The sequence below is a fragment of the Kitasatospora sp. NPDC008115 genome (genome assembly GCF_042957205.1).
Classification (GTDB): Bacteria; Actinomycetota; Actinomycetes; order Streptomycetales; family Streptomycetaceae; genus Kitasatospora.
Map to the genome: position 1 here is coordinate 111385 of NZ_JBIBHU010000009.1, position 57671 is coordinate 169055.

The 57671-nt window shown below is 74.2% G+C and carries 47 protein-coding genes (1 of these 47 running past the window's edge); 32 read left to right on the forward strand and 15 right to left on the reverse strand.

Annotation, left to right across the window (positions count from 1 at the left end):
- Positions 1-70: 70 nt before the first annotated feature.
- On the forward strand, positions 71-1159 hold the full coding sequence (locus tag ACFZBX_RS14130) for a TIGR04222 domain-containing membrane protein (protein ID WP_391533889.1): 1089 nt from the start codon (positions 71-73) through the stop codon (positions 1157-1159).
- Positions 1160-1251: 92 nt separating this feature from the next.
- Positions 1252-2028 (forward strand): TIGR04222 domain-containing membrane protein, encoded by a 777-nt coding sequence (locus ACFZBX_RS14135; protein WP_391533891.1) that lies wholly within the window; start codon positions 1252-1254, stop codon positions 2026-2028.
- Positions 2029-2085: 57 nt separating this feature from the next.
- Here the strand turns inward: ACFZBX_RS14135 and hemQ are convergent, their stop codons facing one another.
- From hemQ to ACFZBX_RS14150, 3 genes are all read right to left on the reverse strand, one after another.
- Positions 2086-2811 carry a hydrogen peroxide-dependent heme synthase gene (hemQ, locus tag ACFZBX_RS14140; RefSeq protein WP_391533893.1) on the reverse strand — a complete coding sequence of 242 codons (726 nt, stop codon included), beginning with the start codon at positions 2809-2811 and terminating at the stop codon, positions 2086-2088.
- Positions 2808-4244, reverse strand: a complete 1437-nt coding sequence (gene hemG / locus ACFZBX_RS14145) for a protoporphyrinogen oxidase (protein ID WP_391533895.1) — start codon at positions 4242-4244, stop codon at positions 2808-2810. The genes hemQ and hemG overlap by 4 nt, the downstream gene beginning before the upstream one ends.
- A 308-nt stretch (positions 4245-4552) precedes the next feature.
- The gene (locus ACFZBX_RS14150; RefSeq protein ID WP_391533897.1) at positions 4553-4696 is read right to left on the reverse strand and encodes a hypothetical protein; all 144 of its coding nucleotides are present in this window, start codon (positions 4694-4696) and stop codon (positions 4553-4555) included.
- Between the two features lie 163 nt (positions 4697-4859).
- Here ACFZBX_RS14150 and ACFZBX_RS14155 point away from each other — a divergent pair, with 163 nt between their 5' ends.
- On the forward strand, positions 4860-5300 hold the full coding sequence (locus ACFZBX_RS14155) for a DUF523 domain-containing protein (RefSeq protein ID WP_391533899.1): 441 nt from the start codon (positions 4860-4862) through the stop codon (positions 5298-5300).
- A gap of 136 nt (positions 5301-5436) precedes the next feature.
- Positions 5437-6480, forward strand: a complete 1044-nt coding sequence (locus ACFZBX_RS14160) for a DUF4349 domain-containing protein (RefSeq protein ID WP_391533901.1) — start codon at positions 5437-5439, stop codon at positions 6478-6480.
- Between the two features lie 74 nt (positions 6481-6554).
- Here ACFZBX_RS14160 and hemE read toward each other — a convergent pair whose 3' ends face one another.
- A complete protein-coding gene (gene hemE / locus ACFZBX_RS14165) occupies positions 6555-7568 on the reverse strand; it encodes a uroporphyrinogen decarboxylase (RefSeq protein WP_391534084.1) in 1014 nt (337 codons plus the stop codon).
- Positions 7569-7826: 258 nt separating this feature from the next.
- On the opposite strand from hemE, the gene ACFZBX_RS14170 reads away from it, so the two are divergent.
- The 5 genes from ACFZBX_RS14170 to ACFZBX_RS14190 all read left to right on the forward strand — a co-directional run bounded on the left by ACFZBX_RS14170 (position 7827) and on the right by ACFZBX_RS14190 (position 14553).
- The gene (locus ACFZBX_RS14170) at positions 7827-8489 is read left to right on the forward strand and encodes a DUF3000 domain-containing protein (RefSeq protein ID WP_391533903.1); all 663 of its coding nucleotides are present in this window, start codon (positions 7827-7829) and stop codon (positions 8487-8489) included.
- Between the two features lie 317 nt (positions 8490-8806).
- Complete coding sequence (locus ACFZBX_RS14175; RefSeq protein ID WP_355369198.1) at positions 8807-9523, forward strand: response regulator transcription factor; 717 nt, start codon at positions 8807-8809, stop codon at positions 9521-9523.
- A 166-nt stretch (positions 9524-9689) separates the two neighbouring features.
- Positions 9690-10946 (forward strand): HRDC domain-containing protein, encoded by a 1257-nt coding sequence (locus tag ACFZBX_RS14180; protein WP_391533906.1) that lies wholly within the window; start codon positions 9690-9692, stop codon positions 10944-10946.
- 230 nt (positions 10947-11176) lie between these two features.
- Positions 11177-12421 (forward strand): thiolase family protein, encoded by a 1245-nt coding sequence (locus ACFZBX_RS14185; protein ID WP_391533908.1) that lies wholly within the window; start codon positions 11177-11179, stop codon positions 12419-12421.
- A 2-nt stretch (positions 12422-12423) separates the two neighbouring features.
- Positions 12424-14553, forward strand: a complete 2130-nt coding sequence (locus ACFZBX_RS14190; protein ID WP_391533909.1) for a 3-hydroxyacyl-CoA dehydrogenase NAD-binding domain-containing protein — start codon at positions 12424-12426, stop codon at positions 14551-14553.
- A gap of 89 nt (positions 14554-14642) precedes the next feature.
- Here ACFZBX_RS14190 and ACFZBX_RS14195 read toward each other — a convergent pair whose 3' ends face one another.
- The 3 genes from ACFZBX_RS14195 to ACFZBX_RS14205 all read right to left on the reverse strand — a co-directional run bounded on the left by ACFZBX_RS14195 (position 14643) and on the right by ACFZBX_RS14205 (position 19631).
- Positions 14643-16187 (reverse strand): ArnT family glycosyltransferase, encoded by a 1545-nt coding sequence (locus ACFZBX_RS14195; RefSeq protein WP_380761720.1) that lies wholly within the window; start codon positions 16185-16187, stop codon positions 14643-14645.
- A gap of 121 nt (positions 16188-16308) precedes the next feature.
- Positions 16309-18213: a 1-deoxy-D-xylulose-5-phosphate synthase gene (dxs, locus tag ACFZBX_RS14200; RefSeq protein WP_391533910.1), complete on the reverse strand. Its 1905-nt coding sequence runs from the start codon at positions 18211-18213 to the stop codon at positions 16309-16311.
- A gap of 233 nt (positions 18214-18446) precedes the next feature.
- A complete protein-coding gene (locus ACFZBX_RS14205) occupies positions 18447-19631 on the reverse strand; it encodes an ROK family protein (RefSeq protein WP_391533912.1) in 1185 nt (394 codons plus the stop codon).
- A gap of 544 nt (positions 19632-20175) precedes the next feature.
- On the opposite strand from ACFZBX_RS14205, the gene ACFZBX_RS14210 reads away from it, so the two are divergent.
- Positions 20176-21900 (forward strand): PQQ-binding-like beta-propeller repeat protein, encoded by a 1725-nt coding sequence (locus ACFZBX_RS14210; protein WP_391533914.1) that lies wholly within the window; start codon positions 20176-20178, stop codon positions 21898-21900.
- Positions 21901-22036: 136 nt separating this feature from the next.
- Positions 22037-24616 (forward strand): aminopeptidase N, encoded by a 2580-nt coding sequence (gene pepN, locus ACFZBX_RS14215; RefSeq protein WP_391533916.1) that lies wholly within the window; start codon positions 22037-22039, stop codon positions 24614-24616.
- Positions 24617-24737: 121 nt separating this feature from the next.
- On the opposite strand, the gene ACFZBX_RS14220 is transcribed toward pepN, so the two are convergent.
- On the reverse strand, positions 24738-24965 hold the full coding sequence (locus ACFZBX_RS14220; RefSeq protein WP_391533918.1) for a hypothetical protein: 228 nt from the start codon (positions 24963-24965) through the stop codon (positions 24738-24740).
- 20 nt (positions 24966-24985) lie between these two features.
- Positions 24986-27175, reverse strand: coding sequence for a 4-alpha-glucanotransferase (gene malQ, locus ACFZBX_RS14225; RefSeq protein WP_391533920.1), 2190 nt, complete (start codon positions 27173-27175; stop codon positions 24986-24988).
- 304 nt (positions 27176-27479) lie between these two features.
- Here malQ and ACFZBX_RS14230 point away from each other — a divergent pair, with 304 nt between their 5' ends.
- Positions 27480-31592 (forward strand): beta-N-acetylglucosaminidase domain-containing protein, encoded by a 4113-nt coding sequence (locus tag ACFZBX_RS14230; RefSeq protein ID WP_391533922.1) that lies wholly within the window; start codon positions 27480-27482, stop codon positions 31590-31592.
- A 103-nt stretch (positions 31593-31695) separates the two neighbouring features.
- Here the strand turns inward: ACFZBX_RS14230 and ACFZBX_RS14235 are convergent, their stop codons facing one another.
- Positions 31696-32340 (reverse strand): HNH endonuclease, encoded by a 645-nt coding sequence (locus ACFZBX_RS14235; protein WP_391533924.1) that lies wholly within the window; start codon positions 32338-32340, stop codon positions 31696-31698.
- A 531-nt stretch (positions 32341-32871) separates the two neighbouring features.
- Between ACFZBX_RS14235 and ACFZBX_RS14240 the strand changes: the two genes are divergently transcribed.
- From ACFZBX_RS14240 to ACFZBX_RS14280, 9 genes are all read left to right on the forward strand, one after another.
- Complete coding sequence (locus ACFZBX_RS14240; protein ID WP_391533926.1) at positions 32872-33984, forward strand: mechanosensitive ion channel family protein; 1113 nt, start codon at positions 32872-32874, stop codon at positions 33982-33984.
- A gap of 226 nt (positions 33985-34210) precedes the next feature.
- Positions 34211-35401: an ROK family protein gene (locus ACFZBX_RS14245; RefSeq protein WP_391533928.1), complete on the forward strand. Its 1191-nt coding sequence runs from the start codon at positions 34211-34213 to the stop codon at positions 35399-35401.
- 116 nt (positions 35402-35517) lie between these two features.
- Positions 35518-36879 carry an ABC transporter substrate-binding protein gene (locus ACFZBX_RS14250; RefSeq protein WP_391533930.1) on the forward strand — a complete coding sequence of 454 codons (1362 nt, stop codon included), beginning with the start codon at positions 35518-35520 and terminating at the stop codon, positions 36877-36879.
- 39 nt (positions 36880-36918) lie between these two features.
- Positions 36919-37917, forward strand: coding sequence for a carbohydrate ABC transporter permease (locus ACFZBX_RS14255; RefSeq protein WP_391533932.1), 999 nt, complete (start codon positions 36919-36921; stop codon positions 37915-37917).
- A 14-nt stretch (positions 37918-37931) separates the two neighbouring features.
- Complete coding sequence (locus tag ACFZBX_RS14260; RefSeq protein WP_391533934.1) at positions 37932-38855, forward strand: carbohydrate ABC transporter permease; 924 nt, start codon at positions 37932-37934, stop codon at positions 38853-38855.
- Positions 38855-40150 (forward strand): 6-phospho-beta-glucosidase, encoded by a 1296-nt coding sequence (locus tag ACFZBX_RS14265; RefSeq protein ID WP_391533936.1) that lies wholly within the window; start codon positions 38855-38857, stop codon positions 40148-40150. Before ACFZBX_RS14260 ends, ACFZBX_RS14265 begins: the two co-directional genes overlap by 1 nt.
- A gap of 130 nt (positions 40151-40280) precedes the next feature.
- Positions 40281-41300, forward strand: a complete 1020-nt coding sequence (locus tag ACFZBX_RS14270) for an N-acetylglucosamine kinase (protein WP_391533938.1) — start codon at positions 40281-40283, stop codon at positions 41298-41300.
- A gap of 146 nt (positions 41301-41446) precedes the next feature.
- Positions 41447-41998, forward strand: coding sequence for a hypothetical protein (locus ACFZBX_RS14275; protein ID WP_391533940.1), 552 nt, complete (start codon positions 41447-41449; stop codon positions 41996-41998).
- Positions 41999-42108: 110 nt separating this feature from the next.
- On the forward strand, positions 42109-42543 hold the full coding sequence (locus ACFZBX_RS14280) for a YybH family protein (protein WP_391533942.1): 435 nt from the start codon (positions 42109-42111) through the stop codon (positions 42541-42543).
- A gap of 72 nt (positions 42544-42615) precedes the next feature.
- Here ACFZBX_RS14280 and ACFZBX_RS14285 read toward each other — a convergent pair whose 3' ends face one another.
- Positions 42616-43023, reverse strand: coding sequence for a RidA family protein (locus ACFZBX_RS14285; protein WP_391533944.1), 408 nt, complete (start codon positions 43021-43023; stop codon positions 42616-42618).
- An 85-nt stretch (positions 43024-43108) separates the two neighbouring features.
- Positions 43109-43675 carry a DUF4291 domain-containing protein gene (locus ACFZBX_RS14290; RefSeq protein ID WP_391533945.1) on the reverse strand — a complete coding sequence of 189 codons (567 nt, stop codon included), beginning with the start codon at positions 43673-43675 and terminating at the stop codon, positions 43109-43111.
- A gap of 209 nt (positions 43676-43884) precedes the next feature.
- Here ACFZBX_RS14290 and ACFZBX_RS14295 point away from each other — a divergent pair, with 209 nt between their 5' ends.
- From ACFZBX_RS14295 to ACFZBX_RS14305, 3 genes are read left to right on the forward strand one after another with little or no spacing between them, the layout of a single operon-like run.
- Positions 43885-44301, forward strand: coding sequence for a hypothetical protein (locus ACFZBX_RS14295; RefSeq protein WP_391533947.1), 417 nt, complete (start codon positions 43885-43887; stop codon positions 44299-44301).
- Positions 44302-44303: 2 nt separating this feature from the next.
- Positions 44304-45038, forward strand: a complete 735-nt coding sequence (locus tag ACFZBX_RS14300) for a hypothetical protein (protein WP_391533948.1) — start codon at positions 44304-44306, stop codon at positions 45036-45038.
- Between the two features lie 21 nt (positions 45039-45059).
- Complete coding sequence (locus ACFZBX_RS14305; RefSeq protein ID WP_391533949.1) at positions 45060-45968, forward strand: transporter substrate-binding domain-containing protein; 909 nt, start codon at positions 45060-45062, stop codon at positions 45966-45968.
- Between the two features lie 26 nt (positions 45969-45994).
- On the opposite strand, the gene ACFZBX_RS14310 is transcribed toward ACFZBX_RS14305, so the two are convergent.
- Entirely contained in the window at positions 45995-47773 is a 1779-nt protein-coding gene (locus ACFZBX_RS14310) for a glycoside hydrolase family 3 protein (protein ID WP_391533951.1), read from the reverse strand.
- On the reverse strand, positions 47770-48537 hold the full coding sequence (locus ACFZBX_RS14315; RefSeq protein WP_391533952.1) for a tyrosine-protein phosphatase: 768 nt from the start codon (positions 48535-48537) through the stop codon (positions 47770-47772). Before ACFZBX_RS14315 ends, ACFZBX_RS14310 begins: the two co-directional genes overlap by 4 nt.
- 171 nt (positions 48538-48708) lie before the next feature.
- On the opposite strand from ACFZBX_RS14315, the gene ACFZBX_RS14320 reads away from it, so the two are divergent.
- Entirely contained in the window at positions 48709-49506 is a 798-nt protein-coding gene (locus tag ACFZBX_RS14320; protein ID WP_391533953.1) for a GntR family transcriptional regulator, read from the forward strand.
- A gap of 4 nt (positions 49507-49510) precedes the next feature.
- Here the strand turns inward: ACFZBX_RS14320 and ACFZBX_RS14325 are convergent, their stop codons facing one another.
- A complete protein-coding gene (locus ACFZBX_RS14325; RefSeq protein WP_391533955.1) occupies positions 49511-50152 on the reverse strand; it encodes a TetR family transcriptional regulator in 642 nt (213 codons plus the stop codon).
- A gap of 268 nt (positions 50153-50420) precedes the next feature.
- Here ACFZBX_RS14325 and ACFZBX_RS14330 point away from each other — a divergent pair, with 268 nt between their 5' ends.
- From ACFZBX_RS14330 to ACFZBX_RS14360, 7 genes are all read left to right on the forward strand, one after another.
- Positions 50421-51989: an ABC transporter substrate-binding protein gene (locus ACFZBX_RS14330; protein ID WP_391533956.1), complete on the forward strand. Its 1569-nt coding sequence runs from the start codon at positions 50421-50423 to the stop codon at positions 51987-51989.
- On the forward strand, positions 51986-52957 hold the full coding sequence (locus ACFZBX_RS14335) for an ABC transporter permease (RefSeq protein ID WP_391533958.1): 972 nt from the start codon (positions 51986-51988) through the stop codon (positions 52955-52957). The genes ACFZBX_RS14330 and ACFZBX_RS14335 overlap by 4 nt, the downstream gene beginning before the upstream one ends.
- Complete coding sequence (locus ACFZBX_RS14340; RefSeq protein ID WP_391533959.1) at positions 52944-53810, forward strand: ABC transporter permease; 867 nt, start codon at positions 52944-52946, stop codon at positions 53808-53810. Before ACFZBX_RS14335 ends, ACFZBX_RS14340 begins: the two co-directional genes overlap by 14 nt.
- The gene (locus ACFZBX_RS14345) at positions 53807-54826 is read left to right on the forward strand and encodes an ABC transporter ATP-binding protein (protein ID WP_391533960.1); all 1020 of its coding nucleotides are present in this window, start codon (positions 53807-53809) and stop codon (positions 54824-54826) included. The genes ACFZBX_RS14340 and ACFZBX_RS14345 overlap by 4 nt, the downstream gene beginning before the upstream one ends.
- The gene (locus ACFZBX_RS14350; protein ID WP_391533961.1) at positions 54823-55854 is read left to right on the forward strand and encodes an ABC transporter ATP-binding protein; all 1032 of its coding nucleotides are present in this window, start codon (positions 54823-54825) and stop codon (positions 55852-55854) included. The genes ACFZBX_RS14345 and ACFZBX_RS14350 overlap by 4 nt, the downstream gene beginning before the upstream one ends.
- Positions 55855-55990: 136 nt before the next feature.
- Positions 55991-57112: a PucR family transcriptional regulator gene (locus ACFZBX_RS14355; RefSeq protein WP_391533963.1), complete on the forward strand. Its 1122-nt coding sequence runs from the start codon at positions 55991-55993 to the stop codon at positions 57110-57112.
- Between the two features lie 186 nt (positions 57113-57298).
- Positions 57299-57671 carry the 5' portion of a hypothetical protein gene (locus tag ACFZBX_RS14360; protein ID WP_391533964.1) on the forward strand. 86 nt of this gene lie beyond the right edge of the window, so 373 of the gene's 459 nt are visible here — the first part of the coding sequence; it begins with the start codon at positions 57299-57301; the stop codon falls past the right edge of the window.

Below are 57671 nucleotides of genomic sequence, written 5' to 3' on the forward strand. Positions count from 1 at the left end.
ACCCCACAACCGCCCGAACCACGGCGCCGCACGCGCCGGAACCACGTCTCACCACCCGGGGGAACCGCCCATGTGGCACAACGCCTACTACCTGATCCCCGCCGTCCTGCTGGCCGCCGCCGTCCTCCTGGCCTCGCGGGCCCGGCAGGCCGCGCACCGCGTCCCCAACCCCAAGGGCCTGCCCGGCCGCGGCATCCCGCTGCTCGACGCCGCCTTCCTGGCCGGCGGCCCCGGCCGGGTCTTCGACACCGCCCTGGTCCGGATGCACCGCAACGGCCAGGTCGTGGTCAGCCGCGCCCGGCTGGTCACCCTCACCACCGACAAGCCGTACGACAAGGTCGAGCGCGAGATCGTCGACGCGATCGGCCCGACCCGCAGCCGCGACCTCGGTTCGCTGCGCACCGCCGTGATGCGCTCGCCGGGCGTCCAGGCGATCGGCGACGAGCTCGCCGGCCGGGGCCTGCTGCGCAACCCGGTCAGGCTGCGCCGGGCGAGGACCGCGCACCGCTCCATCTGGCTCGCGCTGCTCGCCTCGGCGGTCGTCACCGCCACCGCCTACCTGCTCGACTCCGACGAGCCCGGCTACGACCGGCCCGCGCTGTGGATCCCGCTGGTGCTGCTGGCCGTCGGCCTGGTCTCCCTGGCGGCCACCCGGCCGCCCAAGGGCCGGATCACCCCGGCCGGGCGCCGCCAGCTCGGGCTGGTGGACGACGGCAAGGCGTGGACGCCCCGCCAGGGGGCCCGCAACGCCGACGCCGCCGTGCTCGGCGCCATCGCGCTCGGCGGCCTGGCCGCCGTCGGCACCGCCGAGTTCGCCGACGCGGAGCTGCAGGAGGCGCTGCTCGCCGCGGCGGTCGCCGACCAGACGACCAGGGCGACCGGCTACTCCGCCTCCTCGTCCGCCGCGGGCTCCTCCGGCACCTCGGGCTCCTCGGGCTCCAGCTGCTCCGGTCCGGCCGTCTGGTGCGGCTCCTCCTCCGACTCCGGTTCGTCCTCCGACTCCGGCTCCTCGGGCTCCTCCGGCTCCTCGGGTTCGAGCTGCGGCGGGAGCAGCGGCTGTGGCGGCTCCTCCTCCTCGGGCTCCTCCTCCGGCTGCGGCTCCTCCTCGTCCTCCTCCAGCTGCGGGTCCGGCTGCGGCGGCGGCTGCGGCGGTTCCTGACACCGCTGACCGGGGCCGCCGGACGTCACAGTTCGGTATCGCGCTCCGGGAAGACGTTCCGCGTGCGGCGCGGCCGGGACTACAACAAGCCCATGTGGTTGCTCTTCCTGCTCCCGGCCTGCGCCGCCGCGGTGCTCTCCTGCATCCGGGTGGTCCGGATGACCGCCGCCGCCGACGCGATGACCGGCCAGGAGGGCCCCCGGCCGCCCGAGGCGGTCGGGATCGGGCTGTACGAGACCGCCTACCTGGCCGGCGGCCCGGACCGGGTCGTCGAACTCGCCCTCGTCCTGATGGCCTCCCGGGGCCGGCTGCACCTCGCCCACACCGGCTGGACCACGGTCGTCGACCCGCGCGGGCGCAGCCGGCTGGAGCGCGCGGTGATCGCCACCGTCGGCCCGGAGGGACAGTGCCGCACCGACGACCTGCGGGCGGCGATGGCCGCCCACCCCACCGTGCTGGAGATCGGCAGCCGGCTCTCGCTGGCCGGGCTCGCCACCCCGGCGGCGATCCAGCGGCACACCGTGCTGGTGGTGCGCCAGGTCCGCCAGGCGCTGCTGCTCTCGCTGGTGCTGCTGGCCGCCGCGCTGGTCGTCGGCGGCATGCTGGACGGTGACGCGCTCACCCCGCTGGCCTGGTTCTCGCTGCCGCTGGTGCTCACCTCGGGCACCCTGCTGATGGCCCGGGTCGACGTCTACCCCTACACCCACTGGGCCTCGCCGGTCGGCCGGGAGGTGCTCCGCGAGGTCCGCCCGCCGCGCCAGCACGGGCTCACCGACGACGAGGAGCGCGAACTGCTCACCGCCGTCGCCATGAACGGCCCCGCCGCCCTCCCCGACGCCCGCCTGCGCGCCGCCCTGCGCCGGCACTGACGCGGGAAGGGGTCCCGTCCGGTGCGGACGGGACCCCTTCCCCACTGCGCGGTGTGCTCAGACCAGGCCGTTGAGCAGCTCGGCGACCGGCTTGCGGCGGCCGGTGAAGAACGGCACCTCCTCGCGGACGTGCAGCCGGGCGCGGGACGGGCGCAGGTCGCGCATCAGGTCCACGATCCGGTGCAGCTCGTCCGCCTCGAAGGCGAGCAGCCACTCGTAGTCGCCCAGCGCGAACGAGGCGACCGTGTTGGCCCGCACGTCCGGGTAGCCGCGCGCCATCTGGCCGTGCTCGGCGAGCATCGCGCGCCGCTCGGCGTCCGGCAGCAGGTACCACTCGTAGGAGCGGACGAACGGGTAGACGCAGACGTAGTCGCGCGGGGTCTCGTCGGCCAGGAACGCCGGGATGTGCGACTTGTTGAACTCTGCCGGGCGGTGCAGCGCCATGTTCGACCAGACCGGCTCCAGCAGGCGGCCGAGGCCGGTGCGGCGGAAGCGGTTGTACGCCTCCTGGAGGTCGTCGGAGTCGCCGGCGTGCCACCAGACCATGATGTCGGCGTCGGCACGCAGACCGGACACGTCGTAGGTGCCGCGCACCGTGATGTCCTTGGCGGCGAGCTGGGCGAACAGCTCGTCGACCTCGGTGGCCAGGGCGGTGCGGTCCTCGGGCAGGGCCCCCTTGAGCTTGAACACCGACCACATGGTGTAGCGGATGACCTGGTTCAGGTCCCGCGCCTTCTTCTTCGCGGGCTGCTCGGCGGCCTGCTGCTCAACGGTCTCAGTCATGCGCCCATTGTCCTCTCCGTGACGTTCGCCCCGGCCGGCGGGGTCAACACTCTGTCGAGCCCGGCGACGGCCGCCCGGGCGCTCGCGATGCACGCCGGGATGCCCACGCCGTCGTACGCCGCCCCGCACAGCGCCAGCGCGCCGACCCGGTCCGCGGCCGCCCGGATCCGGGCCACCCGGTCCAGGTGGCCGACCGGGTACTGCGGCAGTCCGGCCCGCCAGCGGGTGACGGCGGTGTCGTAGGGGCGGGCGGTCAGGCCGATCGCCTCGCCCAGGTCGGCCAGCGAGCGGGCGACCAGTTCCCCGTCGTCCAGCTCCAGCGGCTCCTCCTCGTGCAGCCGCCCCAGCGAGGTGCGCAGCACGAAGGCGTCCGGGGCCGAGCGCTCCAGCCAGCCCCACTTGTTGGAGGAGAACGTCGACGCCTTGATCCGGCGGCCGTCCACCGGCGGGACCAGGAAGCCGCTGCCGGCCGGGGGCTCGGGCAGGTCGGCGCGGCGGAACGCCAGGGTGACCAGCGCCATCCCGGCGTACTCGACGCCGTCCAGCTCGGCCGCCGCGGCCGGCGCGTCGGCGCGCAGCAGCCGGGCGGCGGCGGGCGCGGGCACGGCCAGCACGACGGCGGCCGCGTCCAGGGTGTCGCCGTCGGAGGTGGTCACCCGCCAGCCGTCGGGGGTGCGGCGCAGCCCGGTCACCGCGGTGCGGGTGCGCAGCTCGACGCCGGCGTCCGCGCAGGCCGCGGCGACCGCCGTCGGCAGGGTGCCGAGGCCGCCGCGCAGGCCCTGGAAGACGGGGGTGCCGACGGTCGTGGGACGGGTCGCCAGCTCGCGCACGCCGTCGAGCAGCGAGCCGCCGCCGCGGGCGACCGGCAGCAGCGCGGGCACCGCGGCGCGCAGCGAGATCTCATCCGCGTGCCCGGCGTAGACGCCGCCGAGCAGCGGCTCCACCAGCCGGTCCACGACCTCCCGGCCGAGCCGCTCGGCGACGTACCGGCCGATCGCGACATCGTCCGCGACCGCCTCGCCGGCCGCCTCGTGCCGGGCCCGCTCCAGCCCCTCGGGGCTCAGCACCCCGGAGTCCGCCAGCGCGGCGAGGTCCCCGGGGACGCCCATGACCTGGCCGCCGGGCAGCGGCCGCAGCGCGCCCCTGGTCCAGATCGCGGCCTTGGCCGTGGTCGGCGGCTCCAGCTGCCCGGCGAGCCCGACCGCCCGCGCCAGCTCGACCGCCTCCGGCCGCCGGGCCAGCATCGACTCGGCCCCGAGGTCCACCCGGACCCCGCCGACCTCGCCGCCCCACAGCTTCCCGCCGAGCCGCTCCGACGCCTCCAGCAGCGTCACCCGCGCCCGGGCCGGCTCCCCCGCACCCCCACCGAGCACGGCGGCAGCGGTGAGTCCCGCGATACCGCCGCCGATCACCACGACATGTGCTTGCGCCATGCCTCGCAGTCTTGCAGGTCCTTACACGTTTGCCTCAATCCCCCGCACGCTTCGCCTTCGGGACGGGGACGAGCGCGTCGAGGTCGATGTCGATCGGAAACGGCACGGGCCGCTCCAGCCGCTTTCGGAGGATCCCAGCTGCGACCTAGGGCGTGTCTTGCGGATCTTTGCCGGGTCCGCGGCGCCGGGGCACGCACCTCGCCGCGTTGTCGTCGGTCGCCAATGCTCCGCAGTGGCTCCCTCCTCCGCCTTGCGATGCACGCACCCCAACGCCGCGGCCTGATCCGACAAGATCCACAAGACACGCCCTAGGCGGAAGTCGACCGGTCGAGCTCATCGGCGGTCGTGACCACGAGATCGGGTTCGGGACGGTTGCGCCGGTTCAGCTTGACCGCCATCTCACGATCAGCGAGAAGGCCGTCGGGCACCAGCGACTCCAACGCCGCGGTCAACGCCGATACCACCTTTCAGTGTGTCGCGGCGCCTGCGTCAGATGATCGAGGTCATCGGCGAACCACCCCTCGATGCGTGGCGCGTACATCCACTCCGGCAGCTCGTTCACAGGCCGACGGTAGCGGGGCCCGGCCGGGCCGGGACCTCGTTAGGCTCACCCCCATGGAGAAGGTGCTGGTGAGTGCGTGTCTGGCCGGGGTGCCGTGCCGGTACGACGGACGGGCGAAGACGGCGCGGGTGGTTGACGAACTGGTCGCCGAGGGGCGGGCGGTCGTGGTGTGTCCGGAGGGGGAGGGCGGACTGCCGACACCGCGGCCGGCGGCGGAGATCGTGGGCGGGGACGGTGCCGACGTGCTGGACGGGCGGGCGCGGGTGGTGGACGCGACCGGGGCCGACTGCACGGAGGAGTTCACGGCCGGGGCCCGGGCGGCGCTGGCCGCGGCCGAGGCGGCCGGCGCGCGGCGGGCGGTGCTGATGGCCCGCAGCCCGTCCTGCGGCTGCGGTCAGGTGTACGACGGGACCTTCGGCGGGACGCTGCGGCCGGGGGACGGGGTGACGGCGGCACTGCTGCGGCGGGCGGGGATCGAGGTGGAGCCGGCCTGACGCCTTGTCCGCTCCGCAGCCGAGCCGTGATCAAGCTGCGATGTCCCGGACGGATCCGATCCGGGCCGGCGCCCGTCGAATGGCCCGAGTGCCCCGGCAGGGGGCACGGGACAGTCGACGCGGGGAGGGCCCGACGGTGGGAAGAGGACGGCGGAGAGCGGGGGCGCTGGCGGCGGTCGCCGTGACGGCGGCGCTGGTGGCGGGCTGCGGGGCGGACCGGGACAGCGGGGGCACCAAGGACATGTCGGCGGCCGCCCCGGCCCAGGCCGCCGCCGGGGAGGCGGCCAGGGCCGACTCCGCGGTGGGGGCGCCGGAGGCGGCGGGGGCGGCGGGGGCAGCGGCCTCGGCGGCGCCCAAGGCCGCGGCGGCCCCCACGGTGGACGCCCGGCAGATCGCGTACTCGGCGCAACTGACGGTGCGGGCGGCGAGGGTGGACGAGGCGATGGCGCGGGCCCGCGCGCTGGCCCTCGCCGCCGGCGGCTACGTGGCGAGCGAGACGGCGAGCGGCCGCGGGGAGGGCGGCGACGAGTCGGCCGGCGGCCTGCAGAGCGGGCAGATCACCGTGAAGGTGCCGTCGGCGGCGTTCCAGCAGACGCTGGACGGGCTGGCCGAACTCGGCGAGGTGGTCTCCCGGCGCAGCCAGGCGGAGGACCTCACCCAGCAGGTCGCGGACGTCAACAGCCGGATGCAGAGCCAGCAGGCGAGCGTGGACCGGGTGCGGGCGCTGATGGCGCAGGCGAAGACGCTGGCCGAGATCGTCAGCCTGGAGAGCGAGCTGAGCCGCCGGGAGGCGGACCTGGAGTCGCTGCAGAAGCAGGTGAAGGAGCTGTCGGCGAAGACCTCGCTGTCCACCGTCACCCTGGACGTGCGACGGCAGCAGGACAAGCCCAAGGCCGACGGCGTGCCGGAGGCCCCGAAGAAGGACGGCTTCTGGGAGTCGGTCGGCTCGGCGCTGAGCGGCGGCTGGCACGTGCTGGCCGTGATCGTGCGCGGCCTCGTCGTGGCGGTGGCCGCAGTGCTGCCGTTCCTGCTGGTGGCGGCGCCGGTGGCGGCGGTCCTGTGGGCGCTGCGCCGACGCCGGCGGGGCGCGGCACCGGCCGTCCCCGGGCCCGCCGATGCCGACGGCGAGGAGGACGACGCGGACGGCGAGGAGTGGGACCAGGCCGGGAAGACCCCCTGACGGGACGGCCGGGAACGACGACGGCGGCGGGTCCCCTCCGGTCTCCCGGACGGGACCCGCCGCCGTCGCGTCGGTCAGCGGGCGCTGGTCTCGTGCACGAAGGCGACCAGGCGGGACAGCGCGTCCGGGTCCATGCTGGGCAGCACGCCGTGGCCGAGGTTGAAGATGTGGCCGCTGGTGCCGAGCGCCTGGGCGGCGTGCAGCACCTCGCGGGCCTTGGTCTCGACGGCCCTGGTCGGCGCGAACAGCACCGCCGGGTCGAGGTTGCCCTGCAGCGCCTTGCCGGGGCCGACCCGCTCGGCGGCGACGTTCAGCGGCACCCGCCAGTCGACGCCGACCACGTCCGCGCCGGCCTGGCCCATCAGGCCGAGCAGTTCGCCGGTGCCGACGCCGAAGTGGATCCGCGGCACGCCGTAGTCGGCGACCGCGTCGAACACCTTGGTGCTGGCCGGCATGACCGAGCGGCGGTAGTCGTCCGGGGCGAGCGAGCCGACCCAGGAGTCGAACAGCTGGACGGCGGAGGCGCCGGCCTCGATCTGCACCTTGAGGAAGGCGGAGGTGATGTCGGCCAGCCGGTCGACCAGGGCGGCCCACAGCTCGGGGGCGCCGTACATCATGGCCTTGGTGTTCTCGTGGTTCTTGGACGGACCGCCCTCGACCAGGTAGCTGGCCAGCGTGTAGGGGGCGCCGGCGAAGCCGATCAGCGGGGTGGGGCCGAGCTCGTCCACCAGCAGGCCGACGGCCTCCGTGATGTAGGGGACGTCGTCCGGCTCCAGCGGGCGCAGCCGCTTCAGGTCCTCGGCGGTGCGGATCGGGTCGGCGATGACCGGGCCGATGCCGGGCTTGATGTCGACGTCGATGCCGATGGCCTTGAGCGGCACCACGATGTCGCTGAAGAAGATCGCCGCGTCCACCTCGTGCCGGCGCACCGGCTGCAGGGTGATCTCCTTGACCAGCTCGGGCCGCATGCAGGACTCCAGCATGGGGATGCCCTCGCGGACCTTCAGGTACTCGGGCAGCGAGCGGCCGGCCTGGCGCATGAACCACACCGGGGTGTGCGGTACCGGCTCGTGCCGGCAGGCGCGCAGGAACGCCGAGTCGTACGCGGCGCCGCGGCGCGCGTCGGGCTGCTGACCGGGGGTGGCGCCGGTCGGGGGGACTGCCGGGGTGGCTGCCGTGGTGTCTGCCGTCGTCTCGCTCACGCTCCAAATCTTCGCACGCGGCCCGGCCCGTCCGCCCCGGTGGTCTCGTGGGTTCCTCCAAGATCTGGCCGGATTGCCGCCCCGGCGCGCCGCGCGGGAAGAAGTTGCGGCGATTACCCGTGTTTTCGACCTAGTCTTCGGGTCATGGCAGCGGTCGGAGGGCACCCCGCACAGGGTGGCGCAGCAGGTGGCGGAACGGGTCGGGAGGCGGCGCCGAGCGAGTTCCGGGCTGCCGTGGAGGCACTCTCCGAGGCCCGGCTGCGCCCCGAGGTCGTCCTCTCCCCCGCCCCGGCGCCCCGCCGGCTGGCCCCGTACTCCTTCGCGCTGACCGCCGCCGTCGAGGTGGACGGCGAGGAGCTGGCCGACGGCCGGCTGGTGCTGCTGCACGACCCGGAGGGGCAGGAGGCCTGGAACGGGGACTTCCGGGTGGTCACCATGACCCGGGCCGAGCTGGAGCCGGAGATGGCCGGCGACCCGATGCTCTCCGAGGTCGGCTGGGCCTGGCTGCTGGACGCGTTGCAGGCGCACGGCGCCGGGTACGCGGAGCCGTCCGGCACGGTGAGCCTGTCCGCCTCGCAGTACTTCGGCGGGCTGGCGGACCGCGCGTCGAGCACCGAGATCGAGATCCGGGCGTCCTGGACGCCGGCCGACGGCCGCTTCGAGCGGCACCTGGCGGCCTGGGGGGACCTGCTGTGCATCAGCGCGGGCCTGCCGCCTGCCGCTCCGTCCCCGCACTCCCCGGCGGACGTCACGTCACTCGGTGGAGTGGTCCCGATGCCGGCGCGGCGACGCCCCCGTTCGCACTGAGGAGTGGCGCCCGCCGTGGCGTCACCGGCGGACGCGTCGCCACCCCCAAGGCTGACCGAGTGTGACTTCGGGGATGCTCTCCGTCAATAACGTGCTCAGAACCGACCGGTTTGCGCTGGATCTGATCGATTTTGTACGAATTCCAGGCATGTCGTATCACTCATCTGCGCGATTTGTCCGTATTGTGACTCACTAGATCGTGATCTTTCGCTAAAGCCGGGCACGGATGCTGCCGAAGCACACTGTGACCCTTTCCGAACGCGGAACACTCCGACCGCCCCCTCGGGGTTCCGTCCGCCACTCCCGCAGGAGGCCTGGTGTCGGTCCTTCTTGAGCACCCCGCAAACGTGGTCGCCTACCGCCCGACCAAGCCCACCGCCATGGTGGTCATCGCCGATCCCCGCGTCCGAAACACCGTCACCCGTCACCTCTGGGCGCTCGGCGTCCGGGACGTGATCGAGGTGTCCTCGATCGCCGAGGCCCGCCCCCGGGTCTCCACCCCGCGCGACATCTGCGTCGCCGACGTCCACCTCCCCGACGGTTCCGGACTCACGATCCTCGCCGAGACCCGCGCCGCCGGCTGGCCCAACGGGCTGGCGCTCTCCGCCGCCGACGACATCGGCGCCGTGCGCAGCGCGCTGGCCGGCGGGGTCAAGGGCTACGTCGTCACCGGCACCCGCACCAATGTCGCCATGCCGGGCCGCCCCGGCCTGCCGCTCGGCGCCGCCGGGCTGGCCGGCCGGATGCGCCGCCCCGGGATGCCGGGCATGCCGGGCGCGCACGGGGCGCCGGGCGCCCCCGGGGCACACGGTGCGCCGGGTGCCCAGCAGGCCGCCTACCGGGAGCTCTCCGGCCGCGAGGTGGAGGTGCTGCGGCTGGTGGCCGAGGGCCAGTCGAACAAGGCGATCGGCGTGGCGATGGGCCTCTCGGCGCTCACCGTGAAGAGCCACCTCGCCCGGATCGCCCGCAAGCTCGGCACCGGCGACCGCGCCGGGATGGTCGCGGTCGCGCTGCGCACCGGCATCATCCACTGACGCCCCGGCCGCTGCGGCGGCCCTGGAGGAACGTTTCCTCCGGGGCCGCCGCAGCGCGCTGAGCGGATCCCGGAGCCCCTCCCCCGGCGGCCCGCCGGCGGTCCCCGCATCGGTCTGACCAGTCCGACAACACTCCCGGTCGCGGGGTCCGTCGTACCCTTGGTGGGTGACCGACGCCGTAGCAGCCATCCCAGAAGAAGCAGCCCCGGTCCCGCTCCTCGAACCGAAGGAGGGGATCCCTCCGGTCGTGGCGGACGAGCAGGCGCTGGCCGCCGCCATCGCCGCCTTCGCGGCGGGAACCGGACCGGTCGCCGTCGACGCCGAGCGGGCCTCCGGCTACCGCTACGGCCAGCGGGCGTACCTCATCCAGCTGCGCCGCGCGGGCGCCGGGACCGCGCTGATCGACCCGATCGCCTGCCCCGACCTCGGCGCCCTCGGTGCGGCCCTCGCGGACACCGAATGGGTGGTGCACGCCGCCACCCAGGACCTGCCCTGCCTGGCCGAGGTGGGCATGAGACCCCAGCGCCTGTTCGACACCGAGCTGGCCGGACGGATCGCCGGCTTCGCCCGGGTCGGACTCGGACCGATGACCGAGAGCGTGCTCGGACTGAGCCTGGCCAAGGAGCACTCCGCGGTCGACTGGTCCACCCGCCCGCTGCCCGAACCGTGGCTGCGCTACGCCGCTCTGGACGTCGAGGTGCTGGTCGAGCTGCGCAACGCACTCGAACAGGAGCTGGACGCCCAGGGCAAGCTCGGCTGGGCCCTGGAGGAGTTCGCGGCGATCGCCGCCGCTCCCCGCCCGGCCCCGCGGACCGACCCCTGGCGCCGCACCTCGCAGCTGCACAAGGTGCGCCGGCGCCGCCAGCTCGCCGTGGTGCGCGAGCTCTGGCTGGCCCGTGACCGGATGGCGCAGGACCGGGACGTCTCGCCGGGCCGGGTGCTGTCGGACGCCGCGATCGTCAACGCCGCGCTGGCCATGCCGCTGACCGCCGCCGCGCTCCAGGGCGTCCAGGGCTTCGGGCCGCGGGTGCACCGGCGCCAGCTGGAGCAGTGGCTGGCCGCCGTCCAGCGCGGGCGGGAGGTGCCGGAGAACCAGCTCCCGCCGGCCGCCGCACCGCACGACGGCCCGCCGCCGCCGCGCGCCTGGGCCGAGAAGGACCCGGTGGCCGCCGCCCGGCTGAGCGGGGCGCGCGCCGCGGTCGGCGAGCTGGCCGAGCGCCACCACCTGCCGGCCGAGAACCTGATCACCCCGGACCTGGTCCGCCGGGTGTCCTGGGAGCCGCCGGCCGACGCCTCCGCCGCCAATGTGGCCGCCGCGCTGCGCCGGCTCGGCGCCCGCCAGTGGCAGGTGGACCTGGTCGCCCCGGCGATGGCCACCGCTTTCGCCGAGGCGGCGACGGCGACGGCGACGCAGCAGGGCTGAGCCGGGAACAGACGGAGAAGGGGATGCCGCCCGGAGAGGGCGGGCATCCCCTTTTTCGTGGGCGGGCCCAACGTGTCCGGGGACACATCGACGGAAGCGGCCGACGGGCCTGGGCAGGCTGGTTACCGACGGGTAGCATGGCCGACAAGCAGCGCCGCCCGCGTCCCCTCGTGCGATGGTGAGCGGCAGCCTGCCCACCTGAACCGTTGGTCCCTGGGAGGAGAGCCCCCGTGCCTCGTACCGCGAGGGACGTCGTCTTCGTCGATGGCGTCCGCACCCCGTTCGGCAAGGCCGGCCCGAAGGGCATCTACCACGAGACGCGCGCCGACGACCTGGTCGTCAAGTGCATCCGGGAACTGGTGCGCCGCAACCCGAACCTGCCCGTCGAGCGCATCGACGAGGTCGCCATCGCGGCCACCACGCAGATCGGCGACCAGGGTCTGACCATCGGCCGCACCGCCGCGCTGCTGTCCGGCCTGCCGAAGTCCGTCCCCGGCTACGCGATCGACCGGATGTGCGCCGGCGCGCTGACCGCCGTGACCACCACCGCCGGCGGCATCGCCTTCGGCGCGTACGACGTGGTCGTGGCCGGCGGCGTCGAGCACATGGGCCGCCACCCGATGGGCGAGGGCGTCGACCCGAACCCGCGCTTCGTCTCCGAGAAGCTCGTCGACGAGTCCGCCCTGTTCATGGGCATGACCGCGGAGAACCTGCACGACCGGTTCCCGCACCTGACCAAGGAGCGCTGCGACGCCTACGCCGTGCGCTCGCAGGAGAAGGCCGCCAAGGCGTACGCCAACGGCGACATCCAGCCCGACCTGGTGCCGATCTCGGTCCGCAACACCAACCCCGAGGTCGGCGAGACCGGCTGGGGCCTGGCCACCGTGGACGAGCCGATGCGCCCGGGCACCACGATGGAGAACCTGGCCGGTCTGAAGACCCCGTTCCGCCCGCACGGCAACATCACCGCGGGCAACTCGGCCGGTCTCAACGACGGTGCCACCGCCTCCCTGCTGGCCGCCGAGGACGTGGCCGAGGAGCTGGGCCTGCCGGTGAGGATGCGCCTGGTCTCGTACGCCTTCGCGGGCGTCGAGCCCGAGGTGATGGGCATCGGCCCGGTGCCGGCCACCGAGAAGGCGCTGGCCAAGGCCGGTCTGACCATCGACGACATCGGCGCGTTCGAGGTCAACGAGGCCTTCGCCGTCCAGGTGCTGGCGTTCCTGGACCACTACGGCATCGCGGACGACGACGAGCGGGTCAACCCGTACGGCGGCGCGATCGCCTTCGGCCACCCGCTGGCCTCCTCCGGCGTGCGCCTGATGAACCAGCTGGCCCGCCGCTTCGAGCAGCGTCCGGACGTCCGTTACGGCCTCACCACGATGTGCATCGGCTTCGGCATGGGCGGCACCGTCGTCTGGGAGAACCCGCATTGGAGCGGAGCGGAAAAGTCGTCCGAGTCCGAGGGTGGTAAGTGAGCATGAGCACCACGACTGAGCTGCTGACCCGCGGCGCCGAACTCTTCCCCGGCGAGGTCGTCACCACCGCGCACGTGCGCCACCTCGACCTGCCGCTGCAGGCCGGCCGGCTGGCGCTGATCACCCTGGACAACGGCTTCGACCACACCAAGCCGACCACCTTCGGCCCGGGCTCGCTGCTCAAGCTGGACGCGGCGCTGGACCAGGTCGAGGCGGAGGCCGCCGAGGGCGCCATCGTCGGTGCCGCGATCACCGGCAAGCCGTTCATCTTCGCGGTCGGCGCCGACCTCAAGGGCGTCGAGCTGCTCCGGGAGCACGCGGACGCGCTGGCCATCGGCAAGGGCGGCCACGAGGTCTTCAAGCGGATCGCCGCGCTGCCCGTCCCGACCTTCGCGTTCTACAACGGCGCGGCGATGGGCGGCGGCGTCGAGGTCGGCCTGCACTGCGACTACCGCACGGTGTCGGCGGGCGTCCCGGCGTTCTCGCTGCCCGAGGTCTTCCTCGGCCTGGTGCCCGGCTGGGGCGGCTGCACCGTCCTGCCGAACCTGATCGGCCCGGCGAAGGCCGTCAAGGTCATCATCGAGAACTCGATGGCGCAGAACAAGCAGCTCAAGGGCAAGGACGTGTTCGAGCTGGGGATCGCCGACGCGATCTTCGAGCCGGCCGACTTCCTGGAGCAGTCGCTGTTCTGGGCGGCGCGCGTCCTCAAGGGCGAGGTGACCGTCGAGCGCGAGGCGATCGACCGCGGCAAGGCCTGGGACGACGCCGTCGCCTGGGGCCGGCTGGTCGCCGACGCCAAGGTGCACGGGGCGGCCCCGGCCGCGTACCGGGCGCTGGACATCATCGCCCAGGTCAAGGACCAGGACCTCCAGGCCGGCTTCGACGCCGAGGACGCGGCCCTGGCCGACCTCATCATGGGCGGTGAGCTGCGCAGCGGCATCTACGCCTTCAACCTGGTGCAGCGCCGGGCCAAGCGCCCGGTCGGCGCCCCGGACAAGTCGCTGGCCCGCCCGGTCTCCAAGGTCGGCGTCGTCGGCGCCGGTCTGATGGCCTCGCAGCTGGCGCTGCTGTTCGCCCGCCGGCTGGAGGTGCCGGTGGTCCTCACCGACATCGACCAGGAGCGCGTCGACAAGGGCGTCGGCTACGTCCACGCCGAGATCGACAAGCTGCTGGAGAAGGGCCGGATCGGCAAGGACAAGGCCAACCGCCTCAAGGGCCTGGTCTCCGGCTCGCTGGACAAGGCCGCGGCCTTCGGCGACGCCGACTTCGTGATCGAGGCCGTGTTCGAGGAGATGGGCGTCAAGCAGACCGTCTTCGCGGACCTGGAGAACGTGGTCTCGCCGACCTGTGTGCTGGCGACCAACACCTCCTCGCTGTCGGTCACCGAGATGGCCTCGAAGCTGAAGCACCCGGAGCGGGTCGTCGGCTTCCACTTCTTCAACCCGGTCGCGATCCTGCCGCTGCTGGAGATCGTCCGCGGCGAGAAGACCGACGACGCCTCGCTGGCCACCGCCTTCGGCGTCTCCAAGAAGCTGAGGAAGACCTCGGTGCTGGTCAAGGACGCCCCGGCGTTCGTGGTCAACCGGATCCTGACCCGCTTCATGGGCGAGATCCAGAGCATCATCGACGAGGGCACCCCGATCGCCACCGTCGAGAAGGGCGTCGAGCCGCTCGGCCTGCCGATGTCCCCGATCGTGCTGCTGGAGCTGGTCGGCCCGGCCATCGCCCTGCACGTCTCGGAGACCCTGCACGGCGCGTTCCCGGAGCGGTTCACCGTCTCGGAGAACCTCGGCAAGGTGGTCAAGGCCGGCAAGCGCGGCTTCTACACCTGGGTGGACGGCAAGCAGGTCCTCGACCCCGAGGTGCTGGAGCTGCTCTCCTTCGGCGACACCGTGCTGACCGAGGAGCAGGTCCTGGCCCGCGCCCTGGAGGCCGTCGCGCAGGAGATCGGCCTGATGCTGGAGGAGGGTGTCGTCGCCGAGGCGCAGGACATCGACCTCTGCATGATCACCGGCGCCGGCTGGCCCTTCCACCTGGGCGGGATCACCCCGTACCTGGACCGTGAGGGCGTCTCGGAGCGGGTGAACGGCAAGCGCTTCCTGGCCCAGGGCGTGGCCTCGGTGCCCGCCTAGCCGGAACGCCGAAGGGCCCCGGTGACCGCTGACGGTCACCGGGGCCCTTCGCGTCGTCCGGGGGGCCTTCCGGCGGTACGGGGAGAGGCCTACTGGCGCTTGAGGCGGTAGACGACGGTGTCGGCGAAGACGCCGACCATCTCGTAGTGGGTCTCCAGCAGGTTCTCGATCTTCGGGATCATGCCCGGCTGGTACGGCGCGAGGCCGGAGTCGTCGACGACGACCTCGGGCAGGCCCTTGGCGATCTCCTGGTCGAAGGTCTGCCAGGCGTTGTCCATCGAGAACTGCTCGCCGACGTTGGGGCTGCCGTCCTTGCCGCCGCTGTAGTTGGTCAGGAAGCCCGCGGTGAGGTAGCGGGTGGCGGGCTTGCGGTCGGCGAGCCAGTACAGCTCCGGGTGCATGCCCCAGACCAGCACGGTGTCCTTGGGGGTGGTCTGCGCGGCGACCGCGGTGGCGACCTCGGTGGTGCGGTCCAGCCGCTCCCCCGGCCAGGCCAGCGCCAGGCCCCAGAAGACGGTGGCGGCGGCCGTGGTGTACACCAGCACCGGTTTCCAGCGCACGGCCGAGGTGGCGATCGCGCCGGTGCCCAGCAGCACCAGCGGCGGCATCAGCTGGAGGTAGTAGTGGCCGAAGAAGTGGAAGCCCATGCTGACCGCGACGACCGAGGAGAGCAGCCACACCCACAGGTCGGTGGTGGAGCCGTGCTCCTCCCCGGCGACCGGCAGCGGGCGGTGCCGGTGCTTCAGCCAGAGCCGGCGGCCGACCGGCAGCAGGAAGCCCAGGCCGGCGGCGAGCAGGATCGCCGAGTTGCCGAGCGCCCGGCCGAGCATCTGCAGCCAGGCGCCGCCGACGGTGGCGTAGTCCCCGCTGCCGGTGACCACCCAGAACAGGAAGCCCTTGGGTTTGGTGAGGATCACCGCGACCAGCGCTATCGGCAGGGTGAAGCCGAAGCCGATCTTGAGCAGGGCGGGGACCCAGCGCACACCGCGCCGCCGGGCGTCCTGGAAGAGCATCCAGAGCACCGGCAGCAGCACCGCCCCGCCGGTCTGTTTGGTGAGCGAGCAGAGCGCCACCGCGATGCCGGCGGCCAGCCAGCGGCGGCGCTCGGCGTAGCGGAAGGCGGCCACCATGGCGGGCAGCATGAAGACCTCGAAGGTCGCCGCCTGGGTGTCCTCCGGGGAGAGCCCGATGGAGACCAGCAGGTAGAGCAGACCCGCGCCGACGCCGGCCCGGTTGCCCCAGCGGCCGCGGGCCAGCGAGGCCAGCAGGATCGCGGTGACCAGGTGGGCGACCACCGCCAGGGTGCGCAGCGGCCAGAGCGAGGCCGAGCCGAAGACGGCGAAGCAGGCCTGGTAGAGCCAGGGCAGCAGCGGCGGCTTGCGGTCCACCACGGTGTCGTAGAGCACGCCGCCGTCGGCGAGCATCCGGGCCTGGGTGGCCAGGAAGCCCTCGTCGGGGCTCCAGACCGGGCGGACGAAGGACGGCAGGTGGGTGAGCAGCGCGACCAGGGCCAGCAGTGGCACCAGCCGCGTCCAGTAGCCGGCCTTCACCCGCTCCCAGCCGTCGGCCGGGGGTACCCCCAAGGGCAGGCGCTCGGCGAGCGCGGTCAGGCGGGATCGGGTGGGGGTCGGCACGGATGACAACCTACCGGGCGGGATCGGCGCGGGCAGCGCCGGTCCCGCCTTTGGTGCGATTATCAGCCCCGGGTGTTGCCGAGCTGTCGCAAACGGCCCGGGTGCGGCTGTGGGCGGGCGGTCAGGCCTCGACGGCGACGTCCAGGCGGGAGACCAGGGCGGTCACCTGGCGGGCGACGTCCGGGGCGGTGAGGCCGATCTCGGCGAGGATCTCGGGCCGCGAGGCGTGGTCCAGGAATTCCTGCGGGATGCCGAAGTCGCGCAGCGGCAGGTCCACGTCCGCGTCGCGCAGCGCCTGGGCGACGGCCGCGCCGACGCCGCCGGCCCGGCCGTTGTCCTCGACGGTGACGACCACCCGGTGCTCGGCGGCCAGGCCGGGCAGCGCCGGGTCGACCGGCTTGACCCAGCGCGGGTCCACCACGGTCGAGCTGATGCCCTGGGCGGCCAGCAGGTCGGCCACCTCCAGGCACATCGGGGCGAGCGCGCCGACCGAGACGATCAGCACATCGGCCCGGCGGCCCTCCTCGGCGTCCGGGTCGACGCGCAGCAGGTCCATGCCGCCGACCTTGCCGACCGCCGGGACGGCCGGGCCGACGGTGCCCTTGGAGTAGCGGACCACGGTCGGGGCGTCCTTGACCTCGACGGCCTCGCGCAGCTGGGCGCGCAGCTGGTCGGCGTCGCGCGGGGCGGCCAGCCGCAGCCCGGGGACGACCTGGAGGATCGACATGTCCCACATGCCGTTGTGCGAGGCGCCGTCGTCACCGGTGACGCCGGAGCGGTCCAGCATGAAGGTGACGCCCAGCCGGTGCAGGGCGACGTCCATCAGGACCTGGTCGAAGGCCCGGTTGAGGAAGGTCGCGTAGACCGCGAAGACCGGGTGCAGCCCGCCGGTGGCCAGGCCCGCCGCGCTGGTGACGGCGTGCTGCTCGGCGATGCCGACGTCGAAGATGCGCTCCGGGAAGGCCTCGGCGAACGGGGCCAGGCCCACCGGGTGCAGCATCGCGGCGGTGATGCCGACGATGTCCTCGCGCTCGCGGCCGAGCTCCACCATCTCCTCGGCGAAGACCGAGGTCCAGCTCCGGCCGCCGCTGCTCTTGACCGGCAGGCCGGTCTCCGGGTGGATCTTGCCCACCGCGTGGAAGCGGTCCTCGTCGTTGTTCTCGGCGGCGTGGTAGCCGCGGCCCTTCTCGGTGAGGCAGTGCACGATCACCGGGCCGCCGAAGCCGCGCGCCTTGGTCAGCGCGGACTCCAGGGCGGTGAGGTCGTGGCCGTCGATCGGGCCGATGTACTTGAGGCCGAGGTCCTCGAACATGCCCTGCGGGGCGATGAAGTCCTTGAGGCCCTTCTTGGCGCCGTGCAGGGTCTCGAAGAGCTGCTGGCCGACCACCGGGGTGCGCTGCAGCGCGTCCTTGCCCCAGGACAGGAAGCGCTCGTAGCCCTGGGTGGTGCGCAGGGTGGCGAGGTGGTTGGCCATGCCGCCGATGGTCGGCGAGTAGGAGCGCTCGTTGTCGTTGACGACGATGACGACCGGGCGGTCCGTGGCGTCGGCGATGTTGTTCAGCGCCTCCCAGGCCATGCCGCCGGTCAGCGCGCCGTCGCCGATCACCGCGACCACCGGGTCGTTCTTCCCCAGCAGCTGGTTGGCCTTGGCCAGGCCGTCGGCGTAGGAGAGGACGGTGGAGGCGTGCGAGTTCTCGATCACGTCGTGCTCGGACTCGGCGCGGGACGGGTAGCCGGACAGGCCGCCCTTGGCGCGCAGCCGGGAGAAGTCCTGGCGGCCGGTGAGCAGCTTGTGGACGTAGCTCTGGTGGCCGGTGTCGAACAGGACGCGGTCGCGCGGGGAGTCGAAGACCCGGTGCAGCGCGATGGTGAGCTCCACCACGCCGAGGTTCGGGCCGAGGTGGCCGCCCGTCTTGGAGACCTCGGTCACCAGGAAGGTCCGGATCTCCTGGGCCAGGGCGGACAGCTGTCCGGGCGTGAGCCGGTCGAGATCGCGCGGTCCCCGAATGCGGGTCAGCAGGGCCACCCGTTCCTCCTCGTTCAGTGTTCGCGGACCGCGGGGGCCCGACGGGCGTCGCCGCCCGGTGTCGACCGGTCGAGTCTAATGTCCGGCTACCGAACACCGGGCGGGGCGTCCGGTACCGACGGCCGGTACGCGCCAGCCACCTCGACGGTCACTCTTTCGAGTGAAGGGGGGAAACCGGCGTGTCGTGCGCCCCCGGCGCGGGCGGGCGGCGGCGCGCCGGGACCGGACGGCGCTCAGGACCGGGCCACCGCGAGCGCGCTGGAGTCGCCCGCCTCGCTCATCACCAGCGCGAGCGCGCCCAGTACCTCGGCGCGGCCGCCCAGGGTACCCGGGACCACCGACAGCTGGCGGGCGGCGCTGGGGATCGCGTAGCGGGCCACCGAGTCCCGGATCGGCCCGAGCACCAGCTCACCGGCCTCGGCGAGGTCGCCGCCGAGGATCACCCGGCGCGGGTTGAGCAGGTTGCACAGGGTGGCCACGCCGGTGCCGATCTGCCGGCCGGCGTCGGCGATCACCCGGCGGCAGCCGAGGTCGCCCTCGTGGGCCAGCTCCACCACCCGGGGCAGGGTGAGCCCGGTGCCGAGGGTGGGGGTGAGCAGGTTCAGCAGGTAGCGGGAGCCGACGAAGGTCTCCAGGCAGCCCCGGTTGCCGCAGCGGCAGACCGGTCCGGCCTCGTCCAGGGTGATGTGGCCGATCTCTCCCGCGGTGCCGCCCGGCCCCCGGTAGATCCGCCCGTTGACCACCAGGCCGGCGCCGACGCCGCTGGCCACCTTGATGTAGGCGAGGTCGCCCAGGCCCCGGCCCGCGCCCCAGACCAGCTCGCCGAGCGCGCCGAGGTTGGCGTCGTTGTCGACGTGCACCGGCAGGCCGAGGCGCTCGGCCAGCTCACGGCCGGGGGCGATGCCGGTCCAGCCGGGCAGGATCGCGGTGGAGCCCAGCGCGCCGGTCTCCACGTCGATCGGACCGGGGACGCCCAGGCCCACGCCGATCACCTTGTCCGGGCGGAAGCCGGCCTCGGCGAGCAGCCGCTCGACCATGGCCTCGGCCCGGTCGAAGCCCTGCGCGGCGGAGACGTCGACGTCCATCGGGGCGCTCTCCTCGGCGAGCACCCGGTGGGCGAGGTTGCCGACGGCGACCCTCAGGTGGGTGTGGCCGAAATCGATCCCCACCACGATGCCCGCGTCCCCGCTGAGCGAGACGCTGCGGGCGCGCCGGCCGCCGGCGGAGGTGTCGGCCACCACGACGGTGCCGCTCTCCTTCAGTTCCCGGACGATGTTGGACACGGTGGCCGCCGAGAGGCCGGTCCCGCGGGCGATCTCCGCCTGGGTCAGCGAGCCGGCCATCCGCACCGCGCGCAGCACCCGCTCCAGGTTGGCCCGGTGCAGCGAGGACTGCGAGCCCGGAGTGTCCGTCGACATGATTCACCCTCCCAAGGGCGAGGGACCCCTCCGCCGGGCGTCCCTTCAAGTCCTGAAGCCTAGGCCCTCTCTTTCGGATCACGCCGGGCGGTCGCCGCCGGAGCACGCACCTCGCCGGCTTGTCCGACGTGATCCGAAAGGGAGGACCTGGGCCCCGGAAGACGGTGAAGGCATGGCGGAGGTAAGGCGAAGGGACGGTGTGCGGGGCCCGGGGCGCGGCGGGGTCCCGGCGGGGACGGGGCGGATTCCGGGCCAGGTCCGGCAGGTCGGCGGCGGGTTGACATCGGCCCAGGTGGGCGCCGGGGCGGGCGGGGTCCCGGGTTCCGGCGCCCGTCCGAAAACCGACCCCCCGTACGATGGTGCCCAATCTCACCCGTCCCGCCGGTCACGGATGTGCACCGACCGCGGGACGCTTCCAGACATGACGGGGCATCAGATGGCAGGGGATCACCCTAACCCGGGAGCTGGCGAAGCTCCCGGCGGCGGCCCGGACAACCGGGGCGTTCCGCTCGGACGCACGCCGGGCGGCGTCGACCCGGCGGCCGTGGCGAACCAGCAGACACAGCTCGACGGGGCCGCGGTCCCCGGCCAGGCGCCGCCGCCGGCCCCGGCCGCGCCGCCCGCCGCGCCGCCGGTCCCGCCGGCCGGGGCCGCGGGCGGGTACGCCTACGCGCCCACCGCCCCCGCCTTCCCCGCGCAGGCGCCGGGCGCGCCGGTCGGCCCGTACGACCCGGCGCCCGGCCAGCCGCAGTTCGGCGCCCCGCCCGGGGGCCAGCCCCCGTACGGCGGCGCGCCCGGGTACGGCTACCCGCAGCAGGGCGGCTACGGCTACCCGGGCGCCCCGGTGCCCACCCCGCCCAAGCAGCGCAACCCCGTGATGGTCTGGGGCGGCATCATCGGCGGTGTGCTGGCGGTCGCCATCGTCGCCGGGCTGGTCGTGCTGTTCACCGACGACAACAAGAAGAAGGACGACCCGCCGGTCGCCTCGGGCGGCACCACCGGCGCGACCACCGGCGGCGCGGCCTCGCCGACCGCCGGCGGCAGCAGCAGCACCGGCGCCTCACCGTCGGCCGGCAGCACCGGTGGCGGCGGCGGCGGCAAGGCCGGCGCCTACAACCTGGCCTGGGCGGCCGACAAGCCGGCCAGCTCGGCCGGCGGCTCCACCCGGCTGCTCGCCATCTGGGGCGCCGAGAAGGTCGCGGTGCGCGCCGACACCACCGGCATCCGCGCCGTCAACACCTCGGACGGCAAGGAGGCCTGGAGCATCCCGGTGCCGGCCGGCGCCAAGGAGTTCTGCACCGCCTCCTACAGTGCCAACTCCAACCACATCGCCGCCGTCTCGCTGAACACCGGTGACAGCGACTGCTCCACCATCGCCGCCGTCGACCTCACCACGGGCAAGCTGTCGTGGAACGTCAAGGTCGGGCAGAACCGGATGTCCTCCCCCACCCTGAGCATCACCGACAAGGTCATCGGCATCGGCGCCAACACGGCCGCCGCGGTGAACGTCGCCGACGGCTCGGTGGCCTGGGCGTTCCAGCCGCGCGACAAGGACTGCAGCGTCTACGGCACCGCCGCCGGCCCGCAGATCGTGGTCACCGACCGCTGCTACGGCGTCAACGCCGGCGTCAAGTCGCAGCTGGTGGTCCTCGAAACGGACACCGGCAAGGTCGCCTCGCCCGCGCCGATCACCCTGACCGGCAGCATCGAGCGGGTCGACAAGGTCCTCTCCGACCAGCCGCTGGTGCTGTCGATGTCCAGCGGCGCCAACGGCGACTACGTGCTGCCGTTCGACAAGACCAACAAGCCGGGCAACCAGATGTCCGTCAAGGAGCCCGGCTACGACAGCCTGCGGCTCAGCGGCCTGGCCGACGCCTTCACCCAGAGCGTGGTCAGCGGCACCACCCTCTACGTGCAGACCAACCCGAGCAAGCCCGCGATCAACGCCTACGACCTGAACACCGGCAAGCGGCTCTGGTCGACCGACGGCCAGGCCAAGGACGGCCTGCGGCTGGTCTCCGGCACCGACAAGGAGGGCAAGGTCCGGGCCATCCTGGACATGGGCTACGGCAAGGACGCCAAGCTGGTGACGCTCGCCCCCGCCGACGGCGCGGTGAGCGAGCTCGGCAACCTCACCGTCAGCAAGGACTCGGCCTTCAACATCGGCATGAGCACCAACGAGTTCATCCTGAACTCGGAGGGGGCGGCGCTGTACGGGTTCTCCCGCGGCAGCTTCGACGCTCCCGTCTTCAAGTACGTCAAGAAGTAACGGCGTCACCGGGCGGGGTGGCACGGCCTCGTGGGCCGCGCCGCCCCGCCCGCTTCGTATCCGGGCCCGTTCCGGCGGCCCCGGCGGGCGGGCATGGCAGGATGCCAGGCATCAGCCTGACGAAGGAGTCCAGCGAGTGCCCGGCACCAACCTGACCCGCGAGGAGGCCCGCACCCGGGCCGACCTCCTGCACGTGGACGCGTACGACATCGAGCTCGACCTGGGCTCGGCCCGAGAGGGGGGCACGTTCCGGTCCACCACCGTGGTCCGGTTCACCGCCACCACCCCGGGCGCTTCCACCTTCATCGACCTGGTCGCCCCGAGCGTCGAGGAGATCGTCCTCAACGGCGAGCGGCTCGACAACGCCGGCTTCGCCGACAGCCGGATCGCGCTGCCGGACCTCGCCGCCGAGAACGAGCTGCGCGTCGTCGCCACCTGCGCCTACACCAACACCGGCGAGGGCCTGCACCGGTTCGTCGACCCGGTCGACGGCGAGACCTACCTCTTCACCCAGTTCGAGGTGCCGGACGCCCGCCGGGTCTTCGCCAACTTCGAGCAGCCCGACCTGAAGGCCTCGTTCACCTTCACCGTGACCGCGCCGGCCGGCTGGAGCGTGGTCTCCAACTCGCCCACCCCCGAGCCGGAGGGCGAGGGGGACACCCGGGTCTGGCGCTTCGCCCCGACCGGCCGGATCTCCACGTACATCACCGCGCTCATCGCCGGCCCCTACGTCGGGGTCTTCGACAGCTACGAGAACGGCGACCAGAAGGTGCCGCTGGGCATCTACTGCCGGCCCTCGCTGAGTGGGTTCCTGGACGCCGAGGCGATCTTCGAGGTCACCAAGCAGGGCTTCGACTACTTCCAGGAGAAGTTCGACTTCCCCTACCCGTTCCCCAAGTACGACCAGCTGTTCGTGCCGGAGTTCAACGCCGGTGCGATGGAGAACGCGGGCGCCGTCACCCTGCGCGACCAGTACGTGTTCCGGTCCAAGGTGACCGACGCCGCGTACGAGGCCCGCGCCGCGACGATCCTGCACGAGCTCGCCCACATGTGGTTCGGCAACCTCGTCACCATGGAGTGGTGGAACGACCTCTGGCTGAACGAGTCGTTCGCGACCTACGCCGAGGCGGTCTGCCAGGCCGAGGCGCCCGACTCCCGGTGGCCCAACTCCTGGACCACCTTCGCCAACCAGATGAAGACCTGGGCGTACCGGCAGGACCAGCTGCCGTCCACCCACCCGATCATGGCCGACATCAACGACCTGGAGGACGTCCAGGTCAACTTCGACGGCATCACCTACGCCAAGGGCGCCTCGGTGCTCAAGCAGCTGGTGGCCTACGTCGGCCAGGACGCCTTCTTCGAGGGCGTGCGCGCCTACTTCAAGCGGCACGCCTGGGGCAACACCCGGCTCGGCGACCTGCTCGGCGCCCTGGAGGAGGCCAGCGGACGCGACCTCAAGGCCTGGTCCGCCGCCTGGCTGGAGACCGCCGGCATCAATGTGCTGCGCCCCGCGCTGACCCTGAACACCGACGGCGAGATCGAGTCCTTCGCCGTGCTCCAGGAGGCCCCGGCGCTGCCGGCCGGCGCCAAGGGCGAGGCCGTGCTGCGCCCGCACCGGATCGCCGTGGGCCTGTACGAGCTGGTGGACGGCTCGCTTGTGCGCACCGACCGGATCGAGCTGGACGTCGACGGCCCGCGCACCGAGGTGCCGCAGCTGGTCGGCCGGCACCGCCCGGCCGTGATCCTGCTGAACGACGACGACCTGTCCTACGCCAAGGTCCGGCTGGACGAGGACTCGCTGGCCGTGGTCACCGAGAACCTCGGCGGCTTCACCGAGGCGCTGCCGCGCGCGCTGTGCTGGGCCTCCGCCTGGGACATGACCCGCGACGGCGAGCTGGCCGCCCGCGACTACCTGACGCTCGCCCTCTCCGGCCTGCCGCGCGAGAGCGACATCGGCGTGGTCCAGTCGGTGCACCGCCAGGTCAAGCTGGCGCTGGACGCCTACACCGACCCGGCCTGGCGCGAGCAGGGCCTGGCCCGCTGGGCCGAGGCCGCCGAGCAGGCGCTGCGCGCCGCCGAGCCGGGCAGCGACCACCAGCTGGCCTGGGCCCGGGCCCTGGCCGGCGTCGCCCGGACCGACGGTCAGCTCGGCCTGCTCGCCGGGCTGCTGGACGGCAGCGCGGAGATCCCCGGCCTGGCCGTGGACACCGAGCTGCGCTGGACCCTGCTGGGGCGGCTCGCCGCGACCGGCCTGGCCGACGAGGCCCGGATCGAGGCCGAACTGGCCCGCGACAACACCGCGGCCGGCCAGGAGCACGCGGCCAGCTGCCGGGCGGCCCGTCCGACCATCGAGGCCAAGGCGGCGGCCTGGGCGTCCGTGGTGGAGTCGGACGAGCTGACCAACTACGTGCAGGCGGCCGTGATCGGCGGCTTCCAGCAGGCCGACCAGCGCGCGCTGGTCGCGCCCTACGCGGAGAAGTACTTCGCCACGGTGAAGGGCGTCTGGGAGACCCGCAGCCACGAGATCTCGCAGCAGATCATCGTCGGGCTGTACCCGTCGCTGCTGGTCGAGCAGGCCACCCTGGACGCCACCGACGCGTGGCTGGCCTCCGCCGACCCGGCGCCGGCGCTGCGGCGGCAGGTCGTCGAGGCGCGGGCCGGCGTGGAGCGGGCGCTGAAGGCGCAGGCCGCCGACCGGGCCGCCGCGGAGCGCTGACCTCCCCTCCTCCCCCTCCCGCGCGGAGGGGGAGGAGGAGATGCGCGAGGGGGCGCCGGACCAGGTCCGGCGCCCCCTCGGGGTCTGTGCTCGTGTGGGTGGAGGACGAAGCCGTTTTCGGCTACTTCTTCTTCTTGTCGCCGAACGGCAGCGCGGCCAGGCCGCCGATGATCACGAAGGCCGCGATCGGGAGCAGCACGAACAGGCCGAGGGTCTCGGCGACGCTCAGGCCGCTACCCGGGTCGTCACCGTCGTCCCGGGTGAGGGCCATGGCGGGCGACGACAGCAGCATCATCAGCGTGACCGTTGCGGTGACCGCGCCGGCTCGCAAAGCGTTCCTCTTGTCCACGGTGCCAACTTACCCGTCACTTACGCCGGGCCGCTCGCCGGGGTCGGCCTTTCGGGAGCGGCCCCGCCGGCCGTGTCCGGCCGGACGCCCACGGAGCGCAGCAGGTCCGCGAGGGTGCGGGCGTCCGGGGCCGCGGCCAGGGCGTCCAGGGTGACCGGCCGGCCCGCGCCGTCGGCGACCGGCAGCCGCCAGTTCGGGTACTGGTCCCAGGTGCCGGGGAGGTTCTGCGGACGCGGGTCGCCGACCACGTCCGGCAGCCAGACGCCGACCAGCCCGGCCGGGGTGGCCGCGAGGAACCGGTGCAGCGCGAACGCCGACAGCGGCTCGTCCGCGCCCAGCAGGCCGAGCCGGACCAGCTCGGCCCGCCAGTCGGCCAGCTCGGCGGCGGCCTGCTCCTGCTCCTCCCCCAGCGGGCGGGCCAGCAGGCCGAGCCGGTGGCGCAGCTCCACGTGCTCGCCGGAGAGCCGGGCGGCGGTGGACGGCAGGTCGTGCGTGGTCAGGGTGGCGAGGCTGCCCGCCCGCCACCGCTCCGGCGGCAGGATCCCGCCGCCGGCCTGCCAGTCCCGCTCGAACCAGAGCACCGAGGTGCCGAGCACCCCGCGCTGCGCCAGTTCCTCGCGCACCCCCGGCTCGACGGTGCCGAGGTCCTCGCCGACCACCGCGGCGCCGGCCCGGTGCGCCTCCAGGGCGAGCACGGCGAGCATCGCCTCGGCGTCGTAGCGGACGTACACGCCCTCGGTCGGGGCGTGCCCGGCCGGCACCCACCAGAGCCGGAACAGGCCCATCACGTGGTCGATCCGCAGCGCGCCGGCGTGCCGGGCGGCGGAGCGGATCAGCTCGGCGAACGGCGCGTAGCCGGCGGCGGCCAGCGCGTCCGGGCGCCAGGGCGGCAGGCCCCAGTCCTGGCCGTGCGCGTTGAAGGCGTCCGGGGGCGCGCCGACCGAGATGCCGGCGGCGAGGACGTCCTGGAGCGCCCAGGCGTCGGCGCCGTCGGGGTGGACTCCCACCGCGAGGTCGTGCACCAGGCCGACCGGCATCCCGGCGGCGCGGGCGGCCCGCTGGGCCCGGTCGAGCTGGCGGTCGGTCTGCCAGGCCAGCCAGCGGTGCAGGTCGACCCGGCCGGCGAGTTCGGCGGCCTCGTGCCGCACCCGCGGGGAGCCGGGGTGGCGCAGGCCCTTGGGCCAGCGGTGGTGGTCGGCGCCGTGCCGTTCGGCCAGGGCGTTCCAGACCGCGTGGCGCTCCAGCCACTCGCCCTCGCGGGCCCGGTAGGCGTCGAAGGCGGCGGTGCGGACGGCGCCGTGGCGGGCCGCGTACCGGCGGTACTCGGCGTGCAGCAGTTCCAGGGCGCGGAGCTTGAGGGCCCAGACCTCGTCGCGGTCGATGAGGCCGTCGTGCTCCAGCACCTCGGCGCGCAGCCGGGCGGCGCGGACCAGCAGCTCGTCCGCCTCGGCGCGGGCCGGGCCGGTCAGGTAGGCGTACTCGGGGACCTCCTCGACCCGCAGGTGGACCGGGTCGGCGAAGCGGCGCGAGGAGGGACGGTAGGGGGACGGGTCGGAGGGGACGGCGGGCAGCGCGGCGTGCAGCGGGTTGATCTGGAGGAAGCCGGCGCCCAGCGAGCCCGCCCAGGTGGCGAGGTCGGCGAGGTCGGCGAGGTCGCCCATGCCCCAGGAGCGGTCGGAGAGGACGGAGTAGAGCTGGGCGAGGAAGCCCCAGCTGCGGCCGGGGAGGGCGGGCAGGCGTTCGGGGGCCACGATCAGGTGGGCGGTGGCGGCGGTGCGGCCGGGCAGCGCGGCGTGCAGCGTGTGCCGGCCCGGCGGCAGGTCGGCGGGCAGCCAGTGGGCGTGGCCGCGCGGGAGCTCCCAGCGGCCGCCCTGCTCCAGGTCGACGGCGAGCCGGGTGTCGGCGGGCAGGTCGAGGGCGGTGCGGCGGCCGGCCCTGGCCACGACGGTCGGGGGCAGCAGGCGGGCGCGCCGGGCGGCCCGGTGCCGGGCGAGCGCCGCGCGGGCGGCGTCGGGGGCGGCCGCGTCCACGCCGAGCGCGGCCAGGACGGCGACCAGCGTGCGGGCGCCGGCCGGCACGCCGCCGGGGCCGCAGCGGGTGTCCACCCCGTGGGCCTGCGCCAGCGCCACCAGCTCGGGCGGGGGCGGCGGCGCGTCCTGCGCCGGCACGTCCAGGCCGTCGGCTCCGTCACGGTCGAGATAAGCGGCCACTCGCGGCTCCTGCGATGTCTCGGCAACGCCCAGTCAGGACAGCCCCAGTCCTACCCGGGTGACGGGCGGGTGACCCGACGGACACGCACCGCTCCCCTCTTTTGGAGCTCGGCCGCCTCCGGGGCCGAGGCGCTCGCCTCGCTCCTTCCGGGGTCTCCCGGGAGGGCGGAGAGTCCTCTTTAAAGGGGCCTTAAGTCCGGCGTAAATCGGACAAAGTCGGCATACCCGTCGACGGCGTTGACACCGGGAAACGTAGCTGGTGGGCTTTGCCGCGATGTGGTTCCAGCCTGGCGAGGAGGCTCCTGTGCAAGCCCGAGTGTCCGAGGCGGCCGGGCGGCGGCTCCGTCAGCAACTGGAGCAGAGTCCGTCGCTGCGCGAGGTGCTCCAGCACCCCGCGGCCCTCGCGGCACGGCGGGCCACCGCGCGGACGTGCCGTCAGCTGGCGCCCAGGACGGCGGACCGGCTGATCGCGGACCTCAAGGGCACCGAACCGCTGCTCCGCTCGGTGCGGGCCGAGCGCGCGCTGGCCGCCCGGCCGGGGGCGCCGAGCCGGCGCACCCTCCAGGTGGCGGCCACCCTGTCGGCGGCGGCCGTGGTCGGCGGCCTGCTGGTGAGCGGCCCGGCCGCGTACGCGCAGGGCCCCGGGTTCTCCCCCGCGCCGGACGTGGTGAGCACCGCGAGCAGCGCCCCGCAGACCCCGCTCGGCAGCGTGAGCGACCCTCAGGTCTTCCCCCGCCCGCAGGAGCAGCAGGTGGCCGGTAAGCCGGTCACCGTGCCGGGCGTCGTCACCCTGGTCGCCGCGCCGCAGGCGGACCACGGCGCGATCGCCGCGCTGCGCGAGGTGCTCGGCGTCGCCGGGGCGACCACCGTGGCCTCGCTGCCGGAGCCGGCCGCGCCGGTCGCCGGCTCGCTGGTGGTGTACGTCGGCGGCCCGGCCGAGGGCGCGGGCGGCGCGACCGACCGGGTGCTGCGCGAGCTCACCGTCGCGGCCGGCGGCCCGGACACCGCGGCCCCGACCACCGCCGGAATGCCCGCCGGCGGCTACGTCCTGGCGGCCGGTCAGCTGCCGGTGGCCGGCGGCGGCAGCTACGGCGCGGTCGTGCTGGCCGGCGCCGACGCGGCCGGCACCTTCTACGCGGCGCAGTCGCTGCGCCAACTGCTGGCCGCCGTCCCCGCCGAGCAGGGCCAGGCGCCGGGCGCGGCCGGTCTCGGCCTGCCCGGGATCACGCTGCGCGACTGGCCGTCCGGCGCCCCGGTGCGCGGCACCGCGGAGGCGTTCTTCGGCACCCCGTGGAGCCAGCAGCAGCGGCTGGAGCAGCTGGACTTCCTCGGCCGCTCCAAGCAGAACTTCTACCTCTACGCCCCGGGCGACGACCCGTACCGCACGGCCCGCTGGCGGGACGCCTACCCGCAGGCGAAGGCCGACGACCTGCGCGCGCTGGCCACCCGCGCCGGGCGCAACCACGTCACGCCGGGCTACGCGATCGACCCCGGCCAGTCCTTCTGCTACAGCTCCGGCAAGGACGCGGACGCGCTGGTCGCCAAGCTGGACGGGCTGCGCAAGCTCGGCTTCACCGCGTTCCAGCTCCAGTTCCTGGACGTCTCCTACGACGAGTGGCACTGCTCCGACGACCGCGCCAAGTACGGCACCGGCCCGGCCGCCGCCGCGAAGGCGCAGGCCGAGCTGGCCGCCAAGGTGCAGGACCGGCTGATCGCCCGGGACCCGGGCCTGGCTCCGCTGTCGGTCCTCCCCACCGAGTACCACCAGCAGGGCTCCACCCCGTACCGGGCGGCGCTGGCCGGCGCGCTGCCGCCGGCCGTGCAGGTGGCCTGGAGCGGGGTCGGGGTGATCCCGGAGCGGATCACCGGCCCCCAGGTCGGCGACACCGCGGACCTCTACGGGCACCCGCTGGTCACCATGGACAACTACCCGGTCAACGACGCCACCCCGGACCGGCTGTTCCTGGGCGCCTACACCGGCCGCGACACCGAGGTGGCGACGCGCTCGGCCGTCATGCTGACCGGTGCGATGCAGCAGCCGGTCGCCTCCCGGATCGCGATCGGCACCGCCGGGGACTTCGCCTGGAACCCGGGCGGCTACAAACCGGAGGACTCCTGGCAGGCGGCGCTGCGCTCGCTGGCCGGCCCGACCGGCGCGACGGCGACGCCCACCGGGGAGACCCTGCCGGCGCTCACCGCGCTGGCCGGCAACAGCGTCTCCTCGCCGCTGGCCAAGCAGGAGTCCGGCTATCTGCAGCCGCTGCTGGACCGGTTCTGGGCGACCGCCGAGCCGACCTCGGGCGCCGCGCCCGACCTCTCGGCGCTGATCGAGGCGGCGGCCCCGCTGCGGGAGGCGTTCGCCGCGATGGCGGGCGCCCAGCAGACCCTGGCCGCCGCCCCGGCGACCGCCCGGCTGGCCGCCGAGGCCGCCCCCTGGCTGGCGCCGCTGCGCGACTACGGCCTCGGCGGGCAGGCCGCCCTGGACATGCTGCTGGCGCAGCGCGGCGGGGACGGCGGGGCCGCCTGGAAGGCCCGGGTGGAGCTGAACAAGCTGCGCGAGCAGCTCGGCCAGAGCCCGGCGACGGTCGGCGCGGGCGTGCTCGGCCCGTTCCTTGAGCGGGCGCTGCGGGCCGCCGACACCTGGGCCGGGGTGCAGGGCGGCGGCATCACCCCGACCACCACGCTGGGCACCGCGCACGACCACCTGCCGGCGCTGATGGCCGACGGCGTCGCGGACACGTTCTACTGGAGTTCGGCGCCGCCGCAGCCGGGCGACTCGGTCGGCCTGGACCTCGGCGGCGGGCGCCCGGTCGGCAGCGTGACCGTGCTGATGGGCTCCTGGGGCAACGGTCCGGACGGTCGCAGCGCGGTCGACGACTACATCCGCGACGGCGTGCTGGAGTACTCCACCGGCGAGGGCGGCTGGCGGAAGCTGGCCTCGGTGAAGAACCAGAAGTCGGTCTCCGCGCAGCTGCCCGCCGGGACGGTGGTCCGGGCGGTCCGGCTGCGGGCCACCGCCGCGCAGAAGACCGCGGTCGCGGTGCGCGAGTTCTCGGTGACCGCGCCGGACGAGCTGCCGGCCAGCGTCTCCGGCGGACCGGCCGCGCTGCCCGGCTCCTCGGCCGCCGCCGTGCTGGACGGCAACCCGGACACCGCCTACCGGGCGGCCACCGCGCCGACCGCGACCGACGAGCCGCTCACCGTCGAGCTGGGCGCCGCCCGGCCGCTGGACCGGCTGACGATCCTCACCGACCCGGGCGTACGGGCCTCGGCCACCGTCTCGGTGCGCCACCCGGACGGCTCCTGGACGGAGGTCGGCGCCGTGCAGCCGGGCTGGAACGAGCTGTCGGCCGGCGGTCTGCCCGCCGACGCGTTCCGGCTGGCCTGGAAGCCGGGCGGGGAGCCGCCGGTGGTCAACCAGGTGATCCCCTGGTACGCGGACGCCCCGGTGGCCCGGCTGAGCCTGGCCGACGCCTCGGTGGACGCGGTGATCGGGGAGACCTCGCCGGTGCAGGCGCAGGCGGCGGTCGAGGCCGGGCGGCCGGAGGGCGTCACCGGGGAGCTGCGCACCGAGGTGCCGGCGGTCGCCAAGGGGCTGACCGTGGCGCCGGTGACCGGGGTGAGCGTGCCGCGCGGCGGGAAGGTCGGCGTGCCGCTGCTGGTCACCGCCGGGCCGGAGACGCCGTCCGGGACGTACCAGGTGCCGGTGGTGTTCGTGGCCGGGCCGACCACCGTACGCCAGGTGCTCCAGGTGCACGTCGTGCCGCCGACCGGCGGGCCGGACCTGGCGATCACCGCGAAGGCCACCTCCTCGGGCGACGAGACGGCGGGCTTCCCGGCCTCGGCGGTGGCCGACCAGGACCCCAAGAGCCGCTGGTCCTCGCCGGCGGCGGACGACGCCTGGGTGCAGCTGGAGCTGCCGGAGGCCACCCACCTGGGCTCCGCGGTGCTGCACTGGCAGGCCGCGTACGCCGCGTCGTACAAGCTCCAGACCTCGGCGGACGGCCGCAGCTGGACCACGGTCGCGACGGTGGAGGACGGTTCGGGCGGCAAGGAGACGGTGCGGTTCGACGCGCCGGACGCGAAGTTCCTGCGGATGCAGGGCGTGGCCCGGGGCACCAAGTACGGCTACTCGCTCTGGGGCGTCGAGCTGTACGCGGCCGCCCCGGCGGGCGGGACGGTTCCGCCGCCCGTGGTACCGCCGGTGACCCCTCCGGTCACGCCGCCGGTCACCCCGCCGGTGGAGCCGCCGGCCGGGACTCCGGGCGGCGGCCAGCAGACGGGCGGCCAGGCCGGCGGCCCGGCGCCGACCACCCCGCCGTCGCCCGTGCCCACCCCCTCCGCGACCACGGCAGGACCGACGCCGCAGCCGACCGGCACCCCGTCGAAGCAGCCCGAGCGGCCCGAGCGGCCGTAGGGCGCCCGAACGGCGGGCCGCCGCGCTCCCCGACTGCGGGGTGCGCGGCGGCCCATGAGGCGTACCGGGAGATATGACGGGCAGGCCCTTGTGGTTCGGCGGATCAGGCGGAGAGCGGTTCCTTCTGTTCTCCGCGGCGGACGGGGGCTGGGTGGGCTGCGTGCGCCCGGCCGAGCGGCACCGGATGGGTGGCCTCGGTATGGTCGTGGTGCTCGTACTCGCCCCACTGCGGGGCGCGCAGCTGGTCGCCCCCGCCGTACGGCTCCAGGTAGGGACGCCAGCGCGGGTCCTTGATGCCGGTGCCGATGATCCGCCAGGCCAGTCCGGTCGGCGGCGCCGGTGGTCGCTTCATCCGCCAGCCGAGCTCGGTGAGGTGGCGGTCGGCCTTGGTGTGGTTGCAGCGGCGGCAGGCCGCCACCACGTTGTCCCACCGGTGCTGGCCTCCCCGGCTGCGCGGGATGACGTGGTCGACGCTGGTGGCGGCGGCCCCGCAGTAGACGCAACGGCCGTGGTCGCGGGCGAACAGCGCCCGGCGGGTGAGCGGGACGGGCCCGCAGAACGGGACCCGCACGAACCGGGTCAGGCGGACGACGGACGGCGCCGGAAGGGCGCTGGTGGCGCTGTGCAGAGTGACACCCGAGTCCTCCAGGCTGACCGCCTTGTGGTTGAGGACGAGGATGAGTGCGCGGCGCATCGATACGACGCCGAGTGGCTCGTACGACGCGTTGAGGACCAGGACATGCGGCACGGATGCCTCCTTGGACGCCTGCGGCGCGTGGCTCGCGCCGGGACGAGCGGTTGGATCGCGCAACGGGTGCGTGATCTCCCCCAGTGTCGCCTTACGCCTTGGTACGGCGCCACCACTCCTGTGTAACGGACCTGACGTGAACTCCGGGTGTGGCTTCTGTCATACCCGGTATGCCCGGGGGGAGCGCGCGTTGCACTCCGGTGCCCCGGCGGGGTACCGCTGAGCCGGTCGGAGCAGTGCGGAAAGCGGCGCTCGGGTGCGCGGACGGGGCGTTCGCGCTGCTCCGCGCGCCCTCCGGACGGCCGATCGGCGTGTCCGGGTACCGGCCGGGCGGCGGCTAGGGTATGGGGGACGGTCCGCAGGCCAGGGGCGTGCCACCCGGGTGTGCCTCCCGCCGACGGGCCGTGCCACGACCCCAGCAGGAAGGTCCCGCACGTGTTCCGGTCCGGTGCCGCCGGCCTCCTCGCCGACGCGTCCGCCACGACGCCGGCCTCGACGCCCACCCCGTCCCCGACTCCCACGGCCCCGGAGTTGCCCGACCTGAGAATCCCGACCAGCGCGCAGGAGGTCTCCGAGACCACCCGCCAGGCCGCCGGCTGGTTCGACGAGCACTGGCAGGACTGGCTCGCCGGCGGGATCCGGATCGTCTTCATCATCGTGCTGGCGCTGGTGCTGCGGGCGATGGTGCGCAAGGTGATCACCCAGCTGATAACGCGGATGATCCGCCCCGGCGAGAGCGAGGACGAGCCGAGCCGGCTGGGCGGGCTGCTGGCCAACACCGGGGTGGTCAACCCCGAGCGGCGCCAGCAGCGGGCGGAGGCGATCGGCTCGGTGCTGCGCAGCGTCGCGTCGTTCACCATCCTGGGCACCGCGGCACTGATGGTGCTGTCGGCGCTCGGGATGAACCTGGCACCGCTGCTGGCGAGCGCCGGTGTGGCCGGTGTGGCGATCGGTTTCGGCGCCCGCAACCTGGTCACCGACTTCCTCTCCGGGGTCTTCATGATCATGGAGGACCAGTACGGCGTCGGCGACGAGATCGACACCGGGGTGGCCACCGGCACCGTGCTGGAGGTCGGCCTGCGGGTGACCAAGCTGCGCGGCGCGGGCGGTGAGATCTGGTACATCCGCAACGGCGAGGTGAAGCGGATCGCCAATATGAGCCAGGGCTGGTCGACGGCCTCGGTGGACGTCCAGGTCGCCTACAAGGAGGACCTGGAGCGGGTCGAGACGCTGATCCAGGAGACCGCCGAGGCGATGGCCAAGGAGGCGCCGTTCGACGAGCTGGTCTGGGCGCCGTTCAAGATCCTGGGCGTGGAGTCGGTCGCGGCCGACTCGGTGGTGCTGCGGATCGAGGCGCGGACCGCCCCCGGCAAGTCGCTGAGCGTGGCGCGGGCGCTGCGCCAGCGGGTCAAGGCGGTGCTCGACGAGGCCGGGATCAAGGTCAAGGAGGAGGTCCCGCTCGCCGCCGCCGCGGGCACCGGCACCGGGACCGCCGCCGCGACCGTCCTGGCCACCGCCGCGATCCCGGGCACCGACCCGGCCCCGCCGTCCGCCCTCGCCGACCCCACCTCGGCGGGCTACAAGGCCGCCACCCCGATACCGGCCCCGGTACGCCCCGCGGACGACGCCACCAAGGCCCCCTGACCGACCGTCCGCACCACCCCGGCCCCGCCTCCGAGCCACTCGGATGCGGGGCCTTCGCGTTGCCCGGTCACGACTTCGCGCGGTCCGGTAACGAGTCGGCATCCTCCGGGGGAAGGGCCATTGACACCCCGCTTACGGGGCCCGTACGGTCCTGTCCCGAGCGACTGGAAAGTTTCCTAACAGTTCGCCGCGAGCCGCCGGACGCCCCGAGGAGGAGGATCTTCGCGTGACCAGAAGCACCGCCAAGGCCCCCCTCGCCGGCACCCCCAGCCTGCTGCGGGCCATCAACGACCGCGCCGCACTCGAACTGCTGCTGGAGAACGGGCCGCTCTCCCGTACCCAGATCGGCACCCTGACCGGGCTCTCCAAGCCCACCGCCTCCCAGTTGCTGGCCCGCCTGGAGGCGGCCGGGCTGGTGCTGCCGGTGGGCACCACGGCGGGCGGGCCGGGCCCCAACGCGCAGCTGTACCAGGTGAATCCGGCGGCCGGCCATGTCGCCGGACTGGACGTCACCACCAGCGAGGTGCGGGTCGCGGTCGCCGACATCACCGGCTCCACGCTCGCCGAGCACGTCGTCCCCACCAAGGGCTGGGCGGCCGCCGAAACGATTCCCCGGGTCGCCGGCGCGGTCGCCGAGGCGGTCCGCGCCGCCGGGCTCGCCGAGGACGCGCTGCACACCGTGGTGATCGGCGTCGGCGGCGCGCCGGACCCGGTCACCGGCAAGCTGCGGTACGCCTCCCACCTGCCGGGCTGGCACGCGCCGCGGCTGGCCGAGGGCCTCGCGCGGGCGATCGGCGCCCCGGTCACCATCGAGAACGACGTGAACCTCGCGGCCGTCGCCGAGCAGTCCTCCGGCGCGGCCCGCGGCTTCGAGGACTTCGTCCTGCTCTGGGCCGGCGAGGGCATCGGCGCGGCGATCGTGATCGCCGGCCGGCTGCACCGCGGCTTCACCGGAGGCGCCGGGGAGGTCGGCTACATGCCGGTGCCCGGCGCGCCGGTGGTCAAGGACGTCCGCCGCCGCAACTCCGGCGGGTTCCAGGAGCTGGTCGGCGCACCCGCCGTCCGGGCCCTGGCCAAGGAGCACGGGCTCGGCGCGCCGACCGCCGAGGAGTCGGTCGCCAAGGCCCTGGAGACCCCGGGCGCCGGCGACGCGTTCCTCGCCGAGCTGGCCGCCCGGCTGGCCGTCGGACTGGCCGTGATCGTCGCCGTCGTGGACCCCAGGCTCGTGGTGGTCTCCGGCGGGGTGCCGAACGCCGGCGGCGAACGGCTGCGGGCCCTGGTCGCGGAGGAACTGGCCCGGATCGCCGCCGCCCGGCCGGAGGTGCGCGGCAGCGCGCTGACCGGCTCCCCCGTCCTGCTCGGCGCGCTGCAACGCGCGCTGGCGGCCGCCCGCGAGGCGGTCTTCTCCACACACTGACGCCACTGACGCTCCGCCCGCTCCACCGCACGTCCCTGCACCCACCTCTCCCCCATCCCCCAACGCGGGACCCGAGGCAATGACGCCTGCCCGCGCAGCCCCAGGAGGACCTCGAAGTGCACTCCACCACCTCACGCTCGCGCAGAAGCCGCCGGACCGTCGCCGCCGTCACCGGCAGCGCCGTCCTCGCCCTTCTCGCCACCGCCTGTACCGGCAGCAGCGACGGCGGCGCCAGTGACGACTCGGCGAGCGGCAAGGACGTCACCATCACCTTCTGGCACGGCTGGAGCCAGGAGGCCGAGGTGAAGGCGATCAACGACAACGTCGCCGCCTTCGAGAAGGCCCACCCCAACATCAAGGTCAAGGCCGTCGGCAACATCGCCGACGACAAGGTCAACCAGTCGCTGCGGGCCGGCGGCGACGAGGCCCCCGACGTGGTCTCCTCGTTCACCACCAACAACGTCGGCATGTTCTGCTCGACCAAGGCCTTCGTCGACCTGAAGCCGCTGCTGGCCAAGGACGGCATCGACGCCGCCAAGACCTTCCCGGCCGCGATGCTCAACTACACGCAGTTCCAGGGCAACCAGTGCTCCCTGCCGCTGCTCGGCGACGCCTTCGGCCTGTACTACAACAAGAAGGCCTTCGCCGACGCGGGCATCACCAACCCGCCGAAGACCTTCAGCGAGTTCGCCGAGGTCGCCAAGAAGCTCACCATCGCCGAGGGCGACGGCTACAAGCAGCTCGGCTTCATGCCGCTGTACCACGGCTACGAGTCGACCACCGAGCACCTCCTCGGCCAGTACGGCCCCAGCTACTTCGACGCCGCGGGCAAGTCCACCATCGCCACCGACCCGAAGATCGCGGCGATGATGAACTGGCAGAAGGGCCTGGTCGACCAGCTCGGCGGCTACGACAAGCTGGAGAAGTTCCGCGCCACCTTCGGCGAGGAGTTCAGCGCCAAGAACCCGTTCCACACCGGCCAGGTCGCGATGGCCATGGACGGCGAGTGGCGCACCGCCTCGCTCGCCACCGACAAGCCGGACTTCGAGTGGGCCACCGCGCCGTTCCCGGTGCCGGACGACCAGCAGGGCACCTACGGCCGCGGCTACCAGACCGGCACCATCGTCGGCATCGCCAGCACCAGCAAGAAGCAGGCCGCGGCCTGGGAGTTCGTCAAGTTCCTGACCACCGACACCGACGCGGTCGTCTCCTTCGCCAACGCGATCCACAACGTGCCGAGCACCTTCGCCGCGCTGGAGTCGCCGAAGCTGATCGCCGACGAGAACTTCAAGACCTTCGTGAACATCGCGAAGAACGCCAACTCCGGCACCACGCCGCCGGTGGTCAACGGCGGCGGCTACATCGTCTCGCTGCAGAACCTCGGCTACGACTACGAGTCCGGCAAGCAGACCGATCTCACGGCCGGCCTCGCGGCCACCGCCAAGGAGATCGACGCCGCCATCGCCCAGGCCAAGTAGCGCCCGGCGCGTCCCGGCCGGCCCGTCCACGGAGCTCCCATGTCACTCGCGTCCGCCACCCGCAAGGGGGCCGGAGCGACCGCCCCGGCGGCGCCTCCCGCGCAGCAGCTGCTGCGCCGGAAGCGCCGCCGGGCGGCGGCCCGCACCCTCGCCTTCCTCTCCCCCTGGCTGATCGGCTTCAGCGTCTTCTTCCTGTACCCGCTGATCTCGACCATCTACTTCTCGTTCACCAAGTACAACGGCTTCGGCTCGCCCACCCTCAACGGCCTGCAGAACTGGGACTACGTCTTCAACGACCTCCCGGCGTTCTGGCAGGGCCTGCGCAACACCCTGTGGCTGGTCGTCATCATGGTGAGCCTGCGGGTGGCGTTCGGCCTCGGCATCGGCATGCTGATCACCAAGATCAAGAGCGGCGTGGGCCTCTTCCGCACCGCCTTCTACCTGCCGTACCTGGCCCCGCCGGTGGCCGCCACGGTCGCCTTCGCCTTCCTGCTCAACCCCGGCACCGGCCCGGTCAACCACTTCCTCGGCGAGATCGGGCTTCCGCAGCCCGGCTGGTTCGCCGACCCGGAGTGGTCCAAGCCCGCGCTCACCCTGCTCGCCATGTGGGGCGTCGGCGACCTGATGGTCATCTTCATGGCGTCCCTGCTGGACGTCCCGAGGGAGCAGTACGAGGCCGCCGAGCTCGACGGCGCCGGCCCGTTCCAGCGGTTCCGGTACGTCACGCTGCCGAACATCTCGCCGATCATCATGTTCGCGGTGGTCACCGGCGTCATCCAGACCATGCAGTACTACACGCAGGCGATCGTCGCCGGGAAGGTCGCCGGCGGCATCGCGGGCAACTCCGGCCAGCAGTTCGAGCCCGGCTACCCGTCCGGCTCCACCTGGACCCTGCCGCAGATGGTCTACAACCTCGGCTTCCAGCGCTTCAACTACGGTGCGGCGTGCGTCGTCGCCCTGGTGCTGTTCGTCATCTCGATGGCCGTCACCTCGGTGCTGATGCGCCGCCGGTCCGGCTTCATGGCCAGCGACGACTAGCGGGGACACGAATCATGACTCTCAGCCAGACCCTCCCCGCGGAGGCACCCGGCAAGCGGCCGGGCCGGGGCGCCGCTCGCGGCCCCGTCACCGCCGCCGCCCGCACCGCCCGCCGCCGCGCGCTGCTCAACTGGGTGGCCGTCCACTCGCTGGCCGTCGCCGCCGGGCTGTTCTTCCTGCTGCCGTTCGCCTTCGCCTTCCTGACCTCGGTGATGTCGGACGGCCAGGCGCTCACCACCGACTACTGGCCGACCTCCTGGAACTGGGGCAACTACGGGAAGGTGCTCGACACCCCCGGGTTCCTCACCTGGTGGCGCAACACCCTGCTGTACGCGGGCCTCGGCACCGTGCTGACCATCGTCTCCAGCCTGCCGGTCGCCTACGCGCTCGCCAAGTTCCGCTTCCGCGGGCGCAACCTGGCGCTGATGGCGGTCATCGCGATGATGATGCTGCCGCCGCAGGTCACCATCATCCCGATGTACCTGTTCTGGGCGAAGCAGATGGGCCTGGGCGGCTCGCTCTGGCCGCTGATCATCCCGATGGCCTTCGGCGACGCCTTCTCGATCTTCCTGCTGCGGCAGTTCCTGCTGACCATCCCCCGCGAGTACATCGAGGCGGCCCGGATCGACGGCTGCGGCGAGCTGCGCACCCTGCTGCGGGTGGTGCTGCCGATGGCCAAGCCCGCCATCGCCGCCGTCGCGCTGTTCCAGTTCTTCTACTGCTGGAACGACTACTTCGGCCCGCAGATCTACGCCAGCAACAACCACGACGCCTGGACGCTCTCCTACGGCCTGGAGTCCTTCAAGGGCGCCCACCACACCAACTGGAACCTCACCATGGCCGCCACCCTCCTCGTGATGGCCCCGGTGATCGTCCTCTTCTTCTTCGCACAGAAGGCCTTCATCGAAGGCGTGACACTGACAGGGGTCAAGGGCTGATGTCCACACTCAAGCTGGCCATCGTTGGCGGCGGTTCGACGTACACCCCGGAGCTGATCGACGGCTTCGCCCGGCTGCGCGACACCCTGCCGATCGGCGAACTCGTCCTCGTCGACCCGGCCGCCGACCGGCTGGAGCTGATCGGCGGGCTGGCCCGGCGGATCTTCGCCAAGCAGGGCCACGGCGCGGTCGTCACCACGACCACCGACGTCGCGGCGGGTGTCGCCGACGCCGACGCGGTGCTGCTGCAACTGCGGGTCGGCGGGCAGGCGGCCCGCAACGAGGACGAGACCTGGCCGCTGGAGTGCGGCTGCGTCGGCCAGGAGACCACCGGCGCCGGCGGCCTCGCCAAGGCGCTGCGCACCGTCCCGGTGGTGCTCGACATCGCCGAGACCGTCCGGCGCGCCAACCCCGACGCCTGGATCGTCGACTTCACCAACCCGGTCGGCATCGTCACCCGTGCCCTGCAGAACGCCGGCCACAAGGCCGTCGGCCTGTGCAACGTCGCCATCGGCTTCCAGCGGCGCTTCGCCAAGCACCTGGGCGTCGAGCCGGAGCTGGTCCGGCTCGACCACGTCGGCCTCAACCACCTCACCTGGGAGCGCGGGGTCACCCTGCTCGACGCCCCGGGCGCGGCGGGCGGGCGCGAGGTGCTGCCGGAACTGCTGGCCGGCTTCGGCAAGGAGATCGCCGAGGACCTGCACCTGCCGCAGCGGGTGATCGAGCGGCTCGGCATGGTGCCGTCCTACTACCTGCGGTACTTCTACCAGCACGACCTGGTCGTGGAGGAGCTGAGGACCAAGGGCTCGCGGGCCGCCGAGGTCGCCGAGATCGAGCGGCAACTGCTGGAGATGTACGCCGACCCGGCCCTGGACACCAAGCCGGAGCTGCTCGCCAAGCGCGGCGGGGCGTTCTACTCCGAGGCGGCGGTGCAGCTCATCGCGGCGCTGCTGGGCACCGGCGGCGGCACCTCCGTGCAGGTCGTCAACACCCGCAACGACGGCGTGCTGCCGTTCCTGCCGGACGACGCCGTGATCGAGGTGCCGGCCGAGGTCGACGCGGCGGGCGTGCGCCCGCTGCCGCAGCGCCCGCTGGAGCCGCTGTACGCCGGCCTGGTGGCCGCCGTCACCGCGTACGAGCACCTCGCCCTGGACGCCGCCCTGCGCGGCGGCCGCGACCGGGTCTTCGACGCACTGCTCGCCCACCCGCTGGTCGGCCAGATCGAACTCGCCGACCAGCTGACGGACCGGCTGCTCGCCCACAACCGCGAGCACCTCCGCTGGGCGCGGGCCTGACCCGCCCGGCCCCCGGTCTCCGGCCCGCGCTCCGTGGGGGAGTGCGGGCCGGATCGCGGGCGCAGCCACGCCACCCCCGGCCGGGAAAGACCCCCGGCCGGGCCACGTACGACGAGCCGCGGGAACCCCAATGACCCACCAGCCCGAACCGCACCTGCCCGGCGTCCTCGCCATCGACGCCGGCAACTCCAAGACCGACGTCGCGCTCATCGGCGCCGACGGCACCGTCCTCGGCTCGGCCCGGGGCGGCGGCTTCGCCCCGGCGTCCGTCGGCGCCGCCGCCGCCGTCGCCGGACTCGCCCCGCTGGTCGCGGAGGCCGCCACGGCCGCCGGCGTCACCGGCTGGAGCGGCCCGCTGACCACCCACGTCAGCGCCTGCCTCGCCAACGCCGACCTGCCGGTCGAGGACGAGGCGCTGCGCGTCGCCCTGGAGTCCCACCCCTGGGGTGCCGGCAACACCGTCGTCAACGACACCTTCGGCCTGCTGCGGGCCGGCACCGACGGTCCGCGCGGCGTCGCCGTCGTCTGCGGCGCCGGCATCAACTGCGTCGGCCTGCTGCCCGACGGCCGCACCGCCCGGTTCCCGGCCCTCGGCCAGCTCACCGGGGACTGGGGCGGCGGCTGGGGCCTGGCCGGCGCCAGCATGTGGCACGCCGTCCGGGCGGAGGACGGGCGCGGCGGGCCGACCGGCCTGGCCCCGGCCATCGCCGAGCACTTCGGGCTGCCGACCACCGGCGCCGTCGCCGAGGCCGTCCACCTCGGGCACCTGCCGTCCGCCCGGCTGCACGAGATCGTCCGGGTGCTCTTCGCCGTCGCCGGGACCGGGGACGCCACCGCCCTGTCGCTGATCGACCGGCAGGCCGACGAGATCGTCCGGCTCGCCGTGGTCGCCCTGCGGCGCCTGGAGCTGCTGGAGACGCCCACCCCGCTGGTGCTCGGCGGCGGGGTGCTCGCCTCCCGGCAGCCGCTGCTGCTCGACAACCTGACGGACCGGCTGGCGGCGGTGGCGCCGCTCGCCGAGCCGCGGGTCGTCGTCGCCCCGCCGGTCCTCGGCGCGGCGCTGCTCGGCCTCGACCACCTGGAGGCCGGGCCGGAGGCCCAGGAGCGGGTCCGCAAGGCCTACGACCCCGCGCACCCGGTCGCGGCGTAGCAGCCGCGCTCAGCCCGCCTCAGCCCGCCTCCGCCCCCGCCGGGTCCGCACACCCGGCGGGGGCGGGCCGCCGTCCGGCCCCGGTCCGGCGGATTCCACGCGCTTCCGGATGTCCCGTCCGGCCGGCTCCTGGGAGACTTCACCCCATGACCGCGCCCCGTCGCCTCCTTGTCGCCGTGCTGCTCTGCTGCGCCGCCACCACCGGGCTCGCCGCCTGCACCCCGATCGACGAGGACCCGACGCTGGCGATGGCCTCGGACGGCCTTGAGGACCCCGAGGACGCCGAGGACGCCGAGGACGCCGTGGACCCCCCGGCCCCCGAGGACGCCGGGGCCGACGTGTTCGGGGCCGCCCCCGACGCCTACTCCCCCGCCCTCTGCGCCGCCCACACCACCCGCCGCACCGTCCAGGTCCTCGACGCCACCGCCGGCCGCCTCACCGTCCGCCCCACCTGCGCCCCCGACGCCGCGCCCGCCGTCCACCCCCTCGCCGCCCACGCCACCGCCACCCTGGTCGACCTCCCCCACGACGAGCCCGCCAAGGAGGTCCAGCTCCCCGTCCTGCTGGACCACCTGGACACCTGCCTCACCCCCGCCGCCGCCCCCGAGCCCCCGTACGCCTGCTACGGCAACACCTACGAGATCGTCCTCGACTCCCGCGGCCGGATCACCCGGATCCGGGAGCTTTCGGACCGCTGACCGGGCCCGGCGGCCCCCGGACTTGACCTCAAGGGCGGTTGAGGTTGTCGGATGGGGGTCCGGCGGTGATCACCGCCGGATGTCACCGGGTTCGGGGAGGGGTGCTGGTCATGGCAGGCGAGGTGCTGGTGGCGGGGGACGTACCGGCGGAGGTGCGGGAGGCGGTGACCGGGGTGGTCGCGGCGCTGGAGGAGGCGTTCAACCGCAAGGACGCGGAGGCGCTCGGCGCGCAGTTCGGCGAGCGGGCGTCCTGGACCAACGCGGCGGGGCGGCGGCTGGACGGGCGGGCCGAGATCACCGGGTTCAGCGCGCCGGCGATGCGGGAGTTCCTCAAGGACTCCTTCGCCCGGTACGAGGTGGTGAAGCTGCTGGCGATCGCGGACGGCGTGGTCGCCGTCAACGTGGCCCAGACGCCCACCGACGCCGAGGGCCGGCCGGTGGAGGGTCCGCACGGACGGGCGCTCTACGTGGTCGCCCGGCAGCCGGAGGGGTGGAAGATCGTGGCCGGTCAGAACAACGCGGTCGATGCCCAGTCCGCGGCGTAGTTCCTGACCGGTCCCGGACCGGGGCCGCCTCCCGATCCCGTGATCGTGCCGGGGAGGCGGCTCCACCGTCCGTCAGGGGGCCGGGCGCACGGCGATGGCGTCGATCTCGACGAGCATCCCGGGCAGCGCCAGGGTGGCGACCCCGCTGAGGGTCTGCGCGGGCAGGCGCTCGCCCCAGGTGTAGCGCAGGGCCTTGTTGAGGACCGCCAGCTTCTCCTCGTCGTGGTCCACGATGAACGAGCCGAGCCGGACGACGTTCTCGAAGCCGAGGCCGACGGCGGTCAGCGCCCGGCGGAGGTTCTCCAGCGAGAGCTCGACCTGGGCGGCGAAGCCCTCCACCGCCACCTGGCCGTCGGCGTCGGAGGCGTACTGCCCGGCGAGGTAGACCGTCTCGCCGGGGGCGAAGACGATGTGGCTGTAGCCGAACGGCCTGGGGTCGTGCAGGTCGGCGGGGTTGATGATGGTGCGGTTGTCGGTCACGGGTGGTTCCTCTCCGGTGCGGTGCCCGCGGTTCGACCAGGAGAACACCGCACCGGCCCGCGATCATTCGGCACTTGACGGAACATCACCCGTTCGCACCAATCCTGGCGGCGAGCGGGCGCGGGAGCGGATACGGGCGCTCCGGGGGCAGCAGGCGCTGCGCCTGGGCGGTGCGGCCCTGCTGGAGCAGGCCGGCGATCCGCCGCACCTGCGGGGTGAGGTCGGTGATCCCGGTGATCCACTCCTCGGCGAAGGTCCGGATCAGGGTGCGGCCGACGCCGACCTGGATGCTGTAGTGGTTGAGCGCGGCGCCGCGCGGGGAGCGCTCCGGGTCCCACTGGACGTGCACCTCGGCGCGCTCCAGCAGCGCCGGGTCGCCGGTGGTGAGCACGGCCCGGCCGAGCGCCTCCTCCCAGCCCGCCCGGGTGATCCGGACGGCCAGCACGCGTTCCTGACCGGGCTTGCGGGCCCAGTTGCTGCGGTGCATCAGCCAGTTGAACGAGGGCTTGATCCACGTCATCCGCCCGAAGGAGAACGGCGCGACGAACCGCCCGGCGGCGAGCGCCGGCCCGGCCACCACGGGGGCGTACGCCTGGTAGACCACGATGGTGTCGGCGTCGAAGTCGGCCCGGATCCCGTACAGGTGCTGCATGACGGCGGACTCTGCCAGCGCACCGCCGCCCGGCGCGAACGGTTTTCGCCGCGCCCCCGCCGACCTGCGGCTCTCCGCCCCGCCCGCCGCGCGGGCCGCGGGCCCCGGAAACGATTCGGCGAGGACCGGTGCGCCACCGCCCCTCGATCGCTACCATCGCAGTCGCCGCGGCCACCGACAGCGAGTGGCCAGGACATTCTGGGGGGCCTGTGTCCGAGCTGCTCACCGACATCACCGCGATCGCTCCGTACTTCACGGTCGCCGCGACCGCCTTCGGAACCCATCTGGCCGAGGAGGCCGCCCAGCGCGTCGCCACCGGGACGGCGGACACGGGCGAGGGCTTCTTCCGCCGGCTGTTCGGCCGGCGCTCCGGCGAGGTCGCCGAGGTGCTGGACCGTCATGACCTGCCCGAGGAGCGGATCGACGGCCTGCTGACCGGCCTCGGCGAGGACGACCGCGCCCGGCTGGCCGAGGCGCTGGCCACCTGGCTGCGCGGACCGGCGGCGGAACCGCCCTCGGCGGAGCGACTGGTGGAGGCCGTCCGGACGGTCACCATCAACTCGTACGGCGAGCGGGCGTTCAACGCCGCCCACATCGAGAACTCCACGTTCAACTTCGGCAACTAGCGGTGGACGAGCACCCGGGCCCGGACCGGACCGACATCAGGACGTACGGCGACAACTCGTGGAGCATCGGCCACGTCTACCGCTCCACGTTCAACTTCCTGAAGAAGCTCGATTCCTGGCCGCTCGTGGCGCCGCTGCCGCTCCTGCTGGCCGTCGGCACCGCCGGGTACGCGGCCCTGTCCTGGCCCGGCGGTCCGCAGAGCCAGTACCTCTGGTTCTACGCCGCCCTCGGGCCCGGCTTCGTGCTGTCGGTGAAGTGCGCCGTCACCGGATCGGTGGGGGCCTCCCGCAAGTGGCCGAGGACGGGCCTGCTCGTCCTGGCGTCCGCGCTGGTCCTCTCCCTGCTCGGCCTGGCCGGTCTGGAGAACGTCCGGCGCAACGGCGAGATCCCGGTGGACGTCTCCGTCCGGGGCACCGGGCCGCTGACCGCCACCGGGCCGCAGACCCTCGTGCTGCCGGCGCAGGCCCCGGGGAAGGCCCGTGACCGGCTCCGGCTCGCGCTGACCATCGCGGACGACGATCCGGCCGCGCCGACTTGCGTCCACCGGACGACCGCGACGCTGACGGTCCTCACGCCGGGGGTCACCCCGGGTGTGCAGCAGGTGCCCGCGCAGTCCGTGGTGGAGTTCGACCTCGGCGGACAGCGCGGCGAGGTGGTCGTCGAGCTCTCGCTGCAGACCCGGCAGAACTGCGTGATGCGGGTGGCGAAGGCCGACGGGACGCTCTTCAACAACTGACCGGAACCATGGGGGGAACACATGAAGGACAAGAGACGGCGGGTGCCGCCGCTCAGGGCCGCCACGGCGGCGGCCCTGCTCGCCGTCACCGCCGCGGGGTGCGGGGCGGACCCGGATCCGTCGATCTTCGCCGACCGGAAGAAGGTCCGGGTCGGGGCGAAGAGCGACCAGCCCGGCACCAGCCTCGAACGGCACGCCGGCGACTTCGACGGGCTGGACATCGCGGTGGCCAGGGAACTGCTGGACCGGGTCGGGGCGGAACCCCCGATCTTCAACGGCATCCTCTCCAGGAACCGCGCCCCCGCCCTGCGGGAGGGGGAGGTCGACCTCGTGGTGGCGACCTTCTCGATCACCGCCCGGCGGATGCTCCCGGCCGGGGAGGGCGGCGACGGGCTCGACTTCGTCGGCCCCTACGCCTCCACCCAGCAGGGCATGCTGGTGCGGGCGGCCGACCTGGAGCGCTTCCGCACCCTGGAGGACCTCAACGGCCGGCTGGTGTGCGTGTGGAAGGGCACCACCTCGGCCGACGAGCTGCGCAAGCCCGCCTACCAGGCGATCCGGCTGCGGGAGGAGGACGACGCGGGCTACTGCGTCAACGCGCTCAAGGCCGGCGAGGTCGACGCGGTCTCCACCGACCAGCTGATCCTCTACGGCTTCATGGAGGCGGAGCCGACCCTGGCGGTCGCGCCGGCGATCGCGTTCGCGGAGACCAACGACTACGGCGTCGCCATGGTGAAGGGCCACCGCAAGGACTGCGAGCGGCTGCGGGACGCGCTGAAGAAGTACGTGGTCAGCAACGAGTGGGACCGCGACGTCGAGAACAACCTGCCCCGGCTGCCCCTGGAGCGGCGCAACGAGGCCAGGCCCACGGAGACCGAGATCGACGCCGTCTCCTGCCGCGACCGCCCGGTCGGCGCACCCGTGGACTGAGCCCGGGTGCGCCGGCCGCGCGGGTGTCAGGCCTGCCGGGGGGCGGTGGGGTGGCCGAAGCGGAAGAGCGGGTCCTCCGTGTCGAAGGGCACGTCCTCGCGGGCGGCGTCGACGGCGGCGTCCGAGCGGGGCAGGTCGAACGGCAGCGAGCCGGTCATCGGCGAGCGGCCGAACACGGCGTCCAGGACGACCTCGTCCACCGCGCCGAACTCGCCGATCAGCAGGGCCGCGTGCGGCGCGAGCGGGGTGAGGACGGCGGGGCGTTCGAGCTGGGCGACGACGGCGGTGGGGACGACGTCGGCCAGGGCGGCGACCCGGGCGGCCTCCGCGGGCTCGAACTCCAGCGAGCCGGAGTGGAAGGCCTGCTCCAGCAGTCCCTCGCGCTTCTCGTACGGCGTGGCCAGGCGCAGCACCGCGACATCGGCGTCCTCGGGCCGTTCGACGACGGTCCCGTAGCGGGCCGCGACCTCGGCGTCCACGCCCTCGACGTAGATCCGCTCGCCGGTCAGCGGCCCGCCGGCGAGCCGGACCAGCGAGCGGGACTGCGCCCGGCGGCCGAGCGCCCGCGACTCGGGGGCGCCGACCAGCTCGACCGCGGCGTCCGCGTCCACGTACGGGTCGTCGAACAGGCCGAGGCGGAACTTGTCGCGCAGGATGCGGCGGACGGACTCGTCGAGGCGGGCCTCGGTCACGGCGCCGGAGCGGACCACGCCGAGGATCAGCTCGGGGTCGGTCTCGCCGCCCAGCTGGTCGGCTCCGGCGTGCAGGGTGAGGGCCACCTGCTCGGGCACCGACAGCTCCTCGACGCCCCAGTGTCGGGGCGGCAGGGAGACGATGCCGGGGACGTCCATGCCGGTGATGGCGTTGAAGTCGGTGCAGACCACGCCGTCGAAGCCGTACTTGCCGCGCAGCAGGCCGGTGATGACGTCATGGTTGAAGTTGGCGCCGACCTCGGCGAGCCCGGAGCCGGAGGGGATGGCGTAGGCGGGCATGATCTGCGCGGTGCCGGCCTCGAAGGCGGCCTCGAAGGGGCGCAGGTGCCGGTCGAGGGCGCCGCCCGGGTAGACCAGGCGCCGGCCGGCGGCGAAGTGCGAGTCCTCGCCCCGGTACTGCGGGCCGCCGCCCGGGAAGTGCTTGGTCATGCAGGCGACGCTGTGCGGGCCGACGGACTCGCCCTGGAGGCCGCGGATGTAGGCGGCGATGATCCGCGAGGCGCGCTCCGGGCCCTCGCCGAAGGTGCCGCTGATCCGGGCCCAGCGGGGCTCGGTGGCGAGGTCGGCCATCGGGTGGATGGCGATCCGGATGCCGACGGCGCGCAGTTCGCGGCCGATCACGGCGGCGTACTCCTCGACGAGGGCGGCGTCGTCGGTCGCGGCCAGGCCGATCGGCTCGGGGCCGGTGGAGAAGCCGCCGCCGGTGAAGGCGGTGGCGGGGTTGTGGTGGAAGCCGTGCCGGGGGTCGGAGGCGAGCGTGACCGGGATGCCGAGGCGGGCGGCGGCGGCGAGGTCCTGGACGTGGTTGTTCCACTCGGCCATCGTGCGGGCGTCGGGGACGGCCATCATGCCGAAGGCGGTGAGGCCGCGCTCGGTGATCAGGTGGGCGTTGGAGGGGAACGGGCCCTGGCCGCCGGGGAGCATCCGGCCGTGCAGCATCTGCGCGGCCTTCTCCTCCAGGGTCATCCGGGCGAGCAGGTCCTCGACGCGCTCCTCGACAGGCAGCCGCGGGTCCTCGTAGGGCTCCATGGTGCCGTTGTGGTTGAGGTCGCGGAACGGCGTCCCGTCGGTGTGGTGCAGCACGGTCCTCATGCGGTCACCTCGGCGGTCGGCTCGGCGGTGGCGCCGGCGGCGGCCTTGGCGCGGAAGGCCTCGACGGTCGCGGCGTCCACCCCGCAGTGGGCGAGCAGGCCCTCGGTGCCGCCGTAGCGGGCCTGGACGAGGTCGAGGAAGGCGGCCATCGCGTCGGCCGGGGCCTCCAGCAGCGGGCGGGGGACGGTGAGCGAGCCCGCGTTGAAGTCGTTCAGGGCGGCGCGGTTGCGCTCGGCCAGGCCCTCGAAGATCTGGGTGAGCGCCTGGTTGGTGCGGGCGTAGTCGGCGACGATCTCCTCGGCGGGCACGCCGAGCAGGTCGAGCAGGATGGCGGTCAGGAAGCCGGTGCGGTCCTTGCCGGCGGCGCAGTGCAGCAGCAGGCCGCCCGGGCGGGCGGCGGCCTCGACGGCGAGCTTGACGGCGCCGGGGGCGGACTCGGCCATCAGCAGGTAGAAGGCGCCGAGGTCGGCGTCCTCGGTCATGGTGCGCATGGCCGCCTCCAGCGCCCCGTCGTCGGTGGGCTCGATCCGGGCGGCGACCACCTCGACGCCGTCGGCCTGCGCGGCGGCCCAGTCCGCGGCGTCCGCCTCGGCCTCGCCGCGCATGTCGATGACGGTGACGATGCCGGCGGAGCGCAGCTGCTCGACGATCGCGGCGTCCGCGGCCGGGAACGGCTGGGCGGAGCGGTGGATGACGCCGGGGCGCACCCAGCGGCCCTCGGGGTCGGCGAGGGCGGCGGGGTCGCGGAAGTTGACCAGGGTCACGGCGGGGGCCTTTCGGTGGTGGGGGGTTCGGTGCGGGAGGAGGAGAGGCGATGAGACATCTAGACGTCTAGATGTCTACCTCGGGAGTGGCGCGGCGGGCAAGCAACGCCCGGGTGAACATCCGGACAACCAGGGACGGAAGCCGCCACCCGGCTCCGTAGGATCTGGCGCGTGGCAACGCATCGAAGCGAGACCCCGCTGTATCGCCGGCTGGCCCGGCAGCTCCAGGAGCGCATCGCCGCCGGGAGGTACCCGGCGGGCTCCCGGCTGCCCAGCGAGCCGGAACTGAGCGCCGAGTTCGGCGTCAACCGGCTGACCGTCCGGCAGGCGGTGGCCGAGCTGGAGCGGGCCGCGGTGGTGGAGATCCGGCGCGGCGTGGGGACCTTCGTCCGCCCGCCGGCCGTGCGGCTGTCGATCGCGGTCGACCCGCGCAGCCAGCGGTTCGACCTCGGCAGCGTGCACCGCGGGCTGCCGCTCGACGCGGACGCGCCGGGCGGCGGCGAGGGCGACGGCGAGTTCGTAGTGGCGGCGCCGCCGGTGGCCGGCTCCGCCGAGGACGGCGAGGCGGCCCGCCAACTGGGCCGCACCACCGAGGAGTTGTCCCGGGTGGACACGGTGATCAGGATCGGCGGCCGGCCCCGGGCGGCGAACAGCTACTGGGTGCCGTCCGGGCCACTGCCGGCCGAGCTGGTGCGGCCGGGCCGCCCCGGCAACCTGGTGCTCGACCTGGCCAGGGCCACCGGGGTGGAACTGGAGTACGACTGGCGGGCGTTCGGCGCGATCGGCGCGGACCTCGCCGACGCGGAGCTGCTCGGGGTGCCGCCGGGCACCGCGCTACTGGTCCGCGAGGGCGTCAGCTGCACGCCGGACGGCACGCCCGCCCTGTACGTGCGGCGGCGCATCGACGGCAGCAGCGCGCGGTTCGTGCTGCACTACCGGGAGCCGGGCGGCCCGGGGCCCGCCCGGTAGCCGCTCACCGGGCGGCTCCCGTCGCCACGGCCGGGCCGAGGCCGTCGAGCGGCCCGAGCAGCTCCCGGAACGCCTCCGCCCAGTCCTGCAGCGAGCGCGTCTCGTCCCCGTCGACGACGTGCCGGCGGGTAATGCCCGCCAGCAGCGCGGCGAGCGCCTGCGGCCGCAGGTCGACGGCCGGGTCCACGCCCAGCCGCTCGGCCGCGACCGCCGCCGCCCGCTGTGCGAACGCGTCGATCATGATCAGCGCGAAGTCGTGCACGGTCCGGATGCCGATGAACCGCCGGCGCAGCGCCCGGCGTCGGGCGGTGTGCTCGGCCGGCTCCTCCAACCGCCCGTCGGTGGTGATCCTGGCGTGCGCGAAGGCGGCCCAGAGACCGAGGTCGGCGGGCGCGGCGGCGAAGGCGTCCAGGACGGCGAGGCCGAAGTCCATGCCGAAGAGCAGCGCCTCCTTGCACTCGTAGTAGCGAAAAAAGGTGCGGTGGGCGATGTCGGCCCGGCGGCAGATCTGGTCCACCGTGGTGGCCTCGAAGCCCTGTTCCTCGAAGAGGTCGAGTGCCGCCGTGCGGATGGCCTGCCTGGTTCGCGCCCGCTTGCGGTCGCGCAGCCCGGGCTCCGCCACGGTGCCCGTCCCCTGCCCCTGCATCCTGCTCGCTCCTCGTCAACTGCTCTGCCCGTCAACCGACCTGATCGTCGACCGACCTGCCGCACGCGGCCGCAGTCGTACCGAATCACGCCCGGCGTGGCCCGCTCAAGCCGAGCGCCAAGTCGTCGCCGGTTCGTCATGCAGAGTTTGCACAAGTGCCAATTGGCAGTTGTGCCACTTCCAAAGAGTGGGGTCCGGCGGCCACCGGTCCGGCTGCGCCCGCCGGATTTCCCCCTCCCTCGAAGCCCCCCGAATCCCCCGAGGAATCATGAAGCGGCACACGCACGTTCTGGCATCCGCGCTCTGCACCACGGCCCTGGTCCTCACCGCCGGTGCCTGCTCGGCCTCCGACGACGCGGTCTCCGGCGGCGGCGCGGTCGGCGCCGCCCCCAAGGACGACGGGCCCGCCGTCGACGGCGGCACCCTGAGAATCGGCCTCGACCGCCCCTTCGCCAAGCTCGACCCGGCCGACAGCAGCCTCACCTCGATGCCGCAGATGATCCTGGCCAACGCGCTCTACGACCCGCTGATGGTCAACGGCGACAACGGCGCCGTCCAGCCCTACCTGGCCAAGTCCTTCACCCCGAACGCCGATGGCACCGCCTGGACCCTGGAACTGCGCGAGGGCGTCACCTTCAGCGACGGCAAGCCCCTCGACGCCCAGGCCGTCGTCGACCACGTCACCCGGCTCGGCAAGCCCGAGGCCAAGTGCTCGTGCGTCGCCGACGTCGCCACCATCGGCGCCATGACGGTCAACTCCCCCACCTCCCTCGGCTTCACCCTCAAGGCCCCGAACGCCGCCTTCCCCGGTCTGTTCACCCGCTCCCTCGGCTACATCTCCGAGGCCCCGGCCGCCCCCGACGCCCCGGCCGTCGGCTCCGGCCCGTACACCGTGGAGAGCGTGCAGCCCGGCGTCTCCGTCACCCTCAACCGCAACCCCTCCTACTGGGGCGCCAAGGGCCACGCCGACAAGCTGGTCTACAAGGTCCTGCCGGACTCCGACAGCCGCTACCAGTCGCTGCGCTCCGGCGACGCCGACCTCGTCTGGGGCGAGACCCCCTCCCAGCTCAAGCAGGCCGCCGCCGACGGACTGCGCGCGGTCACCGGCCCCGGCTCCACCTCCACCGTGCTGTTCAACACCAAGGCCGCCCCCTTCGACGACCCGAAGGTGCGCAAGGCGCTCCAGCACGCGGTCGACCGCTCGGCCGTCGAGAAGATCGTCTACCTCGACCAGGGCAAGGTCTCGGACGGCCCGATCGCCTCCGCCTCCCCCTACCGGGCCGCCGGCGCCGCCGAGTACCCCGCGCACGACCCGGCCAAGGCCCGCGCCCTGCTCGCCGAGGCCGGCCACTCCGACCTCTCCTTCGAGTACCTGGTCGACAGCCGCCCCGAGGGCCAGCAGCGGGCCACCGTGCTCCAGCAGATGTTCGCCGAGGCCGGTGTGAAGATGACCATCAAGCCGCTGGAGCCGGCCGGCCTCAACACCGCCATGTTCCAGCGCAAGTTCCAGGTGATGGACTTCGTCACCAGCATGTTCGGCGACGCCGACGGCGCGCTCGCCAACCTCTACCTGCCCGACGGCCCCTACAACTTCACCGGCTGGAACAGCCCGAAGGCGGCCCAGGCGATCGCCGCCGGGCGCAGCACCCTCGACCCCGCCCAGCGCGCCCGCTCCTACCAGGAGGCCGCGCAGGAGGTCGTCGCCGAGGCCCCGATGCTCTTCCTCACCGAGAACCAGGTCGGCCTGCTGGCCTCCGCCAAGGTCGGCGGCCTGCCGGACGTCTCCAAGCGGACCGTCGTCAACGTCTCCCCGGCCCTGCTGTGGGTGAAGAAGTGACGCCCTCGACCCTGCGCACCATCGGGCGCGGCGCCGGACGGGCCGGCCGGGCCGCCGCGGTGCTCCTGCTGGTCACCGTCGCGGCGCTCTCGCTGCCGCACCTGATGCCCGGTTCCCCCGCCCTCGCCGCGCTCGGCCCCACCGCCACCCCGGAGCAGGTCGCCGCGTACGAGGCCAAGCTCGGCCTGGACGACAACGTGCTCGCCGCCACCTGGCACTGGCTCGTCGACGCCCTGCACGGCGACCTCGGCCACTCGCTCTCCACCGGAGCCGCCGTCACCGGCGAGCTCGCCGACCGGATCCCGGTCACCCTCGAACTCTTCGTCGCCGCCCAGGTGGTGGCGCTCGGTGTGGCCCTGCCGGTCGCGCTCTGGTCGGCCTGGCGGCCGGGCGGCGCCGTCGACCGGATCGCCACCGCCGGCGCGTTCGTCTGGCTCGCCGTACCCGGCTTCGTGCTCGGCCTGCTGCTGATCTGGCTCACCGCCGTCCAGCTGCGGATCCTGCCGGCCACCGGCTGGACCCCGTTCACCGAGGACCCGCTGGAGAACCTGCGCCATCTGGTGCTGCCCGCGCTCACCCTCGGCCTCACCGAGGCCGCGGTCTTCACCCGCACCCTGCGCGGCCAGCTGATCGACACCCTCGACCAGACGTACGTCGCCGCCGCGCGCAGCCGTGGCATGGGCACCGCGCGACTGCTGCTGCGCCGGGCGCTGCGGCCGTCCTCGCTGCCGCTGGTCACCCTGGTCGGGATCGGCATCGGGACGTCGCTCGGCGGATCGGTGCTGGTCGAGTCGCTGTTCGCGGTGCCCGGCGTCGGCAGCCTGGTGGCCGGGGCGATCAACGGCCGCGACTTCCCGGTGGTGCAGGGGGTGGTGGTGGTCAGCGCCGTCGCCGTGGTGGCGGCCACCTTCGCCGTGGACCTGCTGTACCGCACGATCGACCCGAGGATCGCCGATGAGCGCCGCTGAGACCGTCCCCGTTCCCGCTGCCGCCGCCGCGCCGCGCAAGGCCGCGGTGCGCCGCCGCCCGTCCACCGGCCTGCTCCTCGCCGGCGGCTGGCTGGCCGTCGTCGCGCTGGCCGCCGTGGTGCTCCCGCTGCTGCCCGGCTTCGACCCGCTGCACGGCGACTTCGCCAACCCCTCCGCCGCCCCCGGCCCCGGCCACTGGCTGGGCACCGACGCCGCCGGGCGCGACGTCCTCCAGCGGACCGTGGCCGGCGCCGGGGCCTCCTTCGCCGTCGCCGGGCTGACCATCGCCGTCGGCCTGCTCGGCGGCGGGGCGCTCGGCATCACGGCCGGCTGGTTCCGCGGCCCGGTGGACAAGCTGATCAGCTTCGTCACCGATCTGCTGATGTCCGTGCCCACGCTGATCGTGGTGATGATCGCGGTCTCGCTGCGCGGGCCCAGCCTGTCGACGATCGGCCTGCTGATCGGCCTGTTCACCGTGCCGCACTTCACCCGGGTGGTGCGTGCCGTCGTCCTGTCGCTCAGCGAGCGCGGCTTCGTCCAGGCCGCCCGGATGATCGGCACCGCGCCGCTGCGCATCCTGGTCCGCGAGGTGGTCCCGCACGTCGCGCCGATCGCGCTGACCTTCGCGTTCACCGCCACCACCGTCGCCATCGTGGCCGAGGGATCGCTCAGCTTCCTCGGCTTCGGGCTCCGCCCGCCGGAGCCGTCCTGGGGCGGCATCATCGCCGAGGGCCGGACCACGCTCGGCAGCGCCCCGTGGATCTCGCTCGCCCCGGCGGCGGTGCTCTGCCTGACCGTCCTCGCCCTCAACTACCTGGGCGAGAAGCTCCGTTCGAAGGGAGGGCGAGGATGACCGCCCCCGTTCTCGAAGTCCGCTCGCTCGACACCACCCTGCACACCCCCGACGGCCGGACCCTGCACGTGCTGCACGGCATCGACCTCACCATCGACGCCGGGGAGTGCCTCGGCGTCGTCGGCGAGTCCGGCTCCGGCAAGTCCGTGCTGGCCCGCACCGTGCTCGGCGTCCACCCGCGCACCACCCGGGCCACCACCACCGGCTCGGTGCTGCTGGGCGGCGAGGACCTGCTCACCGCGAGCGCCGCCCGGCGCGCCGAACTGCTCGGCACCGGCATCGCGATGGTCCACCAGGACCCGATGACCTCGCTCAACCCGGTCGTCCGGATCGCCGACCAGGTCACCGAGTCGCTCACCAACCGGCGCCGGATGCCGCGCCGCGAGCGGCTGCGCACCGCCGCCGAACTGCTCGCCGCCGTCGACGTCCCCGACCCGGCCCGGCGCGCCCGCGCCTACCCGCACGAGCTGTCCGGCGGCCTGCGCCAGCGCGTCGGCATCGCCGCCGCGCTGGCCGGCTCCCCCGCCCTGCTGCTCGCCGACGAGCCCACCACCGCGCTCGACGTCACCGTCCAGCGCACCGTGCTCGACCTGCTCGACCGGCACCGCGAGACCCGCGGCCTCGCCACCCTGCTGATCACCCATGACATCGGCCTGCTCTACGGCCGCGCCCGGCGGATCGCCGTGATGTACGGCGGCCGGGTCGTCGAGACCGGGCCCACCGAGACCGTCACCGGGACGCCCGCCCACCCGTACACCGCCGCGCTGCTGCGCTCGGTGCCCCGGGTCACCGGGCCGCTGCGGCGCACCCTGCCCGCCGTGGCCGGCTCGCCGCCGGACCTCTCCAAGCCCGTCCCCGGCTGCCCGTTCGCGCCCCGCTGCGAGCGCGCCGAGGCCCTCTGCTCGACGGACGCGCCGCCGCTGCACCGCGCCGGGGCCGGGCACACGGCCGCCTGCCACTTCCCGCTCACGCCGTCGGCCGCACCGCCGGCCAAGGCCGAGGAGGCCGCCGCATGACCACCGCCCCCGCCGCCCCCTCGACCGGCGCCGACACCCCCGTGGTGCTGGCGGCCACCGGGCTGTCCGTGGTCCACCGCACCCGCTCCGGCCCGCTGCACGCCGTCAGCGGCGTCGACGTGGAACTGCGCGAACGCCGCACCCTCGCCCTGGTCGGCGAGTCCGGCTCCGGCAAGAGCAGCATCGCCAAGGCCCTGCTGCGGCTGCCCCCGCCCACCACCGGCACCGTCACCCTGGACGGCACCGACCTCGGCTCGCTCGCCCCGCGCGCGCTGCGGGCAATGCGCCCCCGGATGCAGATGGTGTTCCAGGACCCGGTCTCCTCGCTCAACCCGCGCCGCACCGTGCGCGACCTCGTCGCCGAACCCCTGGACGCCCACCCGGACCCGTCGGTGGACCGCGCGACGGTGGTCGAGCAGCAGTTGGAGGCCGTCGGCCTGCCGGCCGCGCTGTTCGGCGACCGCCGGCCCGCCCAGCTCTCCGGCGGCCAGGCCCAGCGGGTCGCCATCGCCCGCGCGCTCGCCGCCGAACCGCGGGTGCTGATCGCCGACGAGGCCGTCTCGGCGCTCGACGTCTCCGCCCAGGCGACCGTGCTCAACCTGCTGCGCCGGCTCACCGAGGAACGCGGCCTGGCGAGCCTGTTCATCTCGCACGACCTCGGCGTGGTCCGCGCCGTCAGCGACGACGTCGCGGTGCTCCACCTCGGCCGGCTCTGCGAGCAGGGCCCCACCGAGGAGGTGCTCGCCGCACCCGCCCACCCCTACACCGCGGCGCTGCTCGCCGCCGTCCCCGAGCCCGGCCGTCCGCTCGGCGACACCGGCCTGCTGCCCGCCGACCCGCCGTCCCCGCTCGACCCGCCGTCCGGCTGCCGGTTCCGCACCCGCTGCCCGTTCGCCGACGAGCGGTGCGCCGCCGAGGTGCCGCGACTGCGCGAGGTGTCGCCCGGACGGACCGTCGCCTGCCACCGGCCGCTCGGGACGAAGGCGGCGTCCGTGGACACCGGAGCGGCCGCGACGCCGACCCGGTAGCATTCCCGGGCTGGGCGGCCGGCAGCCCGACGCTTCGCAGGAACGCACCGGCTGACCGGCCGAGAAGCCGAGCGGCCGACCGGTGGAGCCGCCGGCCGGCCGGACCACACCGACGGACCGGGCGGGACACGACGACATGACGGTGGCCAACGGAACCGGCACACCCGACATCCCCAACGAGCTGGCCCACCACTGCCTGGACCTGCTCACCGACGTCTCCCGCACCGGCCGTCTGCTGCGCCGCGCCGAACTGGAGCGGCTGCGCGACCTCGGCGAACGCGGCGCCGAGGCCGGCCACGGCCTGCGCGAACTCGTCGGCGCCTGCCTCGGCGCCACCCGCGCCGCCTGGCAGCACCTCCCCGGCCTCACCGCCGCCACCGCCGCCGAACTGCGGCGCACCGGCGACGCCCTGCTGGCCGCCATCCAGGCCGCCCTCGGCGCCCTCGCCGAGGGCCACGAGCGCGCCCAGCGGATGGCCGTGCGGCAGGAGGAGGCCAACCGGCGCGAGCTGGTCAACGACCTGCTGCACGGCCGCTCCGACCTCGGCCGGCTCGCCGAGCGCGCCGAGCGGTTCGGCCTGCGGCTGGCCGCCGGGTACACCGTCGCGGTCGCCGTCGCCGACGAGCCCTACCTGGAGGGCGCGCCCGCCTCGCACCGGGTGCTGCGCGAACTGACCGGCCGCTACGACGACCGCACCCTGCTGCTGGCCGCCCGCGACGGGCGGCTGGTCTGCATCGCCTCCGACGGCGAACGGCCCGTGCTCGCCGCCTTCACCGAGCTGGCCCTGCGGCCCGGCGCCGGCTACACGCCCGCCCGGCGGGTGGCGACCGGCCGCCGGCACGCCGGCACCGGCGGCATCGTGCGCAGCTACGAGGAGGCGCTCTCCGCGCTGGAGTACGCGCAGCGGCTGGGGCTGCCGGCGCAGCGGCTGCGCGCCGAGGAGCTGCTGGTCTTCCCGGTGCTGATGCGGGACAAGTCCGCCATGGCCGACCTGGTGCGCACCGTGCTCGGCCCGCTCACCTCCGCGCGCGGCGGGGCCCGTCCGCTGATGGAGACCATCACCGTCCAGGCGGAGGCCGGCTACGTGAACGCGGAGACCGCCCGGCGGCTCGGCCTGAGCGTGCGCGCGCTCGGCTACCGGCTGGAGCGCATCCGCGACCTCACCGGCTACGACCCGGCGGACGCGCTGCACCGCTACACCCTGGAGACCGCCGTGATGGGCGCGCGGCTGCTCGACTGGCCGGACCGGCCGCTCTGACCATGACCGTTTCATCTTGAACGTTTCAGCGGCCCATGCGTTGCTTTCGGTTTCCGGATATTTTCAGGTGTCAAAACACCGACAAGACTGCCAGGTCCTGGCAGTGTGCGGACGCTTTCCTCCTGACAGGATCACCACGGCGCCCGGGGGGTCCGGCGCCCTGTGAAAGTCGGGGGGCACGGGCGGATGCTGGGGGAATTCAAGGCCGCACCGGACCTCCCGACCCTGGTGGTCACCGCCGAGTACTGGATGCTGACCCTGCTCAGCGGCCTGGGGGCCGACGCCGTGTCCGGGGGGCACGACGTCGGCCGCCCCACCGGCCCCCGGGGCGGGGGGCACGGCGCCGATCCCCACATCGGCGCCGCGCCCGGGGAGCTTCCCGACGACCTGCCCGGCGACCTCCTCGCTTCCGAACCCTTCCCCCTGGTCGGCCGCGTCTGCACGGTCCTGCGGGGCGGCGCCTCCACCACCGGCGGCTGGGCCGAGGCCACCACCGACGACGGCTCCCCCGCCCTCCTCGCCGTCCGCACCCCGCCCGGCGACCCGACGATCCCCGCCG

Excerpts from the sequence above, each read along its gene's own strand:
- ACFZBX_RS14130 (WP_391533889.1), top strand. The coding sequence starts at position 71 with ATGTGGCACAACGCCTACTACCTGATCCCCGCCGTCCTGCTGGCCGCC.
- ACFZBX_RS14135 (WP_391533891.1), top strand. The coding sequence starts at position 1,252 with ATGTGGTTGCTCTTCCTGCTCCCGGCCTGCGCCGCCGCGGTGCTCTCC.
- hemQ (WP_391533893.1), bottom strand. The coding sequence starts at position 2,811 with ATGACTGAGACCGTTGAGCAGCAGGCCGCCGAGCAGCCCGCGAAGAAG.
- hemG (WP_391533895.1), bottom strand. The coding sequence starts at position 4,244 with ATGGCGCAAGCACATGTCGTGGTGATCGGCGGCGGTATCGCGGGACTC.
- ACFZBX_RS14155 (WP_391533899.1), top strand. The coding sequence starts at position 4,860 with ATGGAGAAGGTGCTGGTGAGTGCGTGTCTGGCCGGGGTGCCGTGCCGG.
- ACFZBX_RS14170 (WP_391533903.1), top strand. The coding sequence starts at position 7,827 with ATGGCAGCGGTCGGAGGGCACCCCGCACAGGGTGGCGCAGCAGGTGGC.
- ACFZBX_RS14190 (WP_391533909.1), top strand. The coding sequence starts at position 12,424 with ATGAGCACCACGACTGAGCTGCTGACCCGCGGCGCCGAACTCTTCCCC.
- ACFZBX_RS14205 (WP_391533912.1), bottom strand. The coding sequence starts at position 19,631 with ATGTCGACGGACACTCCGGGCTCGCAGTCCTCGCTGCACCGGGCCAAC.
- ACFZBX_RS14255 (WP_391533932.1), top strand. The coding sequence starts at position 36,919 with ATGTCACTCGCGTCCGCCACCCGCAAGGGGGCCGGAGCGACCGCCCCG.
- ACFZBX_RS14260 (WP_391533934.1), top strand. The coding sequence starts at position 37,932 with ATGACTCTCAGCCAGACCCTCCCCGCGGAGGCACCCGGCAAGCGGCCG.
- ACFZBX_RS14265 (WP_391533936.1), top strand. The coding sequence starts at position 38,855 with ATGTCCACACTCAAGCTGGCCATCGTTGGCGGCGGTTCGACGTACACC.
- ACFZBX_RS14270 (WP_391533938.1), top strand. The coding sequence starts at position 40,281 with ATGACCCACCAGCCCGAACCGCACCTGCCCGGCGTCCTCGCCATCGAC.
- ACFZBX_RS14275 (WP_391533940.1), top strand. The coding sequence starts at position 41,447 with ATGACCGCGCCCCGTCGCCTCCTTGTCGCCGTGCTGCTCTGCTGCGCC.
- ACFZBX_RS14280 (WP_391533942.1), top strand. The coding sequence starts at position 42,109 with ATGGCAGGCGAGGTGCTGGTGGCGGGGGACGTACCGGCGGAGGTGCGG.
- ACFZBX_RS14290 (WP_391533945.1), bottom strand. The coding sequence starts at position 43,675 with ATGCAGCACCTGTACGGGATCCGGGCCGACTTCGACGCCGACACCATC.
- ACFZBX_RS14305 (WP_391533949.1), top strand. The coding sequence starts at position 45,060 with ATGAAGGACAAGAGACGGCGGGTGCCGCCGCTCAGGGCCGCCACGGCG.
- ACFZBX_RS14310 (WP_391533951.1), bottom strand. The coding sequence starts at position 47,773 with ATGAGGACCGTGCTGCACCACACCGACGGGACGCCGTTCCGCGACCTC.
- ACFZBX_RS14325 (WP_391533955.1), bottom strand. The coding sequence starts at position 50,152 with ATGCAGGGGCAGGGGACGGGCACCGTGGCGGAGCCCGGGCTGCGCGAC.
- ACFZBX_RS14330 (WP_391533956.1), top strand. The coding sequence starts at position 50,421 with ATGAAGCGGCACACGCACGTTCTGGCATCCGCGCTCTGCACCACGGCC.
- ACFZBX_RS14340 (WP_391533959.1), top strand. The coding sequence starts at position 52,944 with ATGAGCGCCGCTGAGACCGTCCCCGTTCCCGCTGCCGCCGCCGCGCCG.
- ACFZBX_RS14345 (WP_391533960.1), top strand. The coding sequence starts at position 53,807 with ATGACCGCCCCCGTTCTCGAAGTCCGCTCGCTCGACACCACCCTGCAC.
- ACFZBX_RS14350 (WP_391533961.1), top strand. The coding sequence starts at position 54,823 with ATGACCACCGCCCCCGCCGCCCCCTCGACCGGCGCCGACACCCCCGTG.
- ACFZBX_RS14355 (WP_391533963.1), top strand. The coding sequence starts at position 55,991 with ATGACGGTGGCCAACGGAACCGGCACACCCGACATCCCCAACGAGCTG.